The 57671-nt window shown below is 58.8% G+C and carries 52 protein-coding genes (1 of these 52 running past the window's edge); 33 read left to right on the forward strand and 19 right to left on the reverse strand.

What is annotated here, in order from left to right; translation table 11 throughout:
* The 5 genes from glyA to ACP15L_RS13660 form a co-directional block, all read right to left on the reverse strand.
* The coding region (glyA, locus tag ACP15L_RS13640; RefSeq protein ID WP_425084583.1) for a serine hydroxymethyltransferase at positions 1-1292 on the reverse strand (1292 nt) is incomplete at its 3' end.
* A gap of 73 nt (positions 1293-1365) precedes the next feature.
* The gene (locus ACP15L_RS13645) at positions 1366-2337 is read right to left on the reverse strand and encodes a 2-hydroxyacid dehydrogenase (RefSeq protein WP_425084745.1); all 972 of its coding nucleotides are present in this window, start codon (positions 2335-2337) and stop codon (positions 1366-1368) included.
* Positions 2337-3224 (reverse strand): succinate--CoA ligase subunit alpha, encoded by an 888-nt coding sequence (sucD, locus tag ACP15L_RS13650; protein WP_170380404.1) that lies wholly within the window; start codon positions 3222-3224, stop codon positions 2337-2339. The genes ACP15L_RS13645 and sucD overlap by 1 nt, the downstream gene beginning before the upstream one ends.
* A complete protein-coding gene (locus tag ACP15L_RS13655) occupies positions 3221-4420 on the reverse strand; it encodes a malate--CoA ligase subunit beta (protein WP_170556060.1) in 1200 nt (399 codons plus the stop codon). Before ACP15L_RS13655 ends, sucD begins: the two co-directional genes overlap by 4 nt.
* Before the next feature lie 28 nt (positions 4421-4448).
* Positions 4449-5690 carry an aminotransferase class V-fold PLP-dependent enzyme gene (locus tag ACP15L_RS13660; protein ID WP_425084584.1) on the reverse strand — a complete coding sequence of 414 codons (1242 nt, stop codon included), beginning with the start codon at positions 5688-5690 and terminating at the stop codon, positions 4449-4451.
* Positions 5691-5909: 219 nt separating this feature from the next.
* On the opposite strand from ACP15L_RS13660, the gene ACP15L_RS13665 reads away from it, so the two are divergent.
* From ACP15L_RS13665 to ACP15L_RS13745, 17 genes are all read left to right on the forward strand, one after another.
* Positions 5910-6539, forward strand: coding sequence for a LuxR C-terminal-related transcriptional regulator (locus ACP15L_RS13665; RefSeq protein WP_419739303.1), 630 nt, complete (start codon positions 5910-5912; stop codon positions 6537-6539).
* Positions 6540-6614: 75 nt separating this feature from the next.
* Positions 6615-6821, forward strand: a complete 207-nt coding sequence (locus ACP15L_RS13670; RefSeq protein WP_425084585.1) for a hypothetical protein — start codon at positions 6615-6617, stop codon at positions 6819-6821.
* 71 nt (positions 6822-6892) lie between these two features.
* Positions 6893-8353 carry a xylulokinase gene (xylB, locus tag ACP15L_RS13675; protein ID WP_425084586.1) on the forward strand — a complete coding sequence of 487 codons (1461 nt, stop codon included), beginning with the start codon at positions 6893-6895 and terminating at the stop codon, positions 8351-8353.
* A gap of 259 nt (positions 8354-8612) precedes the next feature.
* The gene (locus ACP15L_RS13680) at positions 8613-8966 is read left to right on the forward strand and encodes a putative quinol monooxygenase (protein WP_419739301.1); all 354 of its coding nucleotides are present in this window, start codon (positions 8613-8615) and stop codon (positions 8964-8966) included.
* A 159-nt stretch (positions 8967-9125) separates the two neighbouring features.
* The gene (locus tag ACP15L_RS13685) at positions 9126-12461 is read left to right on the forward strand and encodes an adenylate/guanylate cyclase domain-containing protein (protein WP_425084587.1); all 3336 of its coding nucleotides are present in this window, start codon (positions 9126-9128) and stop codon (positions 12459-12461) included.
* 57 nt (positions 12462-12518) lie between these two features.
* Positions 12519-13460 (forward strand): hypothetical protein, encoded by a 942-nt coding sequence (locus tag ACP15L_RS13690; RefSeq protein ID WP_170705819.1) that lies wholly within the window; start codon positions 12519-12521, stop codon positions 13458-13460.
* Positions 13447-13923, forward strand: a complete 477-nt coding sequence (locus tag ACP15L_RS13695) for a hypothetical protein (protein ID WP_425084588.1) — start codon at positions 13447-13449, stop codon at positions 13921-13923. The genes ACP15L_RS13690 and ACP15L_RS13695 overlap by 14 nt, the downstream gene beginning before the upstream one ends.
* On the forward strand, positions 13920-15824 hold the full coding sequence (locus ACP15L_RS13700; protein ID WP_425084589.1) for a GMC family oxidoreductase: 1905 nt from the start codon (positions 13920-13922) through the stop codon (positions 15822-15824). Before ACP15L_RS13695 ends, ACP15L_RS13700 begins: the two co-directional genes overlap by 4 nt.
* Positions 15821-16912, forward strand: coding sequence for a ferritin-like domain-containing protein (locus ACP15L_RS13705; RefSeq protein WP_425084590.1), 1092 nt, complete (start codon positions 15821-15823; stop codon positions 16910-16912). Before ACP15L_RS13700 ends, ACP15L_RS13705 begins: the two co-directional genes overlap by 4 nt.
* A gap of 138 nt (positions 16913-17050) precedes the next feature.
* A complete protein-coding gene (locus tag ACP15L_RS13710) occupies positions 17051-18148 on the forward strand; it encodes an MHYT domain-containing protein (RefSeq protein ID WP_425084591.1) in 1098 nt (365 codons plus the stop codon).
* A gap of 139 nt (positions 18149-18287) precedes the next feature.
* Entirely contained in the window at positions 18288-19121 is an 834-nt protein-coding gene (locus tag ACP15L_RS13715; RefSeq protein WP_425084592.1) for an FAD binding domain-containing protein, read from the forward strand.
* 12 nt (positions 19122-19133) lie between these two features.
* Positions 19134-19628: a (2Fe-2S)-binding protein gene (locus tag ACP15L_RS13720; RefSeq protein ID WP_170435943.1), complete on the forward strand. Its 495-nt coding sequence runs from the start codon at positions 19134-19136 to the stop codon at positions 19626-19628.
* Positions 19625-22042 (forward strand): aerobic carbon-monoxide dehydrogenase large subunit, encoded by a 2418-nt coding sequence (locus tag ACP15L_RS13725; RefSeq protein WP_425084593.1) that lies wholly within the window; start codon positions 19625-19627, stop codon positions 22040-22042. The genes ACP15L_RS13720 and ACP15L_RS13725 overlap by 4 nt, the downstream gene beginning before the upstream one ends.
* 103 nt (positions 22043-22145) lie before the next feature.
* A complete protein-coding gene (locus ACP15L_RS13730) occupies positions 22146-23012 on the forward strand; it encodes an AAA family ATPase (RefSeq protein WP_425084594.1) in 867 nt (288 codons plus the stop codon).
* Positions 23012-24202 (forward strand): vWA domain-containing protein, encoded by a 1191-nt coding sequence (locus tag ACP15L_RS13735; RefSeq protein ID WP_425084746.1) that lies wholly within the window; start codon positions 23012-23014, stop codon positions 24200-24202. Before ACP15L_RS13730 ends, ACP15L_RS13735 begins: the two co-directional genes overlap by 1 nt.
* A 12-nt stretch (positions 24203-24214) precedes the next feature.
* Positions 24215-25027, forward strand: a complete 813-nt coding sequence (locus ACP15L_RS13740) for an XdhC family protein (protein ID WP_425084595.1) — start codon at positions 24215-24217, stop codon at positions 25025-25027.
* Between the two features lie 106 nt (positions 25028-25133).
* Positions 25134-25586, forward strand: coding sequence for a CoxG family protein (locus ACP15L_RS13745; RefSeq protein WP_425084596.1), 453 nt, complete (start codon positions 25134-25136; stop codon positions 25584-25586).
* Positions 25587-25648: 62 nt separating this feature from the next.
* On the opposite strand, the gene ACP15L_RS13750 is transcribed toward ACP15L_RS13745, so the two are convergent.
* A complete protein-coding gene (locus ACP15L_RS13750) occupies positions 25649-26587 on the reverse strand; it encodes a c-type cytochrome (RefSeq protein ID WP_425084597.1) in 939 nt (312 codons plus the stop codon).
* Positions 26588-26635: 48 nt separating this feature from the next.
* On the opposite strand from ACP15L_RS13750, the gene ACP15L_RS13755 reads away from it, so the two are divergent.
* Positions 26636-27208 (forward strand): RNA polymerase sigma factor, encoded by a 573-nt coding sequence (locus ACP15L_RS13755; protein WP_425084598.1) that lies wholly within the window; start codon positions 26636-26638, stop codon positions 27206-27208.
* Entirely contained in the window at positions 27205-27942 is a 738-nt protein-coding gene (locus tag ACP15L_RS13760; protein ID WP_170692719.1) for a hypothetical protein, read from the forward strand. Before ACP15L_RS13755 ends, ACP15L_RS13760 begins: the two co-directional genes overlap by 4 nt.
* A gap of 92 nt (positions 27943-28034) precedes the next feature.
* Here the strand turns inward: ACP15L_RS13760 and ACP15L_RS13765 are convergent, their stop codons facing one another.
* Complete coding sequence (locus ACP15L_RS13765; protein WP_425084599.1) at positions 28035-29198, reverse strand: Hint domain-containing protein; 1164 nt, start codon at positions 29196-29198, stop codon at positions 28035-28037.
* Positions 29199-29343: 145 nt separating this feature from the next.
* Between ACP15L_RS13765 and ACP15L_RS13770 the strand changes: the two genes are divergently transcribed.
* The gene (locus tag ACP15L_RS13770) at positions 29344-29634 is read left to right on the forward strand and encodes a hypothetical protein (protein ID WP_425084600.1); all 291 of its coding nucleotides are present in this window, start codon (positions 29344-29346) and stop codon (positions 29632-29634) included.
* Between the two features lie 66 nt (positions 29635-29700).
* Here ACP15L_RS13770 and ACP15L_RS13775 read toward each other — a convergent pair whose 3' ends face one another.
* The 9 genes from ACP15L_RS13775 to ACP15L_RS13815 form a co-directional block, all read right to left on the reverse strand.
* Entirely contained in the window at positions 29701-30912 is a 1212-nt protein-coding gene (locus tag ACP15L_RS13775; RefSeq protein WP_425084601.1) for an aminopeptidase P family protein, read from the reverse strand.
* 160 nt (positions 30913-31072) lie between these two features.
* Positions 31073-32284 carry an ABC transporter permease gene (locus ACP15L_RS13780; protein ID WP_170473721.1) on the reverse strand — a complete coding sequence of 404 codons (1212 nt, stop codon included), beginning with the start codon at positions 32282-32284 and terminating at the stop codon, positions 31073-31075.
* 5 nt (positions 32285-32289) lie between these two features.
* Positions 32290-33567, reverse strand: coding sequence for an ABC transporter permease (locus tag ACP15L_RS13785; protein WP_425084602.1), 1278 nt, complete (start codon positions 33565-33567; stop codon positions 32290-32292).
* A gap of 71 nt (positions 33568-33638) precedes the next feature.
* Positions 33639-34730 (reverse strand): extracellular solute-binding protein, encoded by a 1092-nt coding sequence (locus tag ACP15L_RS13790; protein ID WP_425084603.1) that lies wholly within the window; start codon positions 34728-34730, stop codon positions 33639-33641.
* Between the two features lie 102 nt (positions 34731-34832).
* Positions 34833-35933 (reverse strand): ABC transporter ATP-binding protein, encoded by a 1101-nt coding sequence (locus ACP15L_RS13795; RefSeq protein ID WP_170380378.1) that lies wholly within the window; start codon positions 35931-35933, stop codon positions 34833-34835.
* A 136-nt stretch (positions 35934-36069) separates the two neighbouring features.
* Entirely contained in the window at positions 36070-36780 is a 711-nt protein-coding gene (locus tag ACP15L_RS13800; RefSeq protein WP_425084604.1) for a maleate cis-trans isomerase family protein, read from the reverse strand.
* Positions 36777-37922, reverse strand: coding sequence for a M24 family metallopeptidase (locus tag ACP15L_RS13805; RefSeq protein ID WP_425084605.1), 1146 nt, complete (start codon positions 37920-37922; stop codon positions 36777-36779). Before ACP15L_RS13805 ends, ACP15L_RS13800 begins: the two co-directional genes overlap by 4 nt.
* Positions 37919-38962, reverse strand: coding sequence for a pyridoxal-phosphate dependent enzyme (locus ACP15L_RS13810; RefSeq protein ID WP_425084606.1), 1044 nt, complete (start codon positions 38960-38962; stop codon positions 37919-37921). Before ACP15L_RS13810 ends, ACP15L_RS13805 begins: the two co-directional genes overlap by 4 nt.
* 64 nt (positions 38963-39026) lie before the next feature.
* Positions 39027-39866 (reverse strand): LysR family transcriptional regulator, encoded by an 840-nt coding sequence (locus ACP15L_RS13815; protein ID WP_425084607.1) that lies wholly within the window; start codon positions 39864-39866, stop codon positions 39027-39029.
* Between the two features lie 106 nt (positions 39867-39972).
* Between ACP15L_RS13815 and ACP15L_RS13820 the strand changes: the two genes are divergently transcribed.
* The 6 genes from ACP15L_RS13820 (at position 39973) to speB (ending at position 45853) form a co-directional block, all read left to right on the forward strand.
* On the forward strand, positions 39973-40572 hold the full coding sequence (locus tag ACP15L_RS13820) for an amino acid synthesis family protein (protein WP_425084608.1): 600 nt from the start codon (positions 39973-39975) through the stop codon (positions 40570-40572).
* On the forward strand, positions 40544-41332 hold the full coding sequence (locus ACP15L_RS13825; protein WP_425084609.1) for an alpha/beta fold hydrolase: 789 nt from the start codon (positions 40544-40546) through the stop codon (positions 41330-41332). The genes ACP15L_RS13820 and ACP15L_RS13825 overlap by 29 nt, the downstream gene beginning before the upstream one ends.
* Positions 41329-42249, forward strand: coding sequence for a flavin reductase family protein (locus ACP15L_RS13830; RefSeq protein WP_425084610.1), 921 nt, complete (start codon positions 41329-41331; stop codon positions 42247-42249). The genes ACP15L_RS13825 and ACP15L_RS13830 overlap by 4 nt, the downstream gene beginning before the upstream one ends.
* Positions 42249-43283, forward strand: coding sequence for an LLM class flavin-dependent oxidoreductase (locus ACP15L_RS13835; RefSeq protein ID WP_425084747.1), 1035 nt, complete (start codon positions 42249-42251; stop codon positions 43281-43283). Before ACP15L_RS13830 ends, ACP15L_RS13835 begins: the two co-directional genes overlap by 1 nt.
* A gap of 9 nt (positions 43284-43292) precedes the next feature.
* The gene (locus tag ACP15L_RS13840; RefSeq protein WP_425084611.1) at positions 43293-44771 is read left to right on the forward strand and encodes an aldehyde dehydrogenase; all 1479 of its coding nucleotides are present in this window, start codon (positions 43293-43295) and stop codon (positions 44769-44771) included.
* 98 nt (positions 44772-44869) lie between these two features.
* The gene (speB, locus tag ACP15L_RS13845; RefSeq protein WP_425084612.1) at positions 44870-45853 is read left to right on the forward strand and encodes an agmatinase; all 984 of its coding nucleotides are present in this window, start codon (positions 44870-44872) and stop codon (positions 45851-45853) included.
* Positions 45854-45883: 30 nt separating this feature from the next.
* Here the strand turns inward: speB and ACP15L_RS13850 are convergent, their stop codons facing one another.
* From ACP15L_RS13850 to ACP15L_RS13860, 3 genes are all read right to left on the reverse strand, one after another.
* Positions 45884-46873 carry a GlxA family transcriptional regulator gene (locus ACP15L_RS13850; RefSeq protein ID WP_425084613.1) on the reverse strand — a complete coding sequence of 330 codons (990 nt, stop codon included), beginning with the start codon at positions 46871-46873 and terminating at the stop codon, positions 45884-45886.
* Positions 46874-46888: 15 nt separating this feature from the next.
* Positions 46889-49357, reverse strand: a complete 2469-nt coding sequence (locus ACP15L_RS13855; protein ID WP_425084614.1) for a GcvT family protein — start codon at positions 49355-49357, stop codon at positions 46889-46891.
* A gap of 119 nt (positions 49358-49476) precedes the next feature.
* On the reverse strand, positions 49477-50997 hold the full coding sequence (locus ACP15L_RS13860; RefSeq protein ID WP_425084615.1) for a trimethylamine methyltransferase family protein: 1521 nt from the start codon (positions 50995-50997) through the stop codon (positions 49477-49479).
* A 90-nt stretch (positions 50998-51087) separates the two neighbouring features.
* Between ACP15L_RS13860 and ACP15L_RS13865 the strand changes: the two genes are divergently transcribed.
* The 7 genes from ACP15L_RS13865 to ACP15L_RS13895 all read left to right on the forward strand — a co-directional run.
* The gene (locus tag ACP15L_RS13865) at positions 51088-51999 is read left to right on the forward strand and encodes a LysR substrate-binding domain-containing protein (protein ID WP_425084616.1); all 912 of its coding nucleotides are present in this window, start codon (positions 51088-51090) and stop codon (positions 51997-51999) included.
* A 213-nt stretch (positions 52000-52212) separates the two neighbouring features.
* Positions 52213-53340, forward strand: coding sequence for a Hint domain-containing protein (locus ACP15L_RS13870; protein WP_425084617.1), 1128 nt, complete (start codon positions 52213-52215; stop codon positions 53338-53340).
* Positions 53341-53579: 239 nt separating this feature from the next.
* Positions 53580-54107, forward strand: coding sequence for a hypothetical protein (locus ACP15L_RS13875; RefSeq protein ID WP_425084618.1), 528 nt, complete (start codon positions 53580-53582; stop codon positions 54105-54107).
* On the forward strand, positions 54104-54886 hold the full coding sequence (locus ACP15L_RS13880; protein ID WP_425084619.1) for an FkbM family methyltransferase: 783 nt from the start codon (positions 54104-54106) through the stop codon (positions 54884-54886). Before ACP15L_RS13875 ends, ACP15L_RS13880 begins: the two co-directional genes overlap by 4 nt.
* Before the next feature lie 300 nt (positions 54887-55186).
* Entirely contained in the window at positions 55187-56062 is an 876-nt protein-coding gene (locus tag ACP15L_RS13885; protein WP_425084620.1) for an HlyD family secretion protein, read from the forward strand.
* Positions 56059-56985 carry an ATP-binding cassette domain-containing protein gene (locus tag ACP15L_RS13890; RefSeq protein ID WP_425084621.1) on the forward strand — a complete coding sequence of 309 codons (927 nt, stop codon included), beginning with the start codon at positions 56059-56061 and terminating at the stop codon, positions 56983-56985. The genes ACP15L_RS13885 and ACP15L_RS13890 overlap by 4 nt, the downstream gene beginning before the upstream one ends.
* A protein-coding gene (locus tag ACP15L_RS13895; protein WP_425084622.1) for an ABC transporter permease crosses the window boundary here: on the forward strand, positions 56982-57671 show its 5' portion. 456 nt of this gene lie beyond the right edge of the window; 690 of the gene's 1146 nt are visible here — the first part of the coding sequence; its start codon is at positions 56982-56984; its stop codon lies off the right edge, out of view. The genes ACP15L_RS13890 and ACP15L_RS13895 overlap by 4 nt, the downstream gene beginning before the upstream one ends.

The raw sequence follows: 57671 nt of genomic DNA on the forward strand, positions 1-57671 counted from the left end.
AGGTTCGGATAGATAGGGAATCTGGCGCAGAGGTCGGCGACTTCTGCTTTGACCTTGGCCTCGACCTCGGCATTGCCGTCTTCGCCATTGGCGGCCAGACCGTCGACCACTTCGATGATCCAGTCCGCGATCTGGCGGAATTCGACCTCGCCGAAGCCGCGCGTGGTGCCAGCTGGAGAACCCAGACGGATGCCCGAGGTGATGGTCGGCTTTTCCGGATCAAACGGCACGCCGTTCTTGTTGCAGGTAATATGCGCCCGGCCCAAAGCCTTCTCGGTCGCGTTGCCCTTCACACCTTTGGGGCGCAGGTCGACCAGCACAACATGGGTGTCGGTGCCGTGGGTCACCGTGTCCAGACCGCCCTTGATCAGCTGATCCGACAGCGCCTGCGCGTTGGTAATGACCTGCTGGATATAGGTCTTGAACTCGGGGCGCAGAGCCTCGCCGAAGGCAACCGCCTTGCCTGCGATGACATGCATCAGAGGACCACCCTGAATGCCGGGGAAGATCGCCGAATTCACTTTCTTTGCGATATCTTCATCATTGGTCAGGATCATACCACCACGAGGTCCACGCAGGGTCTTGTGGGTTGTCGTGGTCGCCACATGCGCGTGCGGGAAGGGGCTTGGATGCTCGCCTGCGGCCACCAGACCGGCGAAATGCGCCATGTCCACGTGCAAATAGGCGCCGACCATGTCGGCGATCTCGCGCATGCGGGCAAAGTCGATCTGACGCGGGATGGCCGAGCCACCTGCGATGATCAGCTTGGGGTTATGCTCTTTCGCCAGCGCCTCGACCTGATCGTAGTCGAGCATGTTGTCTTCTTTGCGGACACCGTATTGCACGGCGTTGAACCACTTGCCCGACTGGTTCGGGCGGGCACCGTGGGTCAGGTGACCACCGGCATCCAGGCTCATGCCCAGAATGGTGTCGCCGGGCTGGATCAGCGCCTGGAACACGCCCTGGTTCGCCTGGCTGCCCGAGTTCGGCTGCACGTTGGCAAAGCCGCAACCAAACAGCTCTTTCGCGCGGTCGATGGCCAGGTTTTCGGCAATGTCGACGAACTGGCAGCCGCCATAGTAGCGACGGCCGGGATAGCCTTCGGCGTATTTATTGGTCATCACCGAGCCCTGCGCCTCCATCACGGCGGCAGAGACAATGTTTTCCGACGCGATCAGCTCGATCTCGTCGCGCTGACGGCCCAGCTCGGACGTGATCGAGCCAAAAAGCTCAGGATCACGGTCCGACAAAGACTGGGTGAAAAAACCATTTAGACGATTGGGCGCGTTCATGACGCAGTCCTCCTGAGCGGTCCGAAGCCCGGCCCTATGGAGGGACCAGAGCAGGGAATTGATATACGCGAGGTTAGATCACGCGATCGCGCGGTTCGCGGCCTTCGAAAAAGTCGCTGAGGTTGTCCAGCACCCGGAACCCCATCGCATCGCGCGCCTCACGGGTGGCACTGCCCAGATGAGGCAGCATCACAAGGTTGTCGCATAGCAAAAGGTCGGGGTTGATGCGGGGCTCTCCGTCGAACACGTCCAGCGCTGCGCCTCCGATCATGTCGAAGGTCAAGGACTGGATCAGAGCGCGTTCGTCGATCACCTCGCCACGGGCCGTGTTGATCAGGAACGCATCCGGTTTCATCAGATCCAGACGGCGCGCGTTGATCATGTGCCGGTTTGCGGCTCCGCCGGGGCAATGGAGCGAGACGAAATCGCATTGCGGCAGCAGATCATCCACGGTTTCGACCTGAGTGGCATTGCATTGGGCCAGAGTCTCGGGCGCGATTTTGCTGCGGTTGTAGACAACGATCTGCATGCCAAAACCGTGATGAGCACGCCGGGCCATTTCCTGCCCGATGCGGCCATATCCGATGATGCCTAGCACCTTGCCACTTACCTTGGTGCCGATCAGATGCGTGGGGCGCCAGCCGGTCCAATTGCCGGCCCGCAGCTCGCGTTCCCCTTCGCCAGCGCGGCGCGCCACCATCAGCAGCAGGGTCATCGCGATATCGGCGGTGCATTCGGACAGCACGTCCGGCGTGTTGGTGACGGTCATGCCCAGCCCACGCACTGAGGGCTCACAGATGTGACTGTAGCCAACGCCGTAATTTGCCAGAATCTTCGTCTGCGCGCTGGGTACGTCCAAAGCCTCGGAACTGAGGGTATCGGTCACGGTCGGCAGGACCGCATCATAGGATTTCAGCGCATGCCGGATTTCTGCCGGGGACATGGGTTTGTCCCCGCTATTCAGCACCGTGTTGTAGTTCTCGGCCAGCTGCGCCTCGACGGCGGCAGGCCAGCGACGGGTGACTAGAACCGAGGGTTTGACCATCACGCAGCCTCCATCACGCGGGCGATTGTTTCGCCGATCACCGCGGGGTTTTCGGCCACGGTCACTCCTGCGGCGGACAGGATTTCAACCTTCTCGCTGGCGCTTTCGCCAAAGGCCGAGATGATCGCACCGGCATGACCCATGGTCCGACCTTTCGGAGCGGTCAGACCAGCAACATAAGCCACCACAGGCTTGGTGATGTGATCGCGGATGAATTCGGCGGCTTCGGCCTCCTGCGGGCCTCCGATCTCACCGATCATGGCGATGATATGGGTGTCCTCATCCTCTTCGAAACGCTGCAGAATATCTTTGAAGGACGAGCCGTTGATCGGATCGCCGCCGATGCCAACGCTTGTCGAAACACCGATCCCTCGTTCTTTCAACTGGGCCGCGGCCTCATAGCCCAGCGTCCCCGAGCGACCGATGATGCCCACGTTGCCCGGCAGGTAGATATGTCCCGGCATGATCCCCAGCAGCGCTTTACCAGGCGAGATAGTGCCCGCGCAGTTCGGCCCGGTCAGGACCATGCGCTTCTCTTTGGGATAGCGGTACATGTAGCGCTTCACGCGGATCATGTCCTGCGCCGGAATACCGTCGGTGATGCAGACACAATAGCGGATACCGGCATCTGCGGCCTCCATGATCGAGTCCGCCGCAAAGGGCGGTGGAACGAACACTAGGCTGGCATCCGCGCCGGTTGCTTCAACCGCCTGCTTGACGGTGTCAAAGACCGGAACGCCTTCGACGGTTTCGCCGCCTTTACCGGGAACCACGCCGCCCACCACATTGGTGCCGTAGTTCAGCATGTCCTTGGTGTGGAACCGCGCCATGCGGCCAGTGATACCCTGCACGATCACGCGCGAGTTACGATCTAGAAGAATGCTCATTGCACAGCCCTCATCTTGGTGCCTTGGGTAAGGTCGTTGCGCCATGCGCCGACAGCGCGTTCGGCAGCCTCCATCAGAGTGGTGGCGCGGATGATCGGAAGACCGGATTTGGCGAGAATCTTCTGACCCTCTTCCACGTTGGTACCGGCCAGACGCACGACGACAGGGATGTCTATATCCAGCTCTTTCAGAGCCTGCACGACACCTTCGGCCACCCAGTCGCAGCGGTTGATACCGGCGAAGATGTTCACCAGAATGGCCTGCACATTGTCGTCCGACAGAACCAGACGGAAGGCTTTGGCCACACGCTCCGGCGAGGCGCCACCACCGATATCAAGGAAGTTCGCAGGTTCGCCCCCAGCCAGTTTGATCGTGTCCATGGTCGCCATCGCAAGACCGGCGCCGTTCACGATGCAGCCGATATTGCCGTCGAGACCAACATAAGACAGGCCCCGGTCACCGGCACGGCTTTCGCGCGGGTCTTCCTGGCTTTTGTCGCGCAGTTCGGCGATCTGTGGGTGACGGAACAGGGCGTTGTCGTCAAAGCTCATCTTCGCGTCCAGTGCCAAAACGCGGTCGTCTCCGGTGATGACCAGAGGGTTGATCTCGACCATGGTGGCGTCCAGATCGCTGAAGGCCGCGTAGCAGCCCTGCAGCGTGCGGACCATGTGCTGGATCAGCTTCGGCTCCAGCCCGAGTTGGAACGCGATTTCACGGGCCTGGAATTCTTGCAGACCCACTGCGGGTTCAACGATTGAACGCACGATGCTGTCCGGGCGCTCGGCCGAGATATCTTCGATCTCCATCCCGCCTTCCGAGGACGCAACGATCATGACCCGCTGGCTCGAACGATCCAGTACGAAACCAAGATAGATTTCGCGATCAATCGGCACCGCGGCCTCCACGTAAACGCGGTAAATCCCCTTGCCTTCGGGGCCGGTCTGATGCGTGACCAGCTTGCGGCCGAACATGTCATCACAGGCTGTGTAGATCTCATTTTCGGTGTTGCACAGCTTGACCCCTCCGGCCTTGCCGCGCCCGCCTGCATGGACCTGCGCCTTGACAATCCACTTGTCACCCCCCAGTTCACGCGCCCGATAGGCCGCCTGTTCCGGGCTATAAGCCAAAGCACCGGGTGGTACTTCGACGCCGAAATTCGAAAGAAGCTCTTTCGCCTGATATTCGTGAATATCCATCTGCAATCCTCCCGTTCTTGCAGTGAAATTAAGCAGCCATCGAAGTGCCGTAGCGACTTTCCAGCAGGGCTTCGATCGCGTCCCGATCAATCTGTCCGCCCAGTTCGCGCATCGCCTCGGCAAACAGGCGCACGATCCGGCTGACGGATTTCCGGTTCAGCTGGTTGAGAATGCCGATCCGCACCTGAACAGGCGCGCTGAGCGTGGGCCAGATGCCAAAACCGCGCACACGGCAGTTCTGCACCAATTCCATCTCGCGACCGGCAAGCTCCGGCGGCAGGTTCAGAACGATCAGGCTGGGCATGTCTGAGGTGACCTCGCACCCAAGTTCGACCACGGCATCGCGCAAGACGCGTTCGTGAATGCGGTAAGACGCTGCGCGCTTGGCCAGCCCTTCCTGCAATGTCAGGCGCAGCGCCTCGTGGAAGGCGGCCACGGCATAGCCCGAATGCGTCCGGTGATAGGTGCCTTTCTCGACATCCTGGCCGTCGACGATACCCCAGTGGCGGGCCTCGAAGATCGGGTTGTGCACATAGGTGTAGGCACCGCTGGTCTTGAGGCTGTCGATGAAGGCATCGGTGAAACTAACCGGAGCGTAGGTCAGCGGCAGGCAGCACAGACCTTTCTGCGGGCAAGAAGCCCAACCCGCGACGCCGGGGAAGTCGTCGATCGAAAAGTCATCCACGCCCAGCGACGACACCGCGTCGATCAGACCCATCGCGCCGTGACGCTCACACGCGTCCGAAAAACCGCGAATGTCGTTGATCCGGCCGGACCCGGTTTCCCAGTGGGCCATGAACGCCCATTTGGGCTTGTGCTCGGCCAGGACTGCTTCGACGATTTCTCCGGTGACAGACTGGCCATGCGGAACCTCGATCACGGTGACGCTGGCAGCTTGTGGGTCAAGCGGATTGGCTGCGTGTTCGGCGGGCGTCGCCGCCTTGATCCGCAGGGTCAGCGCATCAATGCCCGAGAATGTGCCGTTGGCAAAAGCCACAACCTTGTCGCCCGGCATGACGGCCGAGAACATGGTGTCCAGCGCGCTCCAACCCGTGCCAGCGACGGCAAAAGTATAGGCGTTCTGCGTGCCCCAGATTTCGCGCAGCATATGCTTGCACTCGATCATTCCGCGCAGAACGTCGCCCTGCATGTGATCGGCGACCCCTGCCCCTGCAAAGGCCTGCAGAACGCGAGCATCCGTGTTGCCGGGTCCGGGACCCGCTGCAAGGGTTTCGGGGATTTCGAGCGAAGGGAAAATCTGGAAAGTCATTGTGCGGCTTCCTCGGCTGATTCTCAGGCTCAGCGGCCCGTTTGGTTGAGTTGCCGTGTAGAAAACGTGGTCTTGCCAGATCACGCAACGTAACTTACTACTGATTTAGCATGCCTAATAGGATGGGATATTACCTACCCAAAGGTGTAAAAATACGATAGTATACCAAAAACGTACCCACCCATTTGGGTAGTTTTTGAGCTTTAAGGGCAAATTCATATGGCTGAAGCTCCATCAAAGCCCATCGACGTCATGCTGGCAGACGGCAACCCTCTGGTCCTGTCGGCGATGTCAGAGATCTTTGAACGCGACCCGCGATTCTCATTGGTCGCGACTTCGGCCACGGCCGAAGGATTCCTTGGCACGGTCATGCGGGTGCCTGTTCAGGTCGGCGTGGTGGACTGGACATTGCCCGCCCTTGGCGCTGCCAAACTGATCGAGGTGCTGCGCGATCAGGTCAGTGCACCGCGCTTCGTGGTCTATGGCGACGCCAATGCCGACGTTCCACGACTGGCGATGCAGGCCGGGGCAGCTGGGTTTGCCGCACGCTCGGGCGAGGTTGAAGGGCTTCTGGACACCTGCGAGAAGGTGGCCGCGGGCAAGATGGTGTTTCCGTTCATAGACGTCCGGAAAATGCAGCAGGACCCAATCGAAAGCCTGTCGCGCAAGGAACGCTCCATCCTCGAGGCGCTGGCGCAGGGCATGTCCAATCGCGAACTTTCAAAAGAGCTCGAGATTTCGACGAACACCGTAAAGTTCCACTTGTCGAACATCTACGACAAGCTGGGCGTCAAAAACCGGACCCAAGCCATTGCACAATATTATGCAGCGCGGATGCAAAGGGACTGATACGGACCGTAATCTGGTAAACTCGGGGTTTTCCGGGCATGCTTTGGGTTCACACCCGCAGCCGGAGGACCTCAAATGCCGCAATATAATGACATGTTCGAACTCTCCATCGAGGATATGGAACTGATCGAACAGGCCCTGCGACAGGCGATGGCCTCTTATTCCATTGAGGGGGACGAGACCAACGAAGACACCATCCGCAGGATGCATGATCTTCTGGGCAAGCTGCATGATCAGAAGATTTTTTATCGCCCAAAGACCGGCAGCTATATCGGGGGCTGATCCGCACTTTGCAGACTCCTCAAAAACAGAATAAACCGTTTGCAAACATGTGAATTCAGAGGCGACGCAGTATGAGCTACCTTGGCATTGATCTGGGAACGTCCGGGCTGCGCGCCCTGCTCTTGGCAGAGGACGGCAGCGTGCTCGGTTCGGCAGAGCATTCCTGCACGTCCCAACACAAACATCCTGGCTGGAGCGAACAGGACCCCGCCGAATGGATCGCGGCGCTAGAGGGGGCGGTTGCCGCGTTGCGGGATGCCCATCCCGAATTTGCCGATCTGCGAGCCGTTGGCGTAGCGGGCCACATGCACGGCGCAACGCTGCTGGATTCCAACGGTGACGTGATCCGGCCCTGTATTCTGTGGAACGACACGCGCGCGGATGCCGAGGCCCGGCATCTGGACGCCCTGCCCGGTATTCGCGACATTTCCGGCAATATCGTTTTCCCCGGCTTCACGGCCCCCAAACTGCTCTGGGTCAGGGAACATGAGCCGGAAAACTTCGCCCGTATCGCGAAGGTTCTGCTGCCTGCGGCCTATATGAACTACTATCTGACAGGCGATTACGTCGCTGACATGTCGGATAGCGCTGGCACATCCTGGCTGGACGTCTCGCGGCGTACATGGTCCGAGGAGCTGTTGATCGCCGGGCAAATGTCGGACTCTCAGATGCCCCGTCTGGTTGAGGGCTGCCAGCCCGCAGGTACCCTTCGCGCCGATCTTGCCAGCCGTTGGGGTCTGCGCAATAGCGTCACCGTCGCAGGCGGTGCCGGAGACAACGCCGCGGCGGCCTGTGGCCTGGGTGCTCTGAACGAAGGGGACGGGTTCATTTCGCTTGGCACCTCCGGAGTGCTGCTGGCTGCGCGCGATGGCTACCACCCCGACCCCGCCTCGGCTTTGCACACGTTTTGCCATGCCGTGCCCGATCGCTGGTATCAGATGGGCGTCATGCTGTCTGCAACCGACAGCCTGAATTGGCTAGGGCAGATCACCGGCCAAAAACCCGCCGACCTGACCCGCGCATTGGGCGACGAGCTGCGAGCACCCGGCCGCGTGCAGTTCTACCCTTACCTCTCAGGCGAACGCACCCCGCACAACGACGCCAACATTCGCGGCGGCTTTACCGGGCTGGGAAAAGACACTGACCAGAGCGATCTGACCTGCGCTGTGCTTGAGGGGGTCGTCTATGGCCTTAGCGACTCGTATGACGCGCTGGTGCAGACTGGCGCGCGGATTGATCGGCTGATCGGCATCGGCGGCGGTACAAAATCGCGCTACTGGGTCAAGCTGATTGCAACTGTTTTGAACGTGCCAATCGAGCTACCTCAGGACGGAGAGTTTGGCGCAGCACTGGGTGCCGCACGTCTTGGCCAGATCGCAGAAACCGGAGCGTCGCCCGAAGACATCCTGACCCCTCCCAGCATCGGCGAACGCGTTCTGCCCGACAGCAGCAAAACCGCAGATTACGAGGCAGCCAAGGCACAGTTCAAAGCCGCCTATGGACCTCTTCGGCAGATCTCCTCGCGGGGTTGATAGTCAGGCCGTCGCGCGGTGACGGCCCGAGCCGCTCACACCCTCTGACAACATCTGGTTTTTGCCAGCCCAGCGCATGATATGTTAATGTAAAGGGTGCGTGGCCCTCATCCGACGCGCCTGTTGCAGGCTTTCTTTCGGCATTTTGAACTCTCATTTACCGAGGGCCACCGCGCCACAAAGATCAATCAATTTGACCCGTTTAGGCAGGGATGATCACGGATAAGACGCAGACCTGCCTCTCGAAAGGACTATCGATATGTATAGCATAATCGCGACCTGGTATTTGAAACCCAAACAAGAGGCCGAGGGGATCGCAGCCCTCAAGCAATTGGCCCAAGATGTGAAGCAGGAAGAGGACACCTGGGGCTACCTCATCCACACGGGCGGCGAAAACTCGGCACCGCCTTCCAGTGACGGCACCGTCGTTTTCATCGAAATCTACAAGGACTTCCAAGCCTTTATGGACCATGTGACCGGCCCGATCTTTACCGCATTCAAAAAAGACCATGGGCAGCTTTTTCAGCCCATACCAGGCTCTGACAGCCCGTTCTTTCTGGTCGAAAACATCGACAGAATTGGAGGGTTTCTGCGACCGCAAGCGGGGTCCTAACCACAGTACCAGCCCGCACCAGTGAGTAACCCTTTGCGGGCACACAAAACCAGCGCACAATTCAAGGGCGACGAATTGTAGATTGTGTGATACTAAAGAAAGCGAAATTGTTTCTTTGTTTCACATAAGGCGCAATTACAGCGCTCAGGGGCAGCCATATTGGGACGTCCGAATGTTAATTGCAGCGAATGCGGCGCGGCCAATCCTGCCGGGTCCAACTTTTGCCACGGCTGCGGCAATGCACTGACCCTAGCCTGTGGGTCCTGCGGTGCGTCAGCGATGGCGCACGCAAAGTTTTGCACCGCTTGTGGGGCTTCGCTGCTGGGTCAGGACAGTCCCCCACCGGCTGCCCCTTTGCCCTCTCCAAAGGACGCACCAGAAGACGTGGCCGAACGTCGCCAACTGACCGTCATGTTCTGCGATCTGGTGGGTTCAACGGCCTTGTCCGAAAGACTCGACCCCGAGGATTACCGCGAACTGATCACGCAATACCGCGAGTTGGTTGGCCGGACCGTCACCAAGTTCGGCGGCGAAATCGCCAACTATGCCGGAGACGGAGTGGTCGCCATCTTCGGCTATCCCACCGCGCAGGAACTCAGCCACTATTCCGCCGCTCTTTGCGCGCTTGAGATTGCGGGCGCGACACGCGACGGGAATGCGGGGCTGACGGACAAATCGGTTTCGACAAATGTGCGGATCGGGATTCACACCGGACCTGTGGTGGTGGGCACGGCGGCAGGCACATCAAGCTCGGAAAAGGTCTGGCTGTTTGGCGATACACCAAACGTTGCGGCGCGGATTCAGGCTGCTGCGGATGTGGGTCAGGTTGTGGTTTCGGAAGTGACCCGCAGACTGGTCGGAGAGCGTCTGGATTTCACCTCGATCGGCAGTCCGCCCCTGGCGGGTGTCAGCACACCGTTGCAGCTCTATGTGGTCGGTCCGAAGATTTCCGGCTTTGACACCGGGCGCAAGGACTTCGCGCACGACAAGACGCCGACTATCGGGCGCACTGCCGAGATAGCTCTGGTCCAGTCCAGATGGGACGGCGCGCTGGACGGAGAGGGGCAGGTTCTGCTGTTGACCGGCGACGCGGGCGTTGGCAAATCCAAGATCGCATTTGGACTGAAGGACAAGCTAACCGACGAGGCCTCCACCCAGTTCACCCTGTTCGGATCGCCTTTGCACCAAAGCAGCGCGTTTTTCCCGATCAAGAATGCGCTGACGACGCTGACGGGCATGTTGCCCAATGCGCCTCCTGAGGAAAGCCGGGATAAAGTCACCCGGTTTCTGACCAATCTGAACCTTGATGCTGAAACCTGCGCCGCACCTATCCTGCGCCTGATGGGACTGGAAGACAGCACCTCTCTGGTCGCGCCGATGGGCCCCGAGCGGGAGAAGGGCGCGCTGATCGAGGCCCTTTTGCAATTGTGCGCGGGGTTGGAACAGCACCATCCCTTGCTGCTGCTGCTCGACGATGTGCATTGGTTCGACGCCTCAACACTGGAATTCGTCAACGGCTGGATCGAACAGGTGTCGAACCGCCGCTGCCTGATCCTGATGACCGCCCGGACCGAGTTCCAGTCGCCATGGCGCAACCAGTCCCATGTCACCAGTCTGGAACTCAACCGGCTTGTGCGCCGTGACATATATAAGCTGGTTGAGAGCATTTCGGGCGTGCGGCCGTCGCCGGAAGTTCTCAGCCAGTTGGCCGATCGCACCGATGGCGTGCCGCTATTTGTCGAAGAACTGACCAAGATGGCGATGGAATCCGGTCTCTTGGTCAACCGCGGCCAGAGTCAGGCCGAATTGTCCATGGCGATCCCAGAATCGCTGCAGGACTCACTGATGGCCAGATTAGACCGTTTGTCGGCCAGCCGCGAGATCGTTCAGGTCGCCGCAGCAATCGGCCGAAACTTTGAGCGCAAGCTGCTGTCCGAGGTTCTGGACTGGACCGAAAACGACATCACCGAAGCGCTGAACCAGCTGCTTGAGACCGAACTGATCGTGCCCGCAGGCCAGCCGGGTACGGCAGATGCCTACCGGTTCCGCCATGCGTTGGTGCAGGATGCAGCCTATCAATCCATGCTGCGCTCAACAGCCTCACGATGGCATGGCCAAATCGCCGCGGTTCTCGAGGAGAAATACGCCGAAACCGTCGCGCGAGAGCCTGAAATTCTGGGCCATCACTACTGGCGTGCCGGCAATTACCCCGCCGCCGAAGGCAAACTGATGACCGCCGCGCGGCAGGCATTGGACCATTCAGCGAATGTCGAGGCGATAACACATTTGCAGCATGCTTTGGAATGCTTGCAGGAAATGCCGCAATCGCAGGAACGCGACCGGCGTGAGATCGACATGCAGATCATGATCGCCGTGCCTCTGGCCTTCGTTAGGGGCTATGCACATAAATCGGTTCTGTCGGCCTATGCGCGGGCGCAGTCCCTGTGCCGTGAATATGGCGAGACCGAGCGACTGTTCAAGGTGGTCTACGGTCAGTTCCGCTCGACCATGCTGGGCGGGGAATATGAGATCTCGAAACAGAATGCGGATCGGCTGGTCTCGCTCTGTCAGGATTTATCGAGCCCGCTGACCATTGTCTCGGCCGAACGCTCAATGGGGTCGCTTCAGACCTATCTGGGCCATCCGAAAGATGCGTTGAAACATCTTGAGGCCGGGCTTGAGGTCAATCTGTCCATCGAACATCGCTTCATGGGCCTCGATTTCGATGTGGTTGACCTTGCGGTGGCTCTTCAGGGTTATCGCGCACTTTCCTACTGGTTGTCTGGCGACGAAGCCAACGCCCTGACAGCGATCAAGGCAGCGCTGGTCCATGCCGAAGAAACCGCGCACCCTTTCAGCCAGTCCTTTGCCAATGCCTTCCTTGGATGGATTTCCCATTTCCGGGGCGATGAGGTGACGGTGCAGGACAGTTCGGCCATTTTGATCGCCCTGTCCGAGGAATATTCTTTCCAATTCTGGCGCGGTTGGGCGCGGGTCATGAATGGTTGGGTGCGCCGGAGCACTGATGGTGAAAAGGCCTTGGAGGAGATAGCCCTGGGCCTGCGCGAATGGCGCGATACAGGCTGCCGCCTTGGTCTGAGCTTCTTCCTTTGCCTTTATGCCGACGCGGCCATTCTGCACGGTAAACTGGAACTGGCCGAGGAACTGTTGGACGAAGCCGAAGCCTTCGCCAACGACAGCGGTGAGAAATTCTGGATCGTCGGCCTGACATGCCTGCGCGGTCGGTTGGCAATGGCCCACGGGGATGACAGCGCCGGGATCGGCCACCTTAAAGACGCTGCCATGGTGGCGTTGCAACTGGGCCATTACGGCCCGCTTTTGCATGTCATTCGGGAATTGGCCGAGCTTGAGACCTCGTCAAACTGCCTTGGTGAGATCTCGAAAGCCGTGGCCGCCGACAAGACCAAAGCACCCGCATTGGTCGAGGCAAAAGCCATTTTGAAAACCCTAAAAACAAAACAGCCGGAGGCATGATCGGGCGGAATTTGAGCAAGTAGAATTGTCACAGCCAGTGGGGGAGATCACAGCCAAATGACAAAGAAAAAAGCCAAAAGCGACCCGTGCCATCAGACGGATGTCACCGGCGTCATGCCGAAACTGCCAAAACAGTTTGACACGTTCCCCTTCTATTATGCCTCGCTGCAATGCCAATGGATGTATTGGTACACCTCGGTCGAAGTTGCCCGCCAGTTTGTGAAAGGCACCGGCCTGTGTGTCGCCGAATTTCCCGATGAAGACGGCGAGAACAAGGCCGTCATCCTGCTGAACTTCCAACGCTATACCGCGCACTATGATAACTCTCTGGGCTTCGTGAACGAGGTGGAATTCAACTTGCTGGCCTATCCCAAGAACCGGGTGCCAGGCGTGCCGAAGATGACCCTGACCGAGTATCTTCACGGCCGGGATCAGACAAAAACCATCGGCCATCTGCGGGTTCATGTGGCCGCCGACAACGCCATGGCTGTCAAGGCCGGACGCCAAGCGTTCGGAGAGCCCAAGTTTCTGGGCCAGTTCAACTACAAGGTTCCTTCGCTGAACGCCAAGATGAAGGGACACCCACCGATTTCGCCTAAGAAATGGTGGATTCAACTGGTCAATCCCGACGATCCGCAAACCATCGTTTACGATCTGACGGCCGATCTGGGCAAACTCAAGGGAGATCACTGGACTCTGACCAACTGCACTCCGATCCCTGAGTTCGCTACCGGGCTTGGACGCACTGTTTGGACTCGCTGGACCATCTCGGGCCTGTTTGAAACCGCGATGTTGACCACGAAAGAGGGCAAACGCATCGCAAAAAGCTTCAAGCTGAAACTGGGCAACAACGATTTCCCGATGACCCGCGACATGCGCACGCTTTTCACCGATATGACGCCGGTGGCCGTGCAGGTCTTTGAAAGCCCGCCCGCCTGCTTTGAGCCTCGTGGCTTCTATGTGGACGCAATTGATGGGGATCGCCATGAAGACGCATGATGACACCCCCGAGTTTCAAGCCTTTCTGACGGTGAGCGCCGCCCTGACCGGCTATAGCAGCGCAGAGTTGCAAGGCACCGGATGCGCAGGCGAATACTGGCATCAGTTCCAGCAGGTCTTGCCCGCCGAAATCCTCAAGGAGTTTCTGTCTCATTCCGACAAGTTGGGCGGGCAGGACGACGACCGGATCATGCGTCAAACTTATCTGTCGGACAAATGCCTCGGCCCGCTGTCGCGCACGCTGATCCAGCTTTGGTACACCGGCCAATGGGTGCCGCTTTCACAGGAATGGCGCGAAAGCTACGGCGCGTCGCGGTTTGATGTGGTCAAGATCATCTCGACCCGGTCCTACAAGGAAGGGCTAGTCTGGGACGCCATCGGCGCGCATCCCCAAGGGGCCAAGCAACAGGGCTTTGGCGCATGGGGCCTTGAACCTCCAAAACAGCGGGGGGCAGGCAAATGAGCGCAATTGCAGATGACGACCGGACCTATGATGTGGTCATCGTGGGGGCCGGGTTTGCCGGGGGCATTCTGGCAAAGGAGCTGGTCTCGGCCGGTCTTTCGGTTCTGATCCTCGAAGCCGGAGAAGACCACGGCAAGACGTGGGAGACGTATCGCTCCTACCTGGATCAATACTATCTGTCGCTGGCCAAGACGCCAAACTCTCCCTATCCGAACCTACCAACCCTGCCGTCGCCTTCGGTGCTGGACATCACCGCAGTACGAGGCACCGAGCCGGACACCAACGGGTACTTCGTGCAACGCGGCCCCCTGCCCTTTGGCAGCAACTACCTGATGGCCTTTGGCGGAACCTCGCTACATTGGCTGGGCACAAGCCTGCGTATGATGCCTGCTGATTTCGAGATGCAAAGCCGCTTTGGCAAAGGCGTTGACTGGCCCTTTGGCTATCAGGACCTGCGCGCAGACTATGAGCGCGCCGAGTGGGAGATCGGTGTCTCGGCCGATGCCGACGAACAGACGCCCAAGGCACTGGGTATTCGCACGTCAGGACGGCACGACAATGTCGGGTATTTCGACAAGGAATACGACTACCCGATGCATTCGATCCCGTCGTCTTACGTGGATGGCTTCTTTGCCAAGGCAGATGGGATGCCCATCGAAATCGGCGAGGATGCCACCAGCACGGTTCACCTGAAAGTCTCGCGCACGCCGCAGGGCCGGAACTCAACTCCGCGCAAGCCAAGAACTGCCAAGGGCATTCAGGTTGGCGACAAGCGCAGGCAGCAATTCCGCGCGCGCGGCGCGACCGGACCATTCGCCTATATGGGTCAGCGATGCGAGGGAAACTCAAGCTGCATTCCGATCTGCCCGATCCAGGCCAAATACAACGCGATGAAAACGCTCGAGGATGCCAAGCACGAAGCCAAGCATCAGATGGAGACGATCACGCAGGCCATCGCCTCAAAGGTCGAACTGGCCGAAAGCGGGCGTGTATCTGGTATTGTTTACAAGAAATACCCGTTCCCCGGTGTGCCTCAGTACGAACTGCGCCGGGCCAGAGGGAAGCAATATGTGCTGGCTGGCGGTGCGGTGGAAAACGTCACTCTGGCGCTGGCCTCGGGGATTTGCACCAGCAGTGACGAGCTGGGCCGCAACCTGATGGACCACCCTTACATGATGACATGGGGTGCCGCGCCAGAGCCGGTTGGCCCGTTTCGCGGGCCCGGATCGACCTCTAGCTATGCCAATTTCCGGGACGGAAACTTTAGGAACAAGAATGCAGCCTTCCGTTTGGAGATCGGTAATTGGGGATGGAACTTTGCCGCTGGCTCCCCGAACTCCGACGTGGCGCGGCTGGTCGAGCAGGACAACCTCTATGGCACCGCCCTGCGCGATAAGCTCTATTACGATGTCCAGCGGCAGGTCCGAATTGGCACGATGGTTGAGCAATTGCCCAGAGCCACAAACCGAGTCACCATCGACCCGGCCTATCGCACGCCAATGGGTGAATACCGCCCGGTGATCAGCTATGATCTGGACGACTATTCGCGCGCCGGGCTGGCCGCAGCCAATGACACCTGCGCGCAGATTTTCCAGCGGCTGGGTATTAAGAACCATACCTCCTACAGCCCATCGGATGCTGGGTATTTGACCTATGATGGCAAGGGTTACACCTTCTTCGGTGCAGGCCATCTGGTCGGCACCCACAGGATTGGGACGGATCGGCACAACTCGGTCACCAATGACGAGATGCGCGCATGGGATCACGACAATCTGTGGCTGGTGGGCGCAGGCTCGATGCCGACGATTGCCACGTCCAACCCGACGCTGACGATGTCGGCCATGGCCTTCAGGGCCGCCAGAGCCATCCAGAAGGCCGTTCGGAAAGGGGGTGCGAAATGAGTTCGAAAAAGAAACTGGACGCCGCGCGCAAAAATCTCTGCAAACATCTGCAAGACGCTTTGATGCTGGAGCTTTCGACAATCCCGCCCTACGCGACGGCCTGCTATTCGATCCTGGAGCAGGGGCAATACGACCGGTCCGAGCCGACTATCGTCAACGCCGAGCCGATCGAGGTGATCCGTCAGGTCATGGTCGAAGAGATGCTGCATATGGTTCTTGCGGCGAATGTGATGAACGCGATCGGGGGTACGCCTCAGCTGAACAATCCCAACTTGCTGCCGAAATACCCGACAGAGCTTTTGAACGGGGCCGGGCCAGAGGTGCGTCTGCGCAAATTCTCGCCCAAACAGGTCAAAAGCTTTCGCAAGATCGAAACCGCGCCGAAAGACCTCCGCAAGGCATTGAGGGGGCACTATTCCACCATCGGTGGATTCTACGCCTATGTCAGGAAGCTGCTGGAAGAAGCGTGTAAGGAGTTCGGGGACAAAGAGATCTTCATCGGCGACCCCGCGCGTCAGATCTCCAATGACGACTATTTCGGCGCGGGCGGTGAAGTTGTCGAAATCACCGGCACCCCAGCGCAACGTCGCAAGGCGGCTTTTGATGCCATCCAAAAGATCATGGAAGAGGGCGAAGGCGCAAATCTGGGTGGCAAAGCGGGTGACGGAGACACCATTCCGGGGCCAGCCGGCCATGAGGACGTTGCACACTACTTCAAGTTCAACGAAATCCTACATAGCCGCTACTATCGCGCCGAAGATCTTGTGACCGACCCTCCGACTGGCGGTGACCTGATCGTTGATTGGAGCGCGGTCTCGCCCATGAAAGACGACCCCAGCGAGGAGAACTACAAGTCCGCCCCCGAAATCGCCGCGATTTCGGCCGAGTTCAACGCCGCGTGGTCCGGTTTGCTGGACGGTCTGCACATCGCCTTCAACGAGGATAAATCCGCTTTGCGCGACCTTGTTCCAACGATGTATTCGATCAAGTCGCTGGCGCAAAAACTGATGCGCATACCGTTGCCGGACGGATCGGGCGAGACAGCCGGGCCGACATGGACCTACCTTGCGCCGAAAAAGCGGGGCTGACCTGTAGCCAAAAAACCGGCGAGACCCGTTTATGCGACTCAGTCGAAACAGGTATCTTCCGCTGAGGCCAACAAAGATTGTGCGGATAATTTCAGTTTGATAACGTCATGATCGCGCTGGGGAGGGCGCGGCATCTCAATGTTGGACTATTCGCACAATGCGTGGCTCGTGGCGGCCTCGTTGGCCGTGGCGCTGATGGCCGGCTTTACCGGACTGTACCTGACGCATGGCGCGTCGAAACTGGACAATCAACGGCGCAAATTCATCGTCGCCCTCGCAGCTGTGATACTGGGCGGCGGTATCTGGTCGATGCATTTCGTTGCCATGCTGGGCCTGCAACTGCCGATCCTGTTTTACTATGACGCACTGGTAACGCTGATCTCGGCGCTGGTTGCCATCCTTATGGTAGGGCTGGCGCTGCTGCTTTTGCATTTCCGTCCCAGAACCCCGCCGACCATCATTGGCGCGGGCGTGATCGTGGGGCTTGGCATCGTTGTCATGCACTATGTCGGCATGGCCGGGATGCAGCTGTGCCGACCCGTCTACAGCCTGTTCGACATCGTTTTGTCGACCGCGGCCTCGGTTGTTCTGTCGGTTCTGGCGATCTGGGTAGCTTACGACAGCCGAACCCATCGGAACATCCTGCTGGGCACAGCCTGTTTCGGCATTGCCGTGTTTTCCATGCATTTCATCGCAACCGGTCTCACGGATTTCGTGGCCACCGAGACTGCCGGGGCTGCCGGGCCTGCGCTGGACAACCAGATTCTGGCAATGGGCGTCACGGTTGCAGTCTTCCTGATCTGTGGCGCCTTCCTGCTGACCGGGATCACCTTCATCGAACCCAAGACTGAACCCGCCTCAGTCCCAACACCCGCCCCTCAACCAGAACCAACCCCAACCCTACGCGCAGGGGTGCCTTTTGAACGTGAAGGCCAGACCTTCTTTGCCGAACCCGCCCAAATTGCCGCCATCCGGGCCGAGGGGCATTACACCATTCTCTATATCGATTCCGAGAAACTGTTCTGCCCCTGGTCCATCACCGAGGCCGAGACACGCCTACAGCCAGATGGCTTCCTCCGCGCCCACCGAAGTTATCTGGTGAACCCCAAACATGTCTCAAGCTTCGAGAGGCATAAGGACAACGGGACATGTTATTTCGACTCTGTCGAGGCTCTCAGTAAAGTACCCGTCAGCCGATCTCGCCTGTCAGATATCCGCGACGCTTTGGGCCTGTGATCGCAACTCGTGCAGCTCATTCGCATTTCGTGAAACAAGCTGCGCGCCCCGTTCCCTACGGCTGGAACCGCTGAGCGCACCCCTGTTTCCTAACTGCAGGTACCCCAAGGTATACCGCTTGGACCCAGGGAGGAAAAAAATGATACCAGCCGGTTTTGAGTATCACCGGCCAGGCGACATCGCCTCGGCCATCGGCATTTTGCAAGAACACGGAGACGAAGCGCGCGTGATCGCGGGCGGGCACAGCCTGATCCCGATGATGAAGCTGCGCATGGCCGAGATGGGCCATCTGATTGACCTGCAGGCCATTGAAGAACTTAAGGGCATCGAGGTCGGGTCCGATACCGTGACCCTTGGCGCCATGGTGACGCAGCATGAGTTGATCACCCATGACGGTCTCGCCGCTGCCATTCCGCTGATCCGCGAAGCGGCGTTGCAGATCGCCGACCCTCAGGTCCGCTACATGGGCACCGTCGGCGGTAACGTCGCCAACGGCGACCCTGGCAATGACATGCCGGGTTTGATGCAATGTCTGAACGCGACGTTTGAACTGTCCGGCCCCGATGGGTCGCGCAGTGTCGCCGCGCGTGAGTTTTATGAGGCCGCCTATTTCACCGCACGCGAGGATGAGGAAATCCTGACCCGAATTTCGATTCCCGTACCTGGTGCTGGTGTTGGTCAAGCGTATGAGAAGCAAAAGCGCAAGATCGGGGATTATGCGACGGCCGCCGCCGCTGTGATGGTCGGTAGCGGCACGGCCTCGGTTGCGATGACCAACCTGGCGGACACTCCGATCTGGTCCGAAAGCGCCAGCGCTGCGTTGGCCGAGGGCGATGTGGACGGCTGTGTTGCCGCCATGCTGGATGCCATTGAACCCGTGGCCGACAACCGTGGACCCGTCGAATTCAAGAAACATGTGGCGAGCGTGATGCTGCGCCGCGCCATCGACCGTGCGCAAAGCCGCTCGGGTTGAGGGGAGGAAACCATGTCGAAAATGCACGTCAAACTCACCGTGAACGGTAAAGAGGTCGAAGGTCTGGCCGAGCCGCGCACGCTGCTGATCCACTTCCTGCGGGAAGATCTGAAAATCACCGGTCCTCATATTGGTTGCGAGACCAGCCATTGCGGGGCCTGCACCGTGGATATCGATGGCAAATCCGTCAAATCCTGCACGACTTTTGTGGCGCAGGTGAACGGAGCCGATGTCACCACCGTCGAAGGCCTCACCAATGACGACGGCAGCCTTGGCGTTTTGCAGGAAATGTTCCGCGAGCACCACGGGCTGCAATGTGGCTTTTGCACGCCGGGGATGATTACTCGCGCGCATCGCTTGCTGCAGGAAAACCCGAACCCGTCTGAGGAGGATATTCGCTTTGGCATGGCCGGGAACCTGTGCCGCTGCACTGGCTACCAGAACATCGTCAAGGCGATCTCGGCCTCGGCTGACATGCTGAACGCTCAGAAGGAGGCTGCGGAATGAACGATCAAACTCTGACCCCCGAAGAACGCGCCGCCAATCTCAAGGGGATGGGCAGCTCGCGCAAACGCGTCGAGGACGTGCGCTTTACCCAAGGCAAGGGCAACTATGTCGATGACATCAAGCTGGACGGGATGCTGTTCGGCGACTTCGTGCGCTCCCCCTACGCACATGCCCGCGTTGTAAGTGTGAACAAAGAGGCCGCCTTGGCGATGCCCGGCGTGATCGCTGTTCTGACAGCCGAGGATCTGGCCCCGCTGGGCTTGCATTGGATGCCAACGCTAGCCGGTGACAAGCAGATGGTTCTGGCTGATGGCAAGGTGTTGTTCCAGGGCCAGGAAGTGGCTTTTGTCGTCGCCGAAGACCGCTATATTGCCGCCGATGCTGTCGAGTTGATCGAGGTCGAATACGAAGAACTACCTGTTCTGACCGATCCGTTCGAGGCGTTGAAATCCGATGTGGTCCTGCGCGAAGACCTAGAAGGTCAGACCGAGGGTGCGCATGGCCCCCGCAAGCATCACAACCATATCTTCACCTGGGAACAGGGCGACAAAGACGCGACCGAAGCCATTCTGGCAGAGGCCGATGTGGTCGCCGAAGAGATGGTCTACTATCACCGCACCCACCCCTGCCCACTGGAAACCTGCGGATCCGTGGCTAGCATGGACAAGGTGACCGGCAAGCTGACGCTATATGGCACGTTTCAGGCGCCTCACGCGATCCGGACGGTTGTCTCACTGATCTCCGGCATCGCCGAGCACAATATCCGCGTGATCAGCCCCGATATCGGTGGCGGGTTCGGTAACAAGGTTGGGGCTTATGCAGGTTATGTCTGCTCGGTCGTAGCCTCGATTGTCACCGGCAAGCCGGTGAAGTGGGTCGAGGACCGGATGGAGAACCTTATGTCCACCGCCTTTGCCCGCGACTACTGGATGCAGGGCAAGATCGCGGCCACCAAGGACGGCAAGATCACCGGCCTGTGGTGTCACACCACGGCGGACCATGGCGGCTTTGACGCCTGTGCGGACCCGACCAAATTCCCGGCAGGGTTCATGAACATCTGTACGGGGTCGTATGACATCCCCACCGCTTACCTGGCCGTGGACGGTGTCTATACCAACAAAGCGCCGGGCGGGGTGGCCTATCGCTGTTCCTTCCGTGTGACTGAGGCGGCCTATTTCATCGAACGCATGATCGAGGTTCTGGCCATCAAACTGAACATGGACGCGGCCGAGCTGCGCCGGATAAACTTCATCAAGGCCGATCAGTTCCCGTATCAGTCCGCACTGGGGTGGGAATATGACTCGGGCGATTATCACACAGCGTGGGATAAAGCTCTGAAGGCCGTGGACTACGAAGGTCTGCGGGCTGAACAGGCGCAACGGGTTGAGGACTTCAAGGCTGGCAAAACCCGCAAACTGCTGGGCATTGGTCTGACGCATTTCACCGAGATCGTGGGTGCCGGGCCAGTGAAGAACTGCGATATTCTTGGGCTTGGTATGTTCGACAGTTGCGAAATCCGGATCCACCCGACCGGGTCCGCCATCGCGCGGTTGGGGACGATTTCACAGGGTCAGGGCCATGCCACGACCTTTGCCCAGATCATCGCTAGTGAGATCGGTCTACCCGCCGATGATATCACTTTGGAGGAAGGCGACACCGATACTGCGCCCTACGGGCTGGGAACCTACGGCTCTCGGTCCACGCCCGTTGCCGGTGCAGCGACTGCCATGGCCGCGCGCAAAATCCGCGCCAAGGCGCAGATGATTGCCGCATATCTGCTTGAGGTCCACGACGACGATGTCGAATGGGACGTGGATCGGTTCTCCGTCAAAGGCGCGCCCGAGCGGTTCAAGACTATGAAAGAAATCGCCTTTGCCGCCTATAATCAGGCTATTCCGGGGTTGGAGCCCGGTCTGGAGGCGGTCAGCTACTATGACCCACCGAACATGACCTATCCGTTCGGGGCCTATATCTGCGTCATGGAGATCGACGTGGATACCGGTGAGTGGGACGTTCGGAAGTTCTATGCTCTGGACGATTGCGGCACCCGGATCAACCCGATGATCATCGACGGGCAGGTCCATGGTGGCGTAACCGAGGCCTTGGCCATCGCAATGGGTCAGGAGATTGCCTATGATGAGATGGGCAATGTGAAGACCGGCACGCTGATGGACTTCTTCCTGCCGACCGCGTGGGAGACGCCGAACTATATCACCGACTACACGGTGACCCCTTCCCCGCATCATCCGATTGGTGCGAAGGGTGTGGGCGAAAGCCCGAATGTGGGTGGCGTGCCCTGTTTCTCGAACGCGGTGCATGATGCGTTCCGGCCCTTTGGGTTGGTGCAGAGCCACATGCCGCATGACCACTGGCGCATCTGGAAGATCGCCAATGGGTTGGGGATGCATGGGTGATTGGGTTCGGATCGGCTTGACCGATCCGACCGAACGGAGGGGGCCGGCCCCCTCCGAACCTCCCCCGGGATATTTTTAGCCAGATGAAGAATGGATCCTGGTTTTGACTTTGAGCGATGTGCAAAACGGATTGGCCGCGCAGGGCTATGTTGCTGATGACCGGTTGGCGATGGCGCTGCATCTGGCGCAGGCTTTGGGGCGGCCTTTGCTGCTGGAAGGTCCGGCAGGCGTTGGCAAGACCGAAGTCGCGAAGGCTCTGGCTGCCCAACACGACGCGCGTTTGATTCGCTTGCAGTGTTATGAGGGGCTGGATGCCAGCCACGCCATTTACGAATGGAACTACCAACGACAATTGCTGGCCATCCGCGCGAGCGAAGCGCAAGGCGGCACAAGCGAAGCGCAGTTGTTCTCGGATGATTACCTTCTGAAACGGCCCCTTTTGGAGGCGATCAGTGAAGACGACCCTCCGGTTCTCTTGATAGATGAGATTGACCGTGCAGATGAGGAGTTCGAGGCCTATCTGCTTGAGATTTTGTCAGATTTTCAGATCACGATTCCGGAGCTTGGGACAGTCAAGGCGCGCTCCCGCCCGATTGTGATCCTGACGGCCAATGGCACGCGGGACCTGTCCGACGCTTTGCGGCGGCGGTGTTTATACAGCTATCTCGGCTACCCTTCGCGCGAGACGGAGATGGCCATCTTGAAGGCGCGCATGCCCTCCATTGAAGGATTGCTTGCACGTCAGATCGTCGGGGTTGTTCAGGCCCTGCGCAAGGAAGACCTTGAGAAAACGCCAGGCATTGCCGAAATGCTGGACTGGGCCGCCGCCCTGTCGGGGCTGGGTGTGAACGACATGGCCCAATCTCGGGGCGAGGTGCAGGCGACGCTTGTCTGCCTGCTGAAAACGGCCGCCGACTATGACGCCGCCCCGACTGAGGTTCTGGATCGCTTGATCGGGAAGGTTGCGTGATGCAGGTCACCCGGTTTCCCTCACGCGCGGCGGGTTTGGCGGACCGCATGAGTGGATTCATGGCCCATCTGCGGATGAACGGATTGCGCGTGGGTCCCGCCGAAACCGGTGACGCGCTGGCCGCCTTGGCGGCGGTCGAGGCAACCGACGCGGCACAGGCCAGACAGGCCTTGTGCGTGTTGCTGACAGACAGCGCCGAGGATTGGCGACGCTTTGATGAGCTGTTCGACGCCTACTGGTTCAATGTCGGCAAGCAGCGCAGTGGGACAGCGCAGACCGCACATGTACGGGTGCAGTCCGCGAAACCGAAGATCTGGCAGCAGCAAACACAAGACGAACAGGATCCGCAAACGGATACAGATCAGGCAGCCGCCACTCCTGATCCGGGCGATGGGGAGGCCGAAGGGATGGATGGGAAGCTGATCGCGACCCGAACGGCCAACCTGTCGCGCCGGGATCTGCGTGAATTGATAGATGACGAGTCGCTGAGACAGGCCGAACGCGCTGCGACCCAGCTGGCTCGGGCGATCCGCGACCGTCGCTCGCGTCGAAATAAACAGGCACAGCGTGGTCGGACCCTGGACATGCGGCGGATACAACGGGCCAGTCTGGCGCGGGGTGGAGAGCCGATGGACCTCTATCGCCGTGCGCGACCGCCGCGACCGATGCGGATCGTTGCGCTATGCGATGTCAGTGGGTCGATGACCGTATATTCCCGCGTTTTCCTGGCGTTTCTCAAGGGCCTGATCGGCAGCGGAACTGAAGCCGACGCCTATCTGTTCCACACCCGTCTGATGCGCGTGACGGACGCGCTGCGCGATCACGACTCAATCCGCGCCGCCGGGCGGCTTTCACTGATGGCCGAGGGGTTTGGCGGCGGGACCGACATCTCTGGCAGTCTCGAAAGCTTTCTGGACGGCTACGGCGCGCGGGCGCTGAACGGACGGACGATCGTGCTGATCTTGTCGGATGGCTATTGCAGCACGGCTCCGCAGGCCTTGGGGCAGGTTCTGGAACGGATTCAACGCAAAGCGCGCCGGGTCGTCTGGCTGAACCCGCTGAAAGGCTGGCAAAATTACCAACCCGTTGCCGCTGCCATGCAGGCCGCAGAACCCCATCTGGACGCCCATCTGCCCGCCAATACGCTTGAGGCGCTTGCGGCGCTGGAACCTGAATTCAGAAAACTGTGAAAGGACATACCGATGGCAGATTTCGACATTTTCGACACGATTGAAGAACAGCGCCGCACCGGTGATGCCTTTTGTGTAGCGACGGTTCTGCGCACCGCCGATGCGACCTCGGCCAAGGCCGGAGGCAAGGCGGCCATCACCCGCGACGGTACGGTTCTAGGCCATCTGGGGGGTGCCTGCGTACAACGGGCCGTACGCGCCGCAGCGCAAGAGGCGCTGGTGTCGGGTGAGCCGAAAATGATCCGCGTCAAACCCTCGGACAAGGTTGTGTCGATGGCCGACCCGGACGGTGTTCAGACCTACAAAAGCGGGTGCCCATCCGGAGGGACAGTGGATATGCTGATCGAACCCTATCAACACGCTCCGCGCTTGATCATTTTCGGAGACTCTCCGATCGCGCAGGCGTTGGCGTCCCACGCGGCACTGGCTGGGTTGCGCGTGTGTTTGCCCGAAGGTGCTGAAAACACGGTGAAATACACCCCCTTTGATCCCGACGATCTGAACGCTTTGGGCGTTGAAGCGCGTGATTTTGTTGTGGTGGCGTCACAAGGCAAAGGCGACGGAGCGGCATTGAAAGCTGCACTGCAGTCACCCGCGCGCCGCGTGTCGATGGTTGCAAGCCGCCGCAAGGCCGAAGTGCTGTGTGCCAAACTAGAAACACAAGGGCTGAGCACAGAGCAGACCAAGCGACTGAAATCGCCCGCCGGGTTGGATATCCACGCCATCGACCCGCATGAAATCGCGCTTTCGATTTTGGCTGAAATCATCATGTGGCGCAATTCTGACAAATCCCAGGAGACATCCCATGATGAGAAAATGGCTTAACTGGCTGCACGCTTTCAAGGCGGCGCAGCCCGAGTTGACCGCGGAGGAGGCGACCGAAAAAGCCCTCCGTGTCTTTCCGAAATGTTGTTGAAAAAGGACCCCCCAGATGGAACTCACTGACGAAATACGCATCGCGGCCCCAAAGGACGTCGTTTACCGCGCACTCAACGATCCCGATGTGCTGCGCGAGTGTATTCCGGGCTGCGAAGAGTTGATCCAGCATTCGCCCGAACAACTCGAGGCCAAAGTCGTCCTGAAAATCGGCCCGGTCAAGGCCCGCTTCAACGGTGAAGTGACGCTGGACAACTCACAGGCGCCAGATGCGTTTTCGCTGTCCGGCGAAGGCAAAGGCGGAGCGGCTGGCTTCGCCAAGGGCGGCGCGGATGTATCCCTGACTACTGACGGAGATGAGACGGTTCTGTCCTACACCGCCAAGGTCACGATCGGCGGCAAGATCGCGCAATTGGGCAGCCGCCTGATTGCAGGGACGGCCAAAAAGCTATCCGGCAAGTTCTTCGACAAGTTTGGCGAGGTCGTTGCAGAACAATTCATTCAATAGGCGTTGCGTTTAACGTATATCAACGGGTGTGGCAGGGCCTGCCACACTCCCTCTGATTTCCCTTAGCCCTGTGCCTCATCCTCTATGTAGGCGATGACATTGGTGATATCGGCCTCTTTCTTCAGGCCGGGGAACTGCATTTTATTGCCGGGCAGAAACCCTTTGGGGTCGGTCAGAAACGCCGCCAGATTTTCTGGCGTCCAGACAAGATCGGTATTGGCAAGCGGGCCGGAATATTTGAACCCATCCACCTGCCCCGCAGATGCTCCCACCACATTAAACAGCGAGGGCCCTACGCCATTGCGGCCTTCTTTCAACTGATGGCAGGCTTTGCACTTGCGAAAGACCTTCTTGCCCGCTTTGAGATCCCCGTCTACTGCAGCGATTGCAACCGGAGCGGCGGGCGCGGCTTTGGCCTTGTTTTCATCCATGGTAAACACAAGCCGCGCGGTGATCGGTACGGTCCGCGTGATGCCTGGTAGGTCGGCCAGTTCCATCAGCTTGTCGACGCCTGCATCCACGCCTGCATCCTCGGTGCTGATAAAGACCATATCATTGGTGGAAACCATCACCGACGTCTCGGTCAGTCGCACCACGAACATCTCGGCGTCGAACTCGATCTCGGTCCCAACCAGAGACAACGCGACCTCGACATCGATGATCGACGATGCGCCCACAGCAAGGCCTGAGACCTCATCCATGTCGAATTCAGCGGTCAAGGCGGCGGTGCCTGCCTTGCGGAACACGTATTCGATCATCCGTTCGTTGCGAATGTCGATATTTGTCTCCACCGACGACAGATCAATCTCGATCTCAGCCTTGCCATCGGGGCTGACATGACCGCTCAGCCCGGTGAAGGAATTGACCTCGCCCACTGTTTCTTTCTTGATCGTTCCATAAGCCAGGTGCGAGGCATCCGAGGACAGAGTCCAACTTTCCGACAGGGCCGGGGTTGCAACAATTGCAGACGCAATCGTGACTGCTTTCAACAGAAGTTTCATTTCATTTCTCCTCAGGTTATGTAATTTCTGACCCCGCGGGCCCGGTCCGTGAAAGACAAACACACACAGGTCACGATTTATTCGATGAGTGGTGAAATCAGCTCGGAACAGGCCGTGCGCGGCGCGATCCAGACGCATTCGAAACGCGTGTGGCGGTTCGGGCTTGCCCTGTCGGGCACCTCGGATGTGGCCGACGACCTTTTGCAATCCACATGCCTGCGCGCGCTAGAGCGTCACCATCAGGTGACATCCCACGACAGGCTGGACAGCTGGCTGATGACGATCTGCCGTTCGATCTGGCTGAATGAAGTACGCGCGCGATCCGTTCGCAAGGCGCAGGCCCTGTCTGTGACCCCCGAAACTGAATTAATTGCAACAGGACCGGATTCAGAAACGAATATTTTCGCGGCTGAAGTGTTTACTCAAGTGATGCAGCTGCCAGAAGCACAGCGCGAGACCGTGATGCTTGTCTTCGTGGAAGGGTATAGCTATCGCGAGGCAGCAGCCTTGCTTGAGGTGCCGATTGGAACAATCATGAGCCGACTATCTACGGCTCGGCAGAAACTGAAAACCGTGATGCAGCACGAGGCTGCGGACGCCGTTCGACGGGGTGGCAAATGACGTTTTCCGATGAAACGCTGCTGGCGTATCTGAATGGAAATCTGGACGAGACCGACGCGCAAGAGATCGAGAGCGCGGTCGAAGCCGATCCAGAACTGGAACAGCGCCTGATGGCGCTTGATCCGTTTGCACCCGTTGTGCATTCGGTCTTCAAGGATGTTCCGCAGGATGTGCCTCAGATCACCTTGCCGGACCGCGCGACGTCTCAACCCGCGTCTCAACCTTTTCGATTGCTGGCCGTCGCGGCCTCGGTCGCGATTGTGGCGGTTTCAGCGACGTTGTGGGCGACACGACCCGCGCCGTTGGGCTGGGCGCAGCAGGCGGCGATCTACCAATCGCTCTATGTACCTGAAACAATTGCCACTCTGGACACCGCTCCCGAGGCGCTTGAGGCCCAGTTTGCTCAGGCCGAAGCCACGCTAGGCCGATCACTGAATCGCGAAGCCCTGAGCGCCTTGCCGGGGGCCGAGCTGAAGCGCGCTCAGGTTCTGTCTTTCAAAGGAAAGCCACTGGTTCAGGTCGTCTTTGCGGATGATCAGGGGCGGCCCTTTGCCTTTTGCGTGATCCGTCAAGGGCCAGGGGCACCTGACAAGGATGTGAACCTTGCCGTTCTCAGCGGGCTGGCAACGGCCACTTGGGCGGAAGACGGCTATGGCTACATGATCATCGGCGCCGATGGGCAGAGCGATCTGAGCGATCGCCTGACCGCATTTTCCGAGGCAATTTCCAGCTAAAATGCGCCTGGACCTTGGCCGATCGCGGAGGTTGAAGACTAAACCACATCGGACTTTCGAAACGAATAGCGAAATGACCGAGTTGTGAACAACTAATGCAGGCGGTTCGATGGCGTGGACGCGTCCTCGAGAACCAGCTTTCCGTTCTTCAGATGCCGCTCGACGAATTTCTTCTGCAAACGACCGGCTGGTACAGGATATGCCGTTTCCGCGGCGTAGCCCTGACGTTGCACTTCCGGGAAGAGGATAAAGATTTCTTCTCGGGCCTCCTCCGATATTGTCTTGATTGCTTCGGGGCCTGTAAACAAACTCTCCGAAGGAGCACCATCGGCGAAAATGACCTCGTGTTGATCGAAGAGAAGGTGGTAATAGACAACCTCGGTTATGTCTTCATCCACGTAGATCCCAGGTAACGCGGCCAGCTTTATTGCCGACACAAGGACATCGGGACTGCCGAACATACGCTCGGACACTTTGGAAGACACCAATATGCGGTGTTGTCTGGACACCAGCAGGTCTTTTGCTGGAAGCCCCTGCCCAAGTGCGCCGGCAGAGATACAGACAGGTCGCAATTTTTCCGCTGCGGCCCCTTGGGCCGCAAAGTCCACCGTTTTGGAACCAACCCACCGCAACCGCTGCGGGCCATTTCCCTTGGTCAGAACGGTGTCTCCCACGGACAGATTTTCAACAGAAGTTGGGCCGTTCGGCGTTTCAATCATAGTTCCCGCGCACAAACACAGAATATCGCCGGAGATATCACCAAAGCCGATTGCACCGGTATTGGCACCCGAAGACAGACCCCCTTCAAAGATGACCTCAATCCGGGACACCGGGCCTGCAATGGAAACGGTCAGCGAATCTGGCGCGCCTGGTCCTTCGACACCCGGAGACACATTCCCGCTGGCTTCGACCGTGTTATCGGTCTGGACGTGAAATGGGCTGAGGTTGGAGAAAACAACCGGGACCGGATTGTCGTTCACATCAAACGCCAGAACCGTCACTCTATCGTCGAAAGAGAATTCGTTGCTGTCCAGATCCAGAATTTCGAACGTCACGTTTTTAACAGCGGTTGAAAACGTCACCTCTGATGTCGCAGGGCCCGGGATGCCCGAAACAAACAGGTTTCCACCAAGAAACCCATTGAAGAATACCCCTGGATCAGAGGCCACGGTTAGCGTCGACGAGTTCGAACCGTCTGTCAGCACGGTCGAACTGTTCGCACTGCCCAGAGTTGACCAATCAAACAGGAATGGCACTACTGCGTCTCCCAAACCACTTAAACTGTGTAAAATAAGGGTACTCTATGCCATGCGTATTAACGCATCCTTAAATTGACAAGCCTAGAATTATTTTCCTGTAGTGTGATCAAAGTCAGCAAACCCCAATCAACCAGGACCGAAAATGGCCGTCGTTACCATGCCTGCGCAGACAGCCCTGCGGCTGAAGGACGAAATTCTCAAGTTATCGCAATCCGTTGAAGTCAAAATGTTTCTGGCCAAAGACGTTGTTCAACTGATCGGTTTCTCCGAAGAAGAGATCGCAGGTTTTGGCGGAGAAACCGGTGATGCCGTCGTTTTGGCAGTGCGGGACCTTCAGGCTCTCGAGCAGGCCATTCCACAATCTGCCAGCGGACGCTTGAATTATATCCCGATCGTGAACGAAAAAGCCCAGGCCAAGCTCGATCCGTTTTAACAAGCCTAAACCGCATTCTGCGTGTTTGCGGCAAAGGGTGAGGCATACGCCCCACCCTCCTTCAGATCACGCGTTGACGATGTTGTGACCCGGGCCGTAGGGGAAGCCGGTGATGTTCTTGGCCCCATCTTCTTCGACCACCAGAATGTCATGCTCACGGTAGCCACCGGCTCCGGGCTGGCCTTCGGGGATCCACAGCATCGGTTCGATGGACACGACCATGCCGGGTTCCAGAACCGTGTCGATATCCTCGCGCAGTTCCAGACCTGCCTCGCGCCCGTAGTAGTGGCTGAGCACACCGAAGGAGTGGCCATAGCCGAACGAGCGGTATTGCAGCAGGCCCTCATCTGCAAAGAAACGGTTGATCTCGGCGGTGATGCCGGAACAGGTCGCGCCGGGTTTGATCAGGCTCAGGCCAAGCTCATGCGCGGCGACATTGGCCTTCCAGATGCGCAGGCTGTCGGCGTCGGGTTCGCCCAGAAACAGGGTGCGCTCCAATGCGGTGTAGTACCCCGAAATCATCGGGAAGGTGTTCAGCGACAGGATATCACCCTTTTGCAGTGCCCGTTTGGTGACCGGGTTATGCGCGCCATCGGTGTTGAGGCCGGATTGGAACCAGACCCACGTGTCGCGGTATTCGGCGTCCGCGTAGGCGCGGGCGATCTCCGCCTCCATCGCGTCGCGACCGGCCATGGCGATCTCGATCTCGGTTGCGCCTTCGCGGATGGCGGCGTGGATGGCGGCTCCGCCCACATCAGCGGTGCGGGCACCCCCTTTGATCAACTCGATCTCCTCGGCGGATTTCACCATACGGGCCGCCATGGTGTCGGGCGCGATGTCGATCAGTTCAGGCTGGTCCAGCATCGACAGCGCCGTATCGCGCGCGGCCAGAGTCATGTGATCGCTTTCGATCCCGATCCGTTTCGCGCCTTGGGTCAGGCTGGCCACCGCGCGCCAGTAATTGTCGCGCTTCCAATCGGTATAGATCACGTTGTCCTCGACCGAACGGCGCCACGGCTGGCCTGCGTCGATATTGGCCGAAACCGTGGTGCAGGCGTCCTGCGTAACAACGCAGCCATAGGGCCGACCGAAAGCGCAGTACAGAAAGCCCGAGTAATAGGCGATGTTCTGCATCGACGTCAGCAGCACCACGGGAATATCCCGCGCGGCCATAATGTCGCGCAGTTTGCCCAGACGGCGGTCATATTCGCCTTTGCTGAACGGCAGGGGGGCTTTGTCGCCATTGTGGCAGGTGAAGAATTCGGGGCGATTTGTCATGTTCAGGTCTCTCATCTTTGCCGGGCGGCAAACCCGGCCACTTGTCCCGGCGTTCAGGACAGGCGGTCTCGGGGTCCGAGAGCCGATCATCCCAGTGCGTCCGCGACGCCATCGCGGCTGGGATGAACAGGTGAATCGTTAGATCAGGCGCGCGCTTGCGTCAAGCGGGGGAAAGCCCCCGCAGACGCTCGGACCGGCGGCGTAGCAATTCGACCGTTGTCAACAGCGCGATCGAGATCACCACAAGGATCGTCGCCACCGCCAGAATGGTCGGGCTGATCTGTTCGCGCAGGCCGGTGAACATCTGCCATGGCAGCGTCTTTTGGCTGGCTGAGCCGACAAACAGCACCACGACAACCTCGTCGAACGAGGTGATGAAGGCAAACAAACCACCCGAGATCACGCCCGGCAGGATCAGCGGCATTTGGATCTTGAAGAAGGTCCGTACCGGCCCTGCGCCCATATTCGCCGCCGCCCTAGTCAGCGAGCGGTCAAAGCCGACCAGCGTCGCGGTCACGGTAATGATGACGAAAGGGATGCCCAGAACGGCGTGCGCGAGGATGACCTTCACATAGCCAACGAAGTTCTTGTTCATACCCAGCGTGCCTTCCATAAAGCGACCAATATCGCTGTAGAAGAAGAACATGCCAGTGGCCGAGATGATCAGTGGCACGATCATCGGCGAGATTAGGATACCCATGATGGCACGGCGACCGGGGACATGACTCTGGCTCAGACCGATAGCCGCCAGGGTGCCCAGCGAGACAGAGATCACCGTGGCAATTGGCGCGATGATCAGTGAGTTCTTGAAGCTGCGCTGCCATTCATTGTTGGTGAAGAAGTCGCGGTAATGCTTCAGCGAATAGCCCTCGGGGTCCAGTCGCAACATCTCGGGCGTGAAGGTAAAGAAGTCCTGCGCGTTGAACGATAGTGGCAGAACCACAAGGATCGGCGTAATCAGGAAGACGAAGATTGCACCGCAGATCACACGGAACAGGTAGTGATAGAACACTTGTTTCGCAGTCAGATAGGGCAGCAGTTTGCGGCGATAGCGACCCTCATACAGCCAGTAGATGAACCATGCGAAGAACCAGCCGCCCAACAGGCCCAGAACGCCGCCCATAGGACCCGAAATCAGAAATCCGGCGATGCCGAAGCCCAAAATGGTGATCCAGCGGGCCAGATTCTCATTCTTCAGAACAGCGATGTAGATCCAGGCAAGTGCCGCGATCAGGGCGGCTCCGCCAATGATGCCCAGAAAGATCGAACCGTTCCCTGCGCCAACGAAGACACCGGCGAAGGCCCCTGCCAGCGCAACGCTTGGCAGGACCATGGACATTGGTTTGCGGGAAATCGGAGTAAGTGCGGCCATGTCGATTATCCCAGCTTCACGTTATCAATGCCGACGATCTTGTCGTAACACCAGTAGAGCAACAACACGACGGCCAGCAGGATCGTACCCAGCGCCGCGGCCAGCCCCCAGTTCAGCGAGGACGAGATGTGGTAGGCAATCCGGTTCGAGATGAAGACGCCCTTGGTGCCGCCCACGATCTCGGGGGTGATGTAGTAGCCGATGGCCAGAATGAACACGAGGATCGACCCCGCGCCGATGCCCGGAATGGATTGCGGAAAATAGATGCGCCAGAAGGTCGTCCAATTCGTCGCGCCCATGGATTTCGCGGCGCGGGTGTAGGATTCGGGGATCGTCTGCATCACCGAATACATCGGCAGTATCATGAACGGTAGCAGAATATGCGTCATCGCGATGATCGTACCGATCTGGTTGTTGATGATGACAAGTCGGGCGTCATCGGCTACCAACCCAAGCCAGACCAGCGTTTCGTTGATCACACCCTGTTGTTGCAACATAACCTTCCACGCCGAGGTTCGCACCAAGAGCGAGGTCCAGAAGGGTAACAAAACAAGGATCATCAGTAAGTTTGACACCCGCATCGGTAGGGTCGCCAGCAGGTAACTGACCGGATATGCCAACAGGATACAGGACGCGGTGATCACCAGTGACATGAACAAGGTGCGCCCGAAGAGCTTGATCAGGATCTGCTTGTCCTCGGGCTGCGCCTGCGCGCCTTCGGGTGTGCGGCGCATATCGACCGCGTTTAGGAAATAGCCGTTCGTCACAGCGGGCGAATGTGTCTTGATCACCGCCCAAGTCTGCGGTTCGCCCCAGCCCTCATGGATTTCGATCACCTGATCCTTGAACGGACCATCTGTTTCGGGGTCCAGCTTGCCCATTTTCCGACCCGAGCGACGGAACATCGAGGACATGCCTGTCTCTTCGTAGTTCAGGCGCGAGCCCAGCCGGGTATGTGTCTTGTTGTCAACGGCCACAACCATGTCGCGGACAAAGGCATCAAAGACGGCCTCGTCAGGCAGTTCGCCACTGTTTTCGTCCCAGCTTTGCAGGGCTTCGACCGTTAGGGGCAGAGTTTCCTGTACAATGCTGTTTTCCACCGACCGGAAAAGCATCGACGCAATCGGCACGATGAACGAGAACATCACAAACAGCAGCAGCGGAGCGACCAGCATCAAGGCCCGCAGCTTTTGACGTCGCAGCGACCGCGCCAGAGATTGCTTGAGCGGCGTGCCGTCAGCGGCCAGCATCGGACCAGAGTTTTGTTCGGTGGCGTCAGTCATCGCTGCCCCTTGGGTATTTTCAGAGTCGAGGGCGATCAGTCGCCCCCGACAGTCTTTAGAAAATCAGACGCTTATTGCGCCAGCCACGCCTGGAACTTGGCGTCGATGTCGTCGCGGTAGTCCGCCCAGAACTCGTAGTTATACAGGAACGTGTTCTTGGCGTTTTCCGGATCGGTCGGCATATGCGGTGCCATGTCGATACCCAGATCGGCATGCTGACCCACCAGCGGAGCCGACGAGGCACGGGCCGGGCCGTACGAGATGTACTTGGCCTGATCCGCCAGACGCTGGGTGTCAGTCGCGAACATGATGTAGTCCAGTGCGCGCTTCTGACGCTCTTCGCTCAGACCGGCGGGGATGATCCAACCGTCCAGATCGAACACCTGCGCGTCCCACAGCATGGCCACGGGCTGCTTCTGCTCTTCGATCACGCTGAACAGACGACCGTTATAGGTCGAGCCCATGATGACCTCGCCATCAGCCAGCAGCTGGGGGGTGTCAGCACCTGCCGACCACCAGACAACACTGTCCTTGATGGTGTCGAGCTTGGCCAGAGCCTGATCCTGACCCTCTGCAGTCGCCAGCACGTCATAAACGTCGTCTTTGGCAACGCCGTCACAGATCAGAGCCCATTCCATGTTGTTGATCGGACGCTTTTCCAGCGAACGCTTGCCCGGATAGTTTTCCAGATCGAACACAGCGCAGACGTCTGTAGGCGGCGTGTCACCGACCAAGTCGGTGCGATAGCCGAACGTGGTCGAGTAAACGATCTGCGGGATAAAGCAGTCGCTGACCAGCAGATCACCGAAGTCTTCGGATGCGGGCGTGCCATCAGGTGCCGGGGCCAGCATGGTGTCGGGATCGATTTCCATCGCCAGACCTTCGTCGCACAGACGGATCGCGTCCGCCGCAACAACGTCAACCACGTCCCAGGTGATGTTCCCGGCTTCGTTCATCGCGCGCAGCTTGGCAACCGCTTCGGCCGAGCTGTCGTCGTTCAGAATGGTGACGCCAGTCTTTTCCGAATAGGGCTCGTGATAGGCCTTAAGCTGTGATTTGGAATAGGCCCCGCCCCATGAGACGATGGTCATTTCTTCGGCGGAAACGCCACCGGCCGCTGTTGCCAGAGCCGCTGCAGTCAGCAGTGTCTTTGTTGGTTTCATGTAAAACTCCCAGTATTTCCCGTTTGTTGTATGGTCAGCCGACGCACGGGTTTTCGCCAGCCGGTCCCTCAGTGTAACCGCGCTTGTGCCGCGCGGCTTGGTCTATGCGTCAAGCGCACGACAATCCTTTGCCAGCCAACCGATATCGATCTCTTGACCGGGTTGCAGGCGAATGGCATCGGGGGCGTTCCGTGTCTTGACGATGAACTCGTCATTGCCCGCCACAGACATGCGGAAGCGGAACACGTCGCCCATATAGATGAATTCCTTGACCGTCGCCTTCAGCGTATGCGCGTCGGCATGCAGACGATCCTTGTTGAATTCGACACGTTCCGGACGGATCGAAACCTTGGTCCGTTCGCCCGGATTGTGCACATTGATCGGCACCGCATCAATTTCTGATCCGTCATCCAGCTGCACCACACAGCCGTCGCCGTCGATGGATTTGACCACACCTTCCAGCGTGTTGTTCTCGCCGATGAACTGCGCAACGAAGCTATTGTCGGGCTCTTCATAGAGTTGATCCGGCGGGGCCAACTGCTGAATGCGTCCATCGTCGAACACCGCGACCCTGTCAGACATGGTCAGCGCCTCGGTCTGGTCGTGGGTCACGTAGACGGTGGTGATGCCCAGCTCATGCGCCAGTCGGGTGATTTCGAACTGCATATGCTCACGCAGCTGCTTGTCCAGCGCGCCCAGCGGCTCGTCCATCAAAACCAGTTCCGGCTCGAACACCAGGGCCCGTGCCAGAGCGATCCGTTGTTGCTGACCACCGGAAAGCTGCGCCGGACGGCGCCCGCCAAAGGCACCCATCTGCACCATGTCCAAAGCGCGCTTGACCTTTTCGTCACGCTCGGACTTGCCCAGCTTGCGAACTTCCAGAGGAAACGAAAGGTTTTCGGCCACCGTCATGTGCGGGAACAGAGCGTAATTCTGAAACACCATGCCAATCCCACGTTTGTGCGGCGGGATATTGTTGATTGGATTTCCATCCAGCAGGATTTCACCATGGGTAGCGGTTTCAAACCCGGCGAGCATCATAAGGCATGTTGTCTTGCCTGAGCCTGACGGCCCAAGCATTGTCAGAAACTCGCCCTTCGGCATTGCAAGGTTGAGATCTTTAACGACGAGATTCTCGCCATCATAAGACTTCTGAACGCGTTGAAATTCGACAAACGCGGCGTCGTTCGTTGTACCGGTCACAAGACCCCCTGTTTCGTCAAATGATTACCCGAGGCTTTCGGATTTCATTGATCTGTGATCCACAGTTAAGACCAAGCGATACGCACTTGGCAACAAGTTATGGTGCTTTTGCCAAAATTGAGTTCACACTTACCTGTCAATGCACAGCGCTTAAGCGCCTCATATGCCACGCAAGGCTTTGATTACTCGACAAAACAGGTTTTCCGATCCGCTCTTGGATTTTCGGTATCGCGTCGAGAGTTCGCAGGTTGGTACAACTCAGGAACACCGCCTCGACCGCTGAATCTGCTCCCAGTTCGGAGGCTGCCTCGACCACGGATTCCGTCGATATCCGCGCCACCTTGGCCTCTTCTGCCTGCCCGAAACTTGCAAACACGTCCATGCTTATGCCATTGGCCTGAAACGCAGTACGCAGCGGTACGTTGACCTCTTCGATGTAAGGCGACAGCAGGGCAAATTTCGAAACACCGAGGTCGACGGCGCAGGCAATCGCCGCGCGCAGAGGATTCGTGACTTCACGGGTATTGCATGTCTGTTTAACCAGCTCTGCCACGCGCTCTGACCCGATCACCGAACTGGCCGAGGTACAGCCATAACCCACAACATTGTAGGGTCGCGCATTGGGAAGTAATTCCGCCGCCGCAGGCAGCGCCTTCTCCATCTCGGCAAGGCTTTCGGTCGTAACCTCAATACCGCTGGGAATGCGCGTGACGTGAAGGGGGTATTTACGGTCCGCGAAGTATGCGCCGAACTCAGGCTCAAGCGTCTCATCGACCTGCAAAACGATCAGCCCAAGCGGCGAGGCGTTTGGATCGTCTTCGTCCAGAGTGTAAGGGACATGGGTCATAGCTGCATCATCTCCGGCCCGATCCTTGGGCTGATAAACCGTGGGGCGCTGTCAGTAATGACGATGTTTTCCTCATGCACCAGAATTTTGTCACCGACAGCGATGCCCGGTTCCAGTGTCAAAACCATGCCCGGTTCCAGAACGGTGTTGTCCGTCGGAATCAGGGATGGCCATTCGGTGAGAGACATTCCCAAACCATGGCCCAAGCGCCCCGCATCCGTACCCTCTGCATCTGTTGTTAGAACGGTGTTCATAGCGTGAAACAAATCCGCTGCAGTTGCACCCAAACGCGCGATTTCGAACGCGGCATCCGAGGCGTCGATCAACCGAGCATGGGCATTTGCCACATCAGGCCGAGGCCGGCCGATTGACCAGTTTCGGTCGAAGTCGCAAAAATACCCGTCCCAGACCAAACCAGTGTCCAACATCAACACATCGCCCAGCGCCAGCGGTACGCGAGAGGCTGGTGAAATCACATCCGCATAGCCGCCCTGTTCGGCCCCGCCTGCAAGATAGGGCACCCAATCGGCGCCCTCCTCTAGGCACAACATCTGAAAGCGGCGGAACACTTCATCTAGTGGTACCCCCTCCCCGGCGATCTCGGGGACGCGTGCGAAGGCCCGACCGGCAATGCTGCAGGCGGTTTCGATCTTGGCAATCTCGGCCTCGGACTTGACCATACGCAATTGGCGCAGGATGCCACTGTCACCTGTCAGCGCCCGTGTTCCAAGTTGGCCGCGCAGACGTTCAAGGTCTGCCAAAGGCATGCGGAGGTGCGTCTCATGCCTATCCGGTATCCCAATTCGCCCTTCTTCGGGTGTCACTTCCGCCAGCGTGTCGCATAGCAGGGAGACACCGTCATCTTTCAGATCAGGCGCGCTCCAAGTGCGGATGTCGTCGATCCATGTCTGCGCCATGAGGGCTGCCCCGATCGACGGGATCACCGCGATCGGCTTGCCCGTAGCTGGCACAATGAGGAACCACGGGCGGGTCGGGCTTTCCCAGAACCGGGTCAGAAACCCGGTGAAATAGCGTACATCCGTCTCGGTTGTCAGCAAAAGCCCCGACAGGCCCGCCGCATCCATCAACTTCTGTGCGCGTCTGGTACGCGCTTCAAACTCGGATGGCGCGAAGCCCCTCATTCCGCGTTCTCGGAGAGGATGCACAGCACGCACGAGGCCTCGGTCATTCCCAATTCGGCCCGCGCCTGGTCATTCAGAACTGCTGCGAGCCCAGCGCCGCCCGAGGCTGTTGTCTCCAACCCCGCTGCGGCCATGGCGGCCAATTTCTCGGACACGCCCTCATCCGAAAGTGTCAGGAACAAGTCGGCGTCGCGCGCCAATCCGTTCAGCGCGATCAACGACGGCTCTTTACAGTCCAGACGCCCCATGATGCTATCCGGCCCATCGGCGAACACGCATGACCCGGCCTCGATACTGGCCTGCAGGGCGGGCGCGGCTTCAGGTTCGACCACGACTATTTTCGGCGCGTCACCCCAAGCTTTGCGCGCATAGGCAGCGACAGCCCCGGCCAGACCGCCAACACCGGCCTGCAACATGATGTGAGTCGGAGCTTCGGGGCACTGGTCGACCGCTTCGGCCGCCATTTGTAGATACCCCTCCATCAGGGTCCACGGCAGTTCATAGTACCCGTCCCACGAACTGTCCGAGAGAAGGATCCACCCGTTCTCCTCAGCCGCCGCGCTTGCCGCTTGCATGCTGGCCGCATAGTCAGAGCCACTGCGAACCACATCAGCACCTTGGCCATTCAACCGTGCGGCAAAGCTCTCGGGCACCGTCTCGGCAATATAAACAACAGCTTTTGCGCCAAACATCCGCGCGCCTGCCGCGACGCTCATCCCGTGATTGCCGGCACTGGCGGTCACGTAGGTTGACCCTGCCAATGTGTCTGCACCCGGCGCGTCCGAGGCTTCGGCAGCATGGCGCGCAATCACATAGGCCGCGCCGAGGGCTTTGAACGAGCCCAGATTCATGCGCGCGCGTTCATCCTTGACCCAAAGCTGCGCAACCGGGGCGAGGCCTGCGGCATCCACCAACGGTGTCTCTTTCGCCGCCGGGCACATCGACAACAATGCCGCAACGCGGGCCGCATCTGTCGGCGGATAAGGGGCCGAGGGCGCAAGTTTGGGACCTGCCCGGTGTGTATTCGCAACGATTTTCATGTGTCTCCCCGTCATTTTGCCTGACGTGATCCGATCGCCCCTGATCTGTCAACTCTCCTGATCGTTAGCCTACCTGATCCAACAACCAGTCATGAAACAACCCCGCCGCCGGGTTCGAGCTATTCGCGGATAGAAAATACCCCTCATTGCTGTCGATTGAGCCGTTATGCGCGCGCTCGACCAAGCCCGTATCAAGCGCGTGTTTCGCTAACAGCTCGCTCACCAAAGCCACGCCACCCCCGTGCGCCGCCAATTGAAGCGCCATGCCAAAAGTATCTACAAAAACAGTAGGCTGGCTTTGTAAACCTTGGCTTTCCAACCACCTGCCCCACCCGCCTGACGTCCCTACCGCCTCGATCAGTGGCAGGTCCAAAATGTCCCCCAACAGGGCCGGAGATTTGAAGGGAACAAGCCGGTCCGGCATCAGGCGAACAGCGCCCTGCCCCACCTGTTTCTGTGATCCGAACCGCACCTGCACATCCGCCTGGGATGCATTGAAATCGTCCGGCCATATCGCGCTGAGCAGCCGTACGCGAATGTCCGGGTGCTGATGGGCAAACGCGGGCAGATGTGGGGCGATGACCCATTGCGCGATGCTGACCGAGGTCGCAACTGTCAGAACGTCTCCGGACGCGTTGGTGTCGACCTGCCCGGCAGCAACAGCCAGCGCCTCAAGCGCCTTGCCGACCTCGGGCAACAGCTTTCTCCCCGAATCCGTCAGCGCCAGACTGCGCGGATGGCGCACGAAAAGGGATGCGCCCAACCGCAATTCAAGCGATTTCACCTGCTGGCTGACCGCCGATTGCGTCAGACCGATTTCCTCGGCCGCAGCGGTAAAGCTAAGCGTGCGGGCGGCGGCCTCGAAGGAACGGAACCAGGTCAGAGGGGGAAGTGATTTTGCCATAGGCCAAGCTGGTCATTAGTCTTGTTAATGTCAAAGCACATAATTCTATCATTTGTCAAAAATCAGCCCCGTTTCTAACGTCGGCCCGCGCGACAGGAGAAGTTTTATGCAGCCGGAAATACGCAAAATCGTAACCTATGACGAAGAGGTTCTGGTCGAGGGGTTTCGCCCCGCAAAATCCCCATGGCGAATGTTTGCAGTGGCCGCTGTAGTCACCAACCCATGGGCTGGCCGATATGTCGAAGACCTGAAGCCCGAGATTCAGGCCTACGGTCCCGTCCTAGGTGAGATGATGACCAAGCGCATGATTGCGCTGGCCGGAAGCGGAGATACGATTGAGGCCTATGGCAAGGCCGCAGTGGTTGGTCTGAATGGTGAAGTAGAGCATGCCTCGGGCCTCATTCACACCCTTCGCTTTGGCAACCACTACCGGCAGGCCGTTGACGCAAAGTCTTATCTGGCCTTTACCAACACCCGAGGGCCCGCGAACGCTCCGATCATGGTGCCGCTGATGGACAAGAACGACGCCGGGCGGCGCTCGCACTATCTGACTATCCAGTTTGCGATCCCCGATGCGCCTCGGGACGACGAGATCGTTGTGGTGCTTGGCGCGGCGACTTCAGGGAGGCCGCATCACCGCATTGGCGACCGCTATCAGGACCTCAAGGATTTGGGACATGACGTGGACAACCCGGCCGCGGTCTGAGATCGGCGGGCTCTCAGCAATCCAGACTGGCGCGGGACCGAATGTCCTTTTGCTGCATGGTGTCGGTTTGCGCGCCGAGGCCTGGGGCGCCCAATTGGACGCGCTGGCATCGGTGGCGCGTCTGACCGCACCGGACATGCCCGGTCATGGCGAAAGCCAACTAGGCAACATGAGCGCAGAACTGTCGGGATACACCGAAGCTACATTGAACGTTCTGGATCAACTGGGCGGACCAACCGTAGTTGTTGGTCATTCCATGGGCGCAATGATCGCTCTCAATTTGGCAGCCAAGGCACCGCAACAAATTGCCGGTGTCGTCGCACTGAACGCCATTTTCGAACGCAGTGCCAAGGCCACACAAGCCGTTAAAACCCGCGCCGCCGCACTTGACGGTCAAACACCAACCGATCCGACGGGCACTCTGAAGCGTTGGTTTGGTGATACTGACCCGCCCGAATGCGCCGCCTGCCGAACCTGGCTGACGGCGAATGATCCTGCGGCCTACAAGCAAGCCTATACAGTGTTTGCCAACAGTCCGATCCCGCGCCGGGACGATTTGAAGACGCTCACCTGCCCCGCCTTGTTTATAACGGGCGATCTTGAGCCCAATTCGACCCCGGACATGTCACGCGCCATGGCCGAGCTTGCTCCAAACGGGCGGGCGCAGATCATCAAAGGCGCCGCTCATATGATGCCGATGACCCATGCCGCAGAGGTTAACGCCGCCCTGTCATCCTTTCTGAATGAGGTGCAAAAATGACCAGTCTCGACCCTCGCGACCTGCGGCGCGCCTTTGGCAGTTTCATGACCGGAGTTACTGTTGTGACGACGCGCGATGCCTCAGGCACGCCGTTGGGGTTCACTGCCAACTCCTTCTCATCCGTTTCTCTGGACCCGCCGCTTTTGCTGGTTTGTCCGGGCAAGAACCTATCCTCCTACGATGCCTTCGCGAGCTGCGCGCATTTCGCAGTGAACATTCTGGCTGAAGGGCAAGAGGATGTCTCAAACACCTTCGCCGGGTTCAAAGGGGATCGATTTGCGAAAACCGCGCATCAGCTGAACGCTCATGGTGTCCCTCTTCTGGACGGCGCGGTCGCGACGTTTTCTTGCCGGGCACATCAGGCCATCGACGCCGGAGATCACTGTATTCTGATCGGAGAGGTTGAGGCCTATTCCTATACCGAAACCCGAGGGCTCGGATATGCCAATGGGCAGTATTTCAGCCTCGGCCTTGAACGCGGCGCATTCGAGGCCGCAGACCGAACCGTTGTCTGCGGCGCGATCATCGAATGCGACGGTCAGGTGCTGTTGGAGAAAACCGACGCCGGATATCGCCCGCCGCAGATCAGCTTGTCGGATCACCAAGCCCTGCGCGAAAGCCTGCGGCAAGACTTGGCAGCGCGCGGGATCGCAGCGCATTTGGGTGCCGTTTATTCCGTCTATGACGATGCCACGACCCACCATGTCTACACGCTCGCGTCGGCATCGACTTTGCCGCTAAACAACACCCTTGAAGCGATTGCCGTCGAACAGCTTACAGACCTGACATTCGCAACCCCGGCCATCGCCACCATGATGTCCCGCTTTGCGTTTGAAAGCCTGACCCGCGACTTTTCGCTATACCTCGGCGACGCACAGCGGGGCGATGTACATACTCTCTCGGAAAGGACTGAATGATGGAGTTTTCCCTCTTTGCTCATATGGAGCGGCTCAACCCCGAACAGCCTCATGAGAAACTGTATGAAGAGTTTATCGAGCTGTGCAAAATGGCGGATGACGCTGGCATGCGCGCGGTGTGGACGGGCGAACATCACGGGATGGATTTCACCATTGCGCCCAATCCATTGATGTCCCTCGTCGATATCGCGCATCACACCAAAAACATTCGCCTTGGCACCGGAACGGTCATCGCGCCTTTCTGGCATCCGATCAAACTGGCGGGCGAAACGGCCGCTGCCGACCTGATGACCGGAGGACGTATCGAACTGGGTATCGCGCGCGGGGCCTATTCCTATGAATATGAGAGATTGATCCCCGGCATGGATGCCTGGGACGCGGGCCAGCGCATGCGGGAAATCGCCCCCCTGTTGCCCAAATTGTGGGAAGGCGATTGCGCCCATGACGGGGAGTATTTCCAGTTCCCCGCCACCACCTCTGCGCCGAAACCCGTTCAGGACGGAGGGCCGCCGATCTGGATCGCGGCCCGCGACCCAAACAGCCATGAATTCGGCGTTCAGAATGGCTTCAACATTCAGGTCACGCCTCTCTGGCAAGGTAACGCGGAGATCGAAACGTTGATGGGCCGCTTCAATGATGCCTGCGCCAACTATGAAGGGCCGCGCCCCAAGATCATGCTGCTTCACCACACCTATGTCGGGCAAGACGCCGCCGATGTGGATCAGGCCACGCAAGAGCTTTCGCGTTTTTACAATTATTTCGGCGCGTGGTTTCAGAACAAGCGACCCGTAAATCAGGGGCTGATCCAAACTCTGACAGACGAAGAATTAGCGGCCAACACCATGATGGCCCCCGAAAACATGGGCCGTGATCTGACAGTTGGCACAGCTGGGCAGGTCACGGATCGACTGAAACACTATGAAGACCTTGGTTATGATGAATACTCGTTCTGGATCGACAGCGGCATGAGCTTTGAGCGCAAGCGCGCCTCGCTGGCGCGATTCATCGACGACGTCATGCCAAAATTTCAGTGAGGACCCGAGATGCAACAGAACCCGCACTATCAGCTTTTCATCGACGGAACCTGGACCGAAGGCGCCAACCGGCAGGTCATGACCTCGCAAAACCCTGCTACGAGTGAGGCTTGGGCCAGTTTCGCCTGCGCCGCGCCTGAGGATGTGGATCGCGCCATCTCGGCCGCGCGTCGATCCCTGAACGATCCCGCTTGGCGGGATCTGACGCAGACCGCACGCGGCAAACTGTTGTTCAGGCTTGCGGAACTGATCGAACAAAATGCCCAGCGCCTTGGCGAGATTGAGACGAAAGACAGCGGAAAGCTTCTGGCCGAAACGGCAAGCCAGACGGCCTATGTCGGCGATTACTATCGCTACTACGCTGGGTTGGCCGACAAGATCGAAGGTGCGGTGCTTCCGATCGACAAGCCCAACCTGCATGTCTTTACCCGCCGCGAACCGATCGGCGTTGTCGTCGCAATTGTGCCCTGGAACGCGCAGATGTTCCTGACGGCAACCAAGCTGGGGCCAGCCCTTGCCGCAGGGTGTTCAGTGGTGCTGAAGGCCTCTGAGATTGCGCCCGCGCCGATGCTGGAATTCGCGCGTCTGGTCGAGCAGGCCGGCTTCCCGCCCGGTGTCGTCTCGGTCATCACGGGTGACGCGGAAAACTGCGCGATCCCCCTGACCCGACATCCCGACGTGGATCGCATCGCCTTTACTGGCGGCCCGGAAACCGCGCGCCACGTGGTCCGCAACTCGGCCGAAAACTTCGCCGTCACCACTCTGGAGCTTGGCGGGAAATCCCCGATTTTGGTATTTGACGATGCCAATCTGGACGGGGCCGCCAATGGCCTGATCGCAGGTAATTTCGGAGCCTCCGGCCAAAGCTGCGTCGCAGGATCACGCGGTTTGATACATCGCCCAATTCTGGACGCATTGGCAGCCAGAATCGAAGAGAAGATGAAAGACGTTGTCGTGGGTGACCCGTTGAACGCCGCAACCCATATCGGGCCGCTCTGCACCAACGCGCAGATCACCAATATCAAGGCCGTTCTGGCAAAATCCAACGATCAGGGCGCGCGCGTCCGGTTTGGCGGCGCGCCCCTCGACCGGCCCGGAAACTTCATGACGCCCACTTTGGTCGAATGTGCATCCCCCGAGACCGAGACCCTGAAGGTCGAGATGTTCGGGCCCGTCATGTCCCTGTTGCCCTTCGACACCGAAGAAGAAGCAATCGCTCTGGCCAACGATACCCCGTTCGGATTGGGATCGGGCGTGTTCACCGAAAATGTCGCTCGCGCGCACCGGGTGTCGTCGCGGTTGAAGGCCGGCATTTGCTGGATCAACACCTATCGTGCGGTGTCCCCCATCGCGCCGTTTGGCGGCTACAATCAGTCCGGCTATGGCCGCGAAGCGGGGATCGAGGCCATTCAGGACTACACGCGCACCAAAACCGTGTGGCTGAACACCTCTGATCAACCCATGTCGAACCCGTTTGTGATGCGCTGAGGGGGGGCGATAGATTTCGCCCTCTTTTCCACAACTCTATGGCCCTTCGTAAAATTATCCCACACTATGTTGCAAGAATAGCGGTTGGAGACTGAAGAATGAGCGCACATGGATATGAAGGCGGTCGATTGAACTTGCCATTTGTCGGGATCTCGACCTTTGGCAAATATCCCTATGTCAGCGACTGGGATGCGATCGACGCTGATGTCGCGATCCTTGGCGCTCCGTTCGACTTTGGCACGCAGTTCCGGCCCGGCGCGCGGTTCGGCCCGCGCGCCATCCGCGAAGCCTCGACCCTGTTTTCCTTCGGGCATGGCGGTGCATACGACCACGAGGATGACATCACCTACCTGCCTGCGGAAACCACCCGGATCGTGGATCTGGGCGACGCCGATATCGTGCATACCAGCACCGAAAAAAGCCACCAGAACATCAAATTCGGTGTCGAAAAATGCCTTGAGTCCGGGGCCTTGCCCGTGGTTCTGGGCGGAGATCATTCGGTCAACATCCCCTGCATTGATGCCTTTGCTGCGGATTGCGAAAAGAACGGCCCCATTCACATTGTTCAGATCGACGCGCATCTGGATTTCGTGGATGAACGGCACGGGGTTCGGTTCGGCCACGGAAACCCGATGCGGCGCGCAGCGGAAAAACCCTATGTCTCGGGCCTGACACAGATCGGCATCCGCAACGTCTCGTCGACCGCAAAAGAAGGCTATGAAGACGCCCGCCGCATGGGTTCGGATATCCTGTCCGTCCGGCAGCTACGCAAACTGGGGACCGAGGCTGTTCTGGACCGGATACCGGAAGGCGCCAGGTACTATATCACCATCGACATCGACGGGTTCGACCCCTCCATCGCGCCTGGCACCGGCACACCCAGCCACGGCGGGTTCCTGTATTACGAAGTGCTGGAACTGCTCGACGGTCTGACCCAGCGCGGGGATGTGGTGGGGTTGGACCTGGTCGAAGTGGCCCCCGATTATGATCACACGGGCAGCACCGCCATTCTGGCGGCACAAATCCTCATGAACACGATTGGGCGTATTCTGCACCACAAAGGTTCGCCCAGCGCGGGGTAAGAGCAGGTTTTCGGACTGAATCTCGGTCTTTCAGACCGACTTCTGCTGCATATGCGGAGAGGTTCCGAAATACCGGCGGAAGCATTTGGAGAAATAGCTGGCTGAGCCAAATCCGCAGGCGATGGCCACATCCAGCACCCGCATATCGGTTTGCTGCAACAGGGTGCGCGCACGCTCGAGCCTCAGGCGCGTCATATAGTTCTTTGGGCTCGTGCCGACGTAGCGCTGAAACAGGCGCTCAAGCTGTCGGGTCGAGAGGCCCGCGCTTTCGGCCACGACACTGGGCGACAGCGGGTTTTCAAGGTTTTCGCGCATGATCATGATGGCGGTTGCCAGTTTCTCATGACGGCGGCCAAAGCGGAACAGATCCGTCTGCGTTTGCCTGCCGTCCTTTGGACGCACCGACGCATATAGCAATTGATCCGCCACGCAGGAGGCAACAGTCTGACCACAGGCCTGACCGATCAGCGATGAGAACAGATCGAGCGTGGTGACACCTCCACCACAGGTCGCAATCGGGCCTTCATCCACAAAGACCGAGCAGTTGGATTCCACGGTCGGGAACAGCTCAACCATCACGGGTTGCTGTTTCCAATGCGCGCTCAGGCTCTGGCCGCTGGCCACTCCCGCCATGGCCAGAATACCGGACCCACCCCCGATGCCGCAAAGCTGAACGCCGAACCGACGCCCCTGCCGCAACCAGGATTTCAACTCATTCGAGATCGACCGATCCACGGTCATCGGCCCGCAAATGACAATGCAATCGCCCCGGCGGGTCTTGATCAAACCGTCATCAACAGCAACCGTCATCCCCGAGGATGAGGTCACCGCCTCGCCGGTTTCGCTGACGATATTCCATTCAAAAATAGCCTGCTCGGAGGCGGCATTTGCCGCCCCCAATGAGTCGATCCCGGCCCCAAGGTCCAAAGCAGAGAACCCCGGCGTCAGCAGAAAAATGAAGCGGTTCAGCTCATTCACCCGTGTGCTTGCATCTGCAAAATTGATCTCGGGACGACCCATTCCGGCTTTCCTTTCTTACGTCCGCATATTGGCGCCATTGGCGTCATAGGCGGGTGCACCCAGAACTTCGGCGTCGTAGAACTCACCCAGGATTTCCACCTGCAGCTTGGTTCCCGGAGCGGCGCTCTCGGTTGCGACGTAGCCCATCGCCATCGACTTCCCGACGCGGTGGCCGTAGCCGCCGGACGAGACATAACCGACCGCTTCGCCATCTTTCAGGATCGCCTCGTCATTCGAGACATCGATGCCGTCCACGTCGATGGTCATGGTAACCAGCTTGCGGGCAACGCCATGTTCCTTGAACTTCAGCGTCGCGTCTTTGCCAACAAAGTCCTTCTTCCAGTTAATGAAGACATCCATGCCGGATTCGACCGCGTTGAAGTCAGGACGGAAATCGGTGGTCCAGACGCCCCAGCCTTTCTCAAGACGCAGCGACATCAGCGCGCGTGCGCCGTACCAGCGATAGCCCAAATCGGCCCCGGCCTCTTCGATCGCCTCGGCCAGACGCAGCAGGTACATCGGCTTGCAGTAGATCTCAAAACCCAGCTCACCCGAAAACGAGATACGGTTCAGGATCACCGGCACGCCACCCACAAAGGTCTGGCGCAGATCACGGAACTTCAACGCCTCGGCGCTGACGTCGTCGCGGGTGATACGGGCCAGAAGCTCGCGCGATTTGGGGCCAGACAGAGCGATCCCGTGCCAGTCATCCGAGACATTCGCATAGCTCACATCCGCAGGCAGGTCCTTTTCGAACCAACGACGGTGTGCATCCTGCATCGCGCCCGAACCGAACAGCATGAAGTGATCGTCGCCCAGACAGGCCACGGTCAAGTCCCCGTACAGGCGGCCCTTCTCTGACAGCATTGGGGTCAGCGCCAGACGGCCCGGTTTCGGGACATAACCGGCCAGAGTGCGGTTCAGATATTCGCGCGCACCTGCGCCCGTGAACTCGTGCTTGGCAAAGTTGGCGATCTCGATACCGCCGACGGCCTCTTGCACGGCTTTCACCTCACGCGCGACGTAGTCGTGGCTGCGGTTTCGCTCGAAAGTCGGGGTTTCATGGGCGTCCTCGGCGTTGTCAGCGAACCAAAGGGCGTTTTCCAGACCAAAGCCCTGACCCATCACCGCGCCCTTTTCGACCAGACGGTCATAGAGCGCGGTGGTTTTCTGCATCCGGCCTTTGGGCAGCGTTTCGTTCGGGAAAGTCATCACGAAGCGGCGCTCGTAGTTTTCCGAGGACTTGATGGTGCCCCAGTCCGGCGTTGCGAATTCGCCAAAGCGGGCCACGTCCATCGCCCAGACGTCGATCGAGGGCTCGCCGTCGATCATCCATTCGGCCATGGTCAGACCAACACCGCCGCCCTGACAGAAGCCTGCCATGACGCCCACAGCGACCCAGTAGTTCTTCATACCCGGAACCGGGCCGATCATCGGGTTGCCATCGGGGCCAAACGTGAACGGGCCGTTGATCGTGTCCTTGATGCCGGATTCACCGATGGCCGGGATACGCTCGAACGACATTTCCAGACGGTCGGCGATCCGGTCCAGATCGGGTTGCAGAAGCTCGTGGCCAAAATCCCAAGGCGTGCCATCCACTTTCCACGGGGTCGATTTCGGCTCGTAGGTGCCCAACAGCATGCCGTGGCGTTCCTGACGGAAGTAGATGTTGGCCTCATAATCGATGCCCGCGGGCAAACGACCGGCTTCACCCATGCTTTCCATACGGTCCTTGATCATCGGGATCGCGTCGGTGATCAGATAGTGGTGCTCCATCGGCTGTACGGGCAGGTGGATGCCCGACATATGGCCCACTTCGCGCGCCCAGAGGCCGCCGCAGTTCACAACCTGCTCGGCGTTTATGACGCCTTTAGGGGTGTTCAGATCCCAGCTTCCATCGGGGCGCTGGCTCATCGAGGTCACGCCGCAATGGGTGAAGTATTGCGCGCCGTGGTGACGGGCGGATTTGGCGAAGGCGTAAGTTGCGCCCGAGGGATCGACATCGCCATCCTGCTCGTCCCAGAGGGCGGCGTGATAGTGTTTGGGGTCGATCAGCGGGTGACGCTCGGCCAGTTCCTGCGGGCTGATGAATTCCTGATGCAGGCCCATGTAGCGCGCTTTCGAGCGTTCACGCTTGAGGTAGTCGTACCACTCCTTGGTCGACGCCGCGTAGAAACCGCCGGTGATGTGCATGCCTACAGAATGGCCTGAGGTTTCCTCGATCTCTTTATACAGATCGATAGTATAGCTCTGCAGGCGCGAGATGTTGGGGTCCGAACTGATCGTGTGGATCTGACCCGCCGCGTGCCAGCTGGATCCGGATGTCAACTCGTCACGCTCCAGCAGGACAACGTCTTTCCAGCCGAACTTGGCCAGGTGAAATAGGATCGAACAGCCGACAACGCCGCCGCCGATGACAACGACCTTGGCGTGGGAGGGCAGCTTTTTGCCAGACGTGGTTTCGTCTTTTTGAATCTCAGGCATGGGAATTTCCTGTGTCGTTTTCTTGTGGTGATGGGGGAAGGAGGCTGTCTGCCCCCCATCGCGCCGTTCGGCGCGATTCCCCCCGAGGATATTTCTGGCCAGATGAAGAGATCCCGGTTTTAGTACCAGGCGTCCGGGATCTCTTCTTTGCGTTTGGCCACATAGGCGGCCAGTTCGTCTTTCTTGGCCTCGTCCATGGCGGGGGGTTGGTATTCGCTCAGCATCTGGTTCCAGCGCTCATAGGCGCGGCGGCGCATGTCCTTGGAGCCGCCCTCTTCCCAGCTTTCGACGTTTTCGCTGTCGCTGAGCTTGGGTTCGTAGAATGCGGTTTGGTAGTTGCGCATGGTGTGGGCACAGCCCAGAAAGTGACCGCCTGCGTCGACCTCTTCATAGGCGTCACGGGCGAAGGTGTCGTCGCTGGTGTCTAACCCTTGGCTGAGGACCTTTTGGTATGAGCCAAGACGGTCCGCATCCATGATCAGCTTTTCAAAACCAGTACACAGGCCGCCTTCGAGCCAACCGGCCGAGTGTAGAACGAAGTTTGCACCGGCCAGCATGGTCGAGTGCATCGAATCCGCCGATTCATAGGCGGCCTGCGCGTCTTCGATCTTGGAGGCGGTCAGAGAGCCTCCGCAGCGCAGCGGCAGACCAGCGCGGCGGGCCAATTGGCCAATGGCGTAGTTCGAGATCACCGGCTCGGGCATACCAAAGGTCGGTGCGCCCGACTTCAGCGACATGGACGACAGGAAGTTGCCTAGAACAAAGGGCGCGCCGGGGCGCAGCAGTTGGACGTAAGCGCAGACCATCATCGCTTCGGCCATGGCTTGTGCGACGCTGGCGGCAGTGCTGACCGGACCCATTGCGCCGGACAAGATGAACGGAACCACGATCATGCCTTGTCCGCGCGTCGAATAGACTCGCGCCGCTTCGGTAACAACGCGGTCAACCAGCAGCGGAGAATTCGTGTTGACGTTGCCCATAATGACGCAATTGTCTTCCATGAAATCCGCGCCGAAGATGATCTCGGCCATGTCAACGCTGTCTTGCGCGCGGCTCATCTCGGTGATGGCACCCAGATGCGGCTTATCGCTGAGGGTCATATGCGCAAACATCATGTCGAGGTGACGCTTGCTGACCGGCACGTCGCAGGGTTCACAGGTCACGAAACCGCCATGGTGCAGGTTCGGATGCAGGTAGGTCAGTTTCACCAGCTTTTCGAATGACTCGATATCGCCGTAGCGGCGACCGCCTTCCAGATCACGAACGAAAGGTGCGCCGTAGACCGGCGCGAAAACCTGATTGCCGTCACCTATGACCACCGAACGGTCGGGGTTGCGCGCGACCTGAGTGAAGCTTTTGGGCGCCTTGGCACACAAGCTGCGAATCCATTGTGCGTCGGCCCGTACGATATCGCCATCGACCCGCGCCCCTTCGCGGCGCCACAGCTCCAGCGCGTCGGGGTCGTCGCGGAAGGCGATTCCCACATCCTGGAAAATCCAGTCGACCTGGGCCTCAAGGCGGACCAGATCTTCCTCGTTCAGAGGGTCAAAGAAGGCCAACTTTCGTTGGATATAGGGGGAGGCCGGGACCAAACCGGCCTCGGAACCGCGGGAACGGGATTGACGTGCGCGCCGAGCCATTAATAGCACTCCATTTTTTTGGTGCATATTAATCGACAAGAAAACGCATGTGACGCTTGAAAATTTGAATGCTTAGCATAAACACAGTTTATGCAAGAACTCTGGAAACAGCTTGGCTCCCCCCGCAATCTGGTCGTATTCGAGGCCGCTGCCCGTCTTCAGTCCTTTACCCGCGCCGCGCAGGAGTTGAACGTGCAGCAACCCGCCGTTAGCGTTGCCATTCGCAGGCTGGAAGAAGGCTTGGGAACGCCTCTGTTCACCCGCGGTCACCGCCAGGTCGTCCTGACCGGAGCAGGCGAGCGGCTGCTGGCTGATGTTTCGCGGGCGTTCGATCAATTGGCCCTATCGGTTGAGTCCATCAGACAGACCAAACAGGCGGGTTATGTCACCCTCAGCGCATCGACGGCCTTCAACAACTATTGGATCATGCCGCGACTGGCCGATCTGCAAAGACAGCATCCGAAGATCGACTTGCGCCTGCAATCCAGTGACCGGGAACCGGATATCGACGCGGAAAACATCAGCCTTGCGGTGCGTCTGGGGGATGGAAACTGGGCGGATTGCGAAAGCGCCCTGATCGCGCCCGAGGCGATCTATCCCGTGGCATCACCCCGCGTCATGGCCGCCGCAGTTGATCTGCGAAGCCTGCCGAATCTCATGTCCCAACGCCTCATTCACCTGGAAGAACCCATTCGTCAGCGTCCGAGTTGGAGCGACTGGTTCGCCAATTTCTCGATCAGGACGGCCGTTCCGAACACGGGGCTGCGGCTGAACGACTATGCGCTTGTCCTGCAGGCAGCCATGGCCGGTGAGGGGTTTGCCTTCGGCTGGAAACACCTGACCGACCGTCTTGTCGATCAGGGTCTGCTGGCTGCCCGATCCGATTGGCAATGGACGACGGGCAAAGGGTTCTATCTGGTCTGGTCCAAGAAAACCCCTCTGTCCGATGATGCGCGAAAGGTAAGAGATTGGATTTTGCGCACTCTGGACGAGACCGCCTGAGAGCAGCGAGCCATGACAAACGCCTGCCCGCCCAGCTTATGCGACGGGACCCGCCGCATGCGGTTTCCCACATCGGCAAAAGGTGATACCAAACCCAAAGGACCTGACGTCAGGGGCGAATTTTTCACAAAATGAACGAATTTCTGTCTTGAAGAGACAGGGTTTTGCGCCTCTACCTAAGGAATACAGCTTACAGGTTGAAACGAGACTTGAATGCCAGATTTCAGTATCAACGGCGGTGCCTCCACCACGTTTGTCGACACAACTCCCGGCGGGGGGTTTGTCATCGACTTCCGGCTGCTCGACAACAGTTTCAGCGTGCAGATCAACGGTGTGGATCTCTTTGTCGGCGGCCCCGCCGGAGCACCCAATGAACTGCAGTTTCAGGCACCCTCAACCTCTGGCCAAACCGTACGATTTGCCGATGGCGACCGGTATGAGGTGAACACGCCCGCCGTCTGGCAGCTTCAAAACTCGGACATAGATCCAATCGTCCGGCTGGAAGTGAACCCGGACGGGACCATCGCTCTGTCCGGCGTGAAGTCCAACGATGGCGCCCTTGTCCCGCTAGAATTGTTCAACGGCATGACGGTCAACACCGCCGCAATCGCGGCCGCGTGGAACGATGACGGTGACAACACCATCGAAATCGATCAGATCGTGACTGGCCCGACCAATGCGAGCGGCGAATTCGAGGATGTGCCCTGTTTTGCATCAGGAACACTGGTCGAAACGTCAGAGGGGCTTGTTCGCGTCGAGGACCTGAAGGTCGGCGATCAGATTCTGACATATGACAACGGGCTACGGCCGGTTCGCTGGATTGGCTCTCGTGACCTGAGCGAAACCCAACTTGAGGACAAGCCTCATCTCAAACCCATTGTGATCAGGGCGAATGCGCTGGGTCCTGGCTATCCGCAGCGCGATCTGATCGTGTCGCCTCAGCACCGGATTTTGGTTTCCTCAGCCATCGCCAAACGGATGTTCGACTGTCAGGATGTCCTGCTGCCCGCGAAGAAACTGCTGCCATTGAGCGGTGTCGATGTTTTGGACGACCTGTCTGGTGGAGTTCGGTATCACCACATCTTGTTCGATCAGCATGAGATCATTTGGTCCAACGGCGCGCCCACGGAAAGCCTCTTTCTGGGGCCGCTAACCATGCAGGCCATCTCGCCCGAAGCGCGGCAAGAGATCAAAGAGCTGTTCCCAGAATGCGCGGCGGTTGATTTTAGACCGCTAACGGCAAGGTTGGTGCCCGGAAAGGGCAAGTGGATTTCGAAGCTTGTCGAGCGTCACCGCGGGAACCGCAAACCCCTGTTCGACGGTCAGGCTGCCCATAACTGAGCAGGGACCCAGCCCCTGTACCTAAATACCCGCTCAGATCCCGTATATTCTGACTGCCGACGGAAACCCCTATAAGCGCATTATGATGAATCGCTGCGTGGCGGACCGGGTCGAATTTGTGGGCGGCAGCAAAGGCATTCCTCTTAATTTAGATCCGGCCAAACAACTCAGTAGCACATTTGCATTGGGAGGATAGGATTTTTAGCCGTGATGCCGGTGCGCGAAACAACGCGGACCTTTTGCACAAGGCGGAACAGTCGATTGAAAGCTACCGCGCGCATGGCGGTCGGTTGGTCTGGACAATTCACAATGCCCGCCCGCACAAAGTGATCAGCCGTGGAGGCTTTCGCCAAGCCTGCCAGTCGCTGGTCAAACGAGCCGACGCAAGCCGCATTCACGTGATTTCTCATCCAAGCTGTCTCGGGTCGTTTGAGCCACAGGACATCAAACTCGCACATCCTATTCCAGATCGCAGCCCAAACATGTTTTGTTTTTCGGCATGTTTCGGGTTGCTTATCATCGGCCCTGCCCCGGGCGACATGACAGAAGTCACGCCGCCGGAACTGCATGAGACAACACTCTATGACCCAAGCTTGCCCCGAGGGTTGATCCGCGCCATGATCCGATCGCTGCAGATGGAAACCTCAGAGTATCAGAGGCTGCGACAGGCCTGTTTGAAACATGCGCAAATGCACTCGCCCGAGGTGATAAGCCCCAAGCTTATGAACATCCTTCTTGAACACCAACCAGACCGGCCCACGACATGACACGTTCGACACCTCGCCTGTTCCTTAGTCACTTGCGTGAGCTGGGGGTAGACCTAGCGCCAAAAGAGCCGGGCGCCGAGATCCGACCGCGCAAGCTGTTTCGTGCCTTGTCGCGCCGTGGGTTTGAAATCGAACAGACCAAACCAACCGCCGCAGTTTTGCGGGGCTTCGGGTTTCAGCCTGAATCCGTCATCGATATTGGCGTAGATCAGGGCACCCCGATGATCTACGACGCCTTTCCGCAAGCAAAGTTCCTGCTTGTGGACCCGTTGATCGAATCCAAGCAAAGGGTCCAAAAATACGAAGGCAAACTGGATTTTCGGTTCGAGTGCTGCGCCCTAGGTCCCGAAGACGGCAACATCACGGTCAACATCCCCTCGACGGCTACGAAAACCCGCACAAGCCGAGCAACGGCCATGGAGTTCGAAGGGCGGAACAAAGCCCAGTTCGCATCGTTTGAAACGCGCGAGGTTCCGATGCGTAGGCTGGACAGTCTGACGGCAGACCTGCAGGGCCCGATCGGCATCAAGATTGATACCGAAGGGTTCGAGTTGGAGGTCGTGAAAGGCGCAACAGAAACCCTGAAAAGAACCGAATTTGTGTTGGCCGAAGCGAATGTGAAACGGCGCTATGTGGGTGGATACAGGTTCTCAGAGCTGGTCTCTTTCATGGGTCAGAACGGGTTTGAAATTCTGGATTTCCCCAGACCCATTCGACCGGAGTCTGATGACTGTGACGTTCTATTCGCCCGCTATGACAGCGCGCGTTTTGACTTTTGATGCTCTTGAGAACCCCATTGATCCAACACTGCCGAAGGCATAGCAGGGAAATGGTTTGTCAGGACAAGCTTGAGGCTTGAGGCCGGCGCAACGCATTGCATGATCGGCGCGGCCTCCGTGGATGGCTCGACAATATATACAATTCCGATTTCATGATTGTATGGTTCAACAAAACGTCCAATGCGACCAGAGGCTAACACCCGGAGGGACCCTGTGCTGAATTTGTCGATCCCCATACCTTTGATATTGGCGTCAATACTGCCTGCGGTTCTGGACCGATGCTCTGCCTCGGATACGAGCGTGGCCCTTGGCGTACTGGCACGCGACCGCGTCGCATTGACCGCGACGGCCAGCGAAATCATCGTCGATCTGCCCGTTGCCGAAGGCTCGGTCGTCATGGCCGGAGACACGCTGGTTCAACTTGATCCCACGTTACAGACCGCAAAGCTGAACCTGGCGCAAGCCGAACTGGAAAAAGCAAAAGCCACACTTTTGAAGCTGCAGGTCGGACCGCGCGAGGAAGAGATCGCAATTGCCCAAGCCAAGGTCGCCGGAGCTACCGCGCGATTGGCCGATGCCGAAGCTATCTATGAACGCAATGCCCGTTTGGTTGAAAACTCGGTCGTGACCGAGGCGCAGGTCGCAAATGATCTGGCCTTACGGGACTCGGCACGCGCCGAATTGGTCGGTGCTCAGGAAACGTTGAAAGAGCTGCAGAGCGGCACCCGCCCCGAAGATCTCGCCGTTGCGGAAGCAAACGTCCGCGCAGCCGAAGCATCGGTCGATGCGGAACAGACCGTCTTGGAGGATCTGACCGTTGTCGCAACACGCGACGGCGTCCTGGACTCGCTGCCTTGGAACCTCGGTGAACGGGTGACAACCGGCAGCCCCGTGGCCGTTCTGGTCACGGGGCAGACGCCCTATGCCCGCGTCTATGTACCCGAACCGCATCGCGTGACACTGAAACCCGGCGATACGCTGGAGGTGAATGTCGACGGGCTGGATGCCCCTCTGGACGGCGTGGTCCGGTGGATCAGTGACGACGCGTCCTTCACGCCTTACTATGGTTTGAACCAAGATGACCGGACGCGGCTTGTCTATCTGGCCGAGATTGATTTACCCACCGCGTCGCCGGATCTGCCTGCCGGGGTTCCAGTGCAGGTTCCCATGCCATGACAGACGTCGTTGTGTCGACACGCGGCCTGACCCGGCAGTTCGGAACAAACACCGCCGTCAACGATCTGGATCTTGAGATCCATACAGGCCAGATCTATGGGTTTCTTGGCCCTAACGGCTGCGGCAAGACCACGACCATGCGCATGCTGACCGGGCTGCTGACACCGACCAGCGGATCCATCTCGGTTCTTGGTCGATCCATGCCTGAGGCAGCAGAACCGCTGAAGAACGAGATCGGGTACATGACCCAGATCTTCTCCTACTACCGCGACCTGACCGTGCTGGAAAACCTCAGGTTCGCGGCGGAAATCTACGGTATCCCTGCAAAAGCAGCGAAAGATCGGATCGACGAGCTGCTACACACATACGACCTGACGACCAACGTAAATCAACTCAGCGGCAGCATGAGCGGAGGTCAGCGGCAAAAGCTGGCCCTTGCGGCCACGATCCTGCACCGGCCCAAACTGCTGTTTCTGGACGAGCCGACCTCGGCCGTTGATCCCGAAACACGCCGCACGTTCTGGGAGCAATTGTTCGATCTGGTCGATCAGGGTGCGACCATGATCGTTTCTACCCACTTCATGGATGAGGCCGAGCGCTGCCACCGCCTGGCCATCCTTCAGCATGGTGTCAAGAAAGCGGACGGATCACCGCGCCAGCTTATGAATGATCTTCAAGCCGACGTTGTCGAGATCGAAGGTCCGGATCTGCGTAGGGTCAAACATGAGCTGGACGGCACGCCGAAGATATTGTCGACCGCTCAGGTCGGCTCTCGCTTACGGGTTCTGGTGGACAAAGCCGAACCTCAGCCGGTGGATATGCTGCGCGCCCGGCTTGAGGGGTTCTCTGATCTGTCCCTGACACCCCAGCGACCAAATCTCGAAGACGTCTTTGTCAGCGCCACGCGGGGGGAAGACCAATGATCTCGGCCCGCCGGATCGCAGCCGTCCTGAGGAAAGAGCTGCTGCAGCTGCGGAGGGACAGGATGACCTTCGCCATGGTCATAATGATCCCGCTGATCCAGCTTTTATTGTTCGGATATGCGATCAACACCAACCTGCGCCACGTGCCTGTGGCTGTTGTCGATCAATCCCAAACCGAGCTGTCCCGCATGTTGACTCAGATGGTTCAGGCCACGCAGGTCGTGACCGTCACCGAACAACTGACCACCCCACAAGAGGCCGAGCGCGCGATCACACAATCCCGCGTGCGGGCCGCACTGATCATCCCCCCGGACGTCAGCCAACGCCTCGCCCGCAGCCCCTCTGTCGGGCTGGGCTTGCCCAATTCGACGGATCAAACCAGCAGTCGACCCGTCGCGCATTGGATCGTCGATGGCTCGGACACGATGGTGGCAAGCGCGATCAAATCTCTGCGGACAATGCCATTGACCGAATTGCTGAGGCTGCCTGCTAACCGGCAGGTTCCGACATTTGAGGTGACGCTGTACTTCAACCCTGAACAGCGATCCGCAGTCAATATTGTACCGGGTCTTGTGGGGGTGATCCTGACGATGACGATGATCCTGTTCACCTCGGCCGCGATCGTTCGGGAACGCGAACGCGGGAACATGGAGATGCTGATCAACACGCCGATCAAGTCGATCGAG

It is taken from the genome of Ruegeria profundi (assembly GCF_049800715.1).
In the GTDB taxonomy this organism is placed as follows: domain Bacteria; phylum Pseudomonadota; class Alphaproteobacteria; order Rhodobacterales; family Rhodobacteraceae; genus Ruegeria; species Ruegeria profundi_A.

What these genes read in the sequence shown, in the direction of transcription:
- ACP15L_RS13800 (WP_425084604.1), bottom strand. Translation starts at nt 36,780, where the DNA reads ATGACCCATGTCCCTTACACTCTGGACGAAGACGATCCAAACGCCTCG.
- speB (WP_425084612.1), top strand. Translation starts at nt 44,870, where the DNA reads ATGAGCGCACATGGATATGAAGGCGGTCGATTGAACTTGCCATTTGTC.
- ACP15L_RS13810 (WP_425084606.1), bottom strand. Translation starts at nt 38,962, where the DNA reads ATGAAAATCGTTGCGAATACACACCGGGCAGGTCCCAAACTTGCGCCC.
- ACP15L_RS13870 (WP_425084617.1), top strand. Translation starts at nt 52,213, where the DNA reads ATGCCAGATTTCAGTATCAACGGCGGTGCCTCCACCACGTTTGTCGAC.
- ACP15L_RS13860 (WP_425084615.1), bottom strand. Translation starts at nt 50,997, where the DNA reads ATGGCTCGGCGCGCACGTCAATCCCGTTCCCGCGGTTCCGAGGCCGGT.
- ACP15L_RS13835 (WP_425084747.1), top strand. Translation starts at nt 42,249, where the DNA reads ATGGAGTTTTCCCTCTTTGCTCATATGGAGCGGCTCAACCCCGAACAG.
- ACP15L_RS13725 (WP_425084593.1), top strand. Translation starts at nt 19,625, where the DNA reads ATGAACGATCAAACTCTGACCCCCGAAGAACGCGCCGCCAATCTCAAG.
- ACP15L_RS13840 (WP_425084611.1), top strand. Translation starts at nt 43,293, where the DNA reads ATGCAACAGAACCCGCACTATCAGCTTTTCATCGACGGAACCTGGACC.
- ACP15L_RS13735 (WP_425084746.1), top strand. Translation starts at nt 23,012, where the DNA reads ATGCAGGTCACCCGGTTTCCCTCACGCGCGGCGGGTTTGGCGGACCGC.
- ACP15L_RS13890 (WP_425084621.1), top strand. Translation starts at nt 56,059, where the DNA reads ATGACAGACGTCGTTGTGTCGACACGCGGCCTGACCCGGCAGTTCGGA.
- ACP15L_RS13660 (WP_425084584.1), bottom strand. Translation starts at nt 5,690, where the DNA reads ATGACTTTCCAGATTTTCCCTTCGCTCGAAATCCCCGAAACCCTTGCA.
- ACP15L_RS13705 (WP_425084590.1), top strand. Translation starts at nt 15,821, where the DNA reads ATGAGTTCGAAAAAGAAACTGGACGCCGCGCGCAAAAATCTCTGCAAA.
- ACP15L_RS13690 (WP_170705819.1), top strand. Translation starts at nt 12,519, where the DNA reads ATGACAAAGAAAAAAGCCAAAAGCGACCCGTGCCATCAGACGGATGTC.
- ACP15L_RS13775 (WP_425084601.1), bottom strand. Translation starts at nt 30,912, where the DNA reads ATGACAAATCGCCCCGAATTCTTCACCTGCCACAATGGCGACAAAGCC.
- ACP15L_RS13785 (WP_425084602.1), bottom strand. Translation starts at nt 33,567, where the DNA reads ATGACTGACGCCACCGAACAAAACTCTGGTCCGATGCTGGCCGCTGAC.
- ACP15L_RS13680 (WP_419739301.1), top strand. Translation starts at nt 8,613, where the DNA reads ATGTATAGCATAATCGCGACCTGGTATTTGAAACCCAAACAAGAGGCC.
- ACP15L_RS13865 (WP_425084616.1), top strand. Translation starts at nt 51,088, where the DNA reads ATGCAAGAACTCTGGAAACAGCTTGGCTCCCCCCGCAATCTGGTCGTA.
- ACP15L_RS13820 (WP_425084608.1), top strand. Translation starts at nt 39,973, where the DNA reads ATGCAGCCGGAAATACGCAAAATCGTAACCTATGACGAAGAGGTTCTG.
- ACP15L_RS13830 (WP_425084610.1), top strand. Translation starts at nt 41,329, where the DNA reads ATGACCAGTCTCGACCCTCGCGACCTGCGGCGCGCCTTTGGCAGTTTC.
- ACP15L_RS13715 (WP_425084592.1), top strand. Translation starts at nt 18,288, where the DNA reads ATGATACCAGCCGGTTTTGAGTATCACCGGCCAGGCGACATCGCCTCG.
- ACP15L_RS13750 (WP_425084597.1), bottom strand. Translation starts at nt 26,587, where the DNA reads ATGAAACTTCTGTTGAAAGCAGTCACGATTGCGTCTGCAATTGTTGCA.
- ACP15L_RS13740 (WP_425084595.1), top strand. Translation starts at nt 24,215, where the DNA reads ATGGCAGATTTCGACATTTTCGACACGATTGAAGAACAGCGCCGCACC.
- ACP15L_RS13770 (WP_425084600.1), top strand. Translation starts at nt 29,344, where the DNA reads ATGGCCGTCGTTACCATGCCTGCGCAGACAGCCCTGCGGCTGAAGGAC.
- ACP15L_RS13780 (WP_170473721.1), bottom strand. Translation starts at nt 32,284, where the DNA reads ATGGCCGCACTTACTCCGATTTCCCGCAAACCAATGTCCATGGTCCTG.
- xylB (WP_425084586.1), top strand. Translation starts at nt 6,893, where the DNA reads ATGAGCTACCTTGGCATTGATCTGGGAACGTCCGGGCTGCGCGCCCTG.
- ACP15L_RS13710 (WP_425084591.1), top strand. Translation starts at nt 17,051, where the DNA reads ATGTTGGACTATTCGCACAATGCGTGGCTCGTGGCGGCCTCGTTGGCC.
- sucD (WP_170380404.1), bottom strand. Translation starts at nt 3,224, where the DNA reads ATGAGCATTCTTCTAGATCGTAACTCGCGCGTGATCGTGCAGGGTATC.
- ACP15L_RS13790 (WP_425084603.1), bottom strand. Translation starts at nt 34,730, where the DNA reads ATGAAACCAACAAAGACACTGCTGACTGCAGCGGCTCTGGCAACAGCG.
- ACP15L_RS13805 (WP_425084605.1), bottom strand. Translation starts at nt 37,922, where the DNA reads ATGAGGGGCTTCGCGCCATCCGAGTTTGAAGCGCGTACCAGACGCGCA.
- ACP15L_RS13720 (WP_170435943.1), top strand. Translation starts at nt 19,134, where the DNA reads ATGTCGAAAATGCACGTCAAACTCACCGTGAACGGTAAAGAGGTCGAA.
- ACP15L_RS13665 (WP_419739303.1), top strand. Translation starts at nt 5,910, where the DNA reads ATGGCTGAAGCTCCATCAAAGCCCATCGACGTCATGCTGGCAGACGGC.
- ACP15L_RS13670 (WP_425084585.1), top strand. Translation starts at nt 6,615, where the DNA reads ATGCCGCAATATAATGACATGTTCGAACTCTCCATCGAGGATATGGAA.
- ACP15L_RS13655 (WP_170556060.1), bottom strand. Translation starts at nt 4,420, where the DNA reads ATGGATATTCACGAATATCAGGCGAAAGAGCTTCTTTCGAATTTCGGC.
- ACP15L_RS13855 (WP_425084614.1), bottom strand. Translation starts at nt 49,357, where the DNA reads ATGCCTGAGATTCAAAAAGACGAAACCACGTCTGGCAAAAAGCTGCCC.
- ACP15L_RS13745 (WP_425084596.1), top strand. Translation starts at nt 25,134, where the DNA reads ATGGAACTCACTGACGAAATACGCATCGCGGCCCCAAAGGACGTCGTT.
- ACP15L_RS13645 (WP_425084745.1), bottom strand. Translation starts at nt 2,337, where the DNA reads ATGGTCAAACCCTCGGTTCTAGTCACCCGTCGCTGGCCTGCCGCCGTC.
- ACP15L_RS13850 (WP_425084613.1), bottom strand. Translation starts at nt 46,873, where the DNA reads ATGGGTCGTCCCGAGATCAATTTTGCAGATGCAAGCACACGGGTGAAT.
- ACP15L_RS13825 (WP_425084609.1), top strand. Translation starts at nt 40,544, where the DNA reads ATGACGTGGACAACCCGGCCGCGGTCTGAGATCGGCGGGCTCTCAGCA.
- ACP15L_RS13700 (WP_425084589.1), top strand. Translation starts at nt 13,920, where the DNA reads ATGAGCGCAATTGCAGATGACGACCGGACCTATGATGTGGTCATCGTG.
- ACP15L_RS13815 (WP_425084607.1), bottom strand. Translation starts at nt 39,866, where the DNA reads ATGGCAAAATCACTTCCCCCTCTGACCTGGTTCCGTTCCTTCGAGGCC.
- ACP15L_RS13695 (WP_425084588.1), top strand. Translation starts at nt 13,447, where the DNA reads ATGAAGACGCATGATGACACCCCCGAGTTTCAAGCCTTTCTGACGGTG.
- ACP15L_RS13760 (WP_170692719.1), top strand. Translation starts at nt 27,205, where the DNA reads ATGACGTTTTCCGATGAAACGCTGCTGGCGTATCTGAATGGAAATCTG.
- ACP15L_RS13880 (WP_425084619.1), top strand. Translation starts at nt 54,104, where the DNA reads ATGACACGTTCGACACCTCGCCTGTTCCTTAGTCACTTGCGTGAGCTG.